Below are 56882 nucleotides of genomic sequence, written 5' to 3' on the forward strand. Positions count from 1 at the left end.
CCGGAAATGTACACCCCGGCGAAGCCCTTCTCCTCGATCAGCCGCGCCGAGAGCGGGTTGAACGCGCCGGGGAACTGGGCGATGGTGCCGGAGGCGAGGATTTCGCGGAACCGGATCCGCTTTTGCTCCGGGGTGACTTTCGAATACAACATTAGAAGAGTCCCTTCGGGGCGCCGGCGAGGTCGATCACGCCGTCGGCGGCCTGGATGTTCAGCTGGTCCAGCTCGCCGGCGGCGAGCTCGGGGAGCCGGGCGGCGGCGGCGAGGAAGCGCTCGATCTCCTCGTCGGCCACCAGGCCGGCGGCGAGGGTGCGGAACTTGTTGACGTACTGCTCCCGGGCGAACGGCCGGGCGCCCAGCGGGTGGGCATCGGCGACCGCGATGTCATCGGTGATGACCGTGCCGTCCTTGAGCGTGATCTCCACGGTGCCGCCGAAGGCCTTCTCGGCGATGTCCAGGGAGTGGTAACGGCGGGTCCATTCCGGGTCCTCGACCGTGGTGACCTTGTGCCAGAGTTCCACGGTGTCGGGGCGGGCGGCGCGTTCCGGGGCGTAGGAGTCCACGTGGTGCCAGGTGCCGTCCTGCAGGGCGACAGTGAAAATGTACGGGATCGAGTGGTCCAGCGTCTCGCGGCTGGCCGTGGGATCGTACTTCTGCGGGTCGTTGGCGCCGGAGCCGATCACGTAGTGGGTATGGTGGCTGGTCTTGATCAGCACGGATTCGACATTGGCCGGGTCCGTGACCTCGGGGTGTTCGCCGTTGAGCTTGCGGGCGAGGTCGATCCACGCCTGGGCCTGGTATTCGGCCGAGTGTTCCTTGGTGTACGTGTCCATGATGGCCCGCTTGGCCTCGCCGGCCTCAGGCAGCGGCACGGTGTAGGAGGCGTCCGGGCCGTCCAGCATCCAGGCGATCACGCCGTCTTCGCCCTCGTAGATCGGTACGGGCGAGGTCTGGCCGCGCATCGCACGGTCCGCGGATTCGACGGCCATTTTGCCTGCGAACGCGGGGGCGTGCGCCTTCCAGGTGGAGATTTCGCCCTTGCGGGACTGCCGGGTGGCGGTGGTGGTGTGCAGCGCCTGGCCGACCGACTGGAAGATGGTCTCGACGTCGAGGCCCAGCAGGGTGCCGATGCCGGCGGCGGCGGACGGGCCGAGATGGGCCACGTGGTCGATCTTGTGCTTGTGCAGGCAGATGGCCTTGACCAGGTTGACCTGGATCTCGTAGCCGGTGGCGATGCCGCGGACCAGGTCCCGGCCGCTGGAACCGACGTGCTGGGCGACGGCCAGGACCGGGGGGATGTTGTCACCCGGGTGCGAGTAGTCCGCGGCCAGGAAGGTGTCGTGGTAGTCGAGTTCACGGACCGCGACGCCGTTGGCCCATGCGGCCCATTCGGGGGAGACGCGTTCCTCGATGCCGAAGACCTTGGCGCCCTTGCCGCCGGTGCTGGGGCCGTGGGTGAGGGCCTGGGCCCGGGCCGCGACGATCGGGGCACGGTTCAGCGAGGCAACCGCCACCGAGGCGTTGTCGATGATCCGGTTGATCACCATGTCGGTGACCTCATCGGTGACCTCCACGGGATCCGCGGCGACCTTGGCGATCTTGTAGGCGAGCTGGTCCTCGCGGCCCAGGTTTTCCTCGCTCTTGTAAACGCGGACGTGGTGTTCCTTAACCATGGTGCTCCCTTTGCTGAGGTGTATGGGTGGCTTTGACGTGCGAAAGACTGCGGTGCAGGTGAAGCGTGGTGGCGGCCTCGGCCAGGCGCGGGTTGCCGGCGGCGATCGCCTCGGCGATGGCCGCGTGCTCGGCGGCGGCGGCAGTAAGCCGGGCGGCGTCGTCGGCGGCCAGGCGCCGGACGCGCACGAGGTGGACGCGGAGACTGCGCATGGCCTGGACGAGGTAGGCGTTGGAAATGGCGGCGTCGATGGCCGCGTCCAGCCGTCCGACCAGCCCGTAATAGTCGTGCAGGGCCGGATCCTGTCCGCCGATCAGTTCCGGGGCCTGGAGCAGTTCGCGCCGCAACGCATCGAAGGTTGCGGGGTCGCCGCGCTCGGCGGCCAGGGCGGCGGCCCTGCCCTCGAGGGTTTCGCGCAGTTCGAACAGTTCGTCGATGTCGTCCAGGGAAATGTCGGTGACGACGACGCCGCGGCCGCCCGCCGTCGTCGTCAGCCCTTCGGCCGTGAGCCGGCTCAGGGCCTCCCGCAGCGGGGTGCGGGAGATGCCGAGGCGCGCCGACTGTTCCACCTCCGCGAGCACGGTTCCGGGCAGGAGGCGCCATTCGATGATGTCGTCGCGCAGGGCCGCGTAGGCCTTGTCGCTGGCGCGCATCCTGCCTCCTTCGGTGGCGGCTGTGTCGGGATGGAACAACATCAGTGTATACACGCAACGGCTCTTTGCCCAGCAATTGCCGCCTGTGGTGAACAAATAGCCGAGTTGTGTATACATGGCCCTTGTATCGCCGGTCCGCCCCGGTTTACCCTTGTCTATCATTGGTCGCATCACAACGTCGTGGACAGGATGTACGTCATGGTCACCAAGAGCTACAGGGCAGCCTACGAACGGAGCCTGGAACATCCCGCAGAGTTCTGGCTGGAGGCCGCGGAAGGGATCTCCTGGCAGACGTCCCCGCGGCAGGCCCTCGAGGCGGGCCGGGCACCGCTCTACGACTGGTTTCCGGACGGGGTCCTGAACACGTCGTACAACGCCCTCGACCGGCACGTCGCCCAGGGCAGGGGTCAGCAGGATGCCTTGGTCTACGACTCCGCGATGGTGGGCATCCGGCAGAGCTATACCTATGCGGAACTGACGGACCTCGTGGCCCGGTTCGCCGGTGTCCTGCGCCGCAGCGGCGTCGGCAAGGGCGACCGCGTGGTGATTTACATGCCGATGATCCCCGAGGCCGTGATCGCGATGCTGGCCACCGCACGGCTCGGCGCCGTGCACTCGGTCGTCTTCGGCGGGTTTGCCCCCAAGGAACTTGCCGCCCGCATCCGCGACGCAGCCCCCGCGGCGGTGGTGACGGCGTCCGGCGGCATCGAGCCGTCGCGCCGGATTGAGTACCTGCCTGCCGTCGCCGAGGCCCTCAGTATCGCCGGCGCCGCCGAAACCCCGGTGCTGGTCAAGGCCAGGGACGGCTTCGGCTCGACGGTGGCCTCCATGGCGGCCGAGCACCCCGGGTGGCTCGACTGGGACACCGAGATGGCCTCCGCCGAGGCGGCCGCGCCGGTGGACGTCAAGGCGACGGACCCGCTGTACATCCTCTACACCTCGGGCACCACCGGCTCGCCCAAGGGCGTGGTGCGGGACAACGGCGGCCACGCCGTGGCCCTGAAATGGACCATGGAAAACCTCTACGACGTCGGCCCCGGCGACGTCATGTGGACCGCCTCGGATGTCGGCTGGGTGGTGGGCCACTCCTACATCGTCTACGGTCCGCTGCTGGCCGGCGCCACCACGGTGCTGTACGAAGGCAAGCCGGTGGGGACGCCCGACGCCGGCGCGTTCTGGCGGGTCATCCAGGACCACAAGGTCAACGTGCTGTTCACCGCGCCCACCGCGCTGCGGGCCATCCGCAAGGCCGACCCTGAGGGCCGGTTCCTGGACAAGTACGACATTGCCAGCCTGCGGACCCTGTTCGCGGCCGGCGAGCGGCTGGACACCGATACCTTCCACTGGGCCTCCCGGGTGCTCGGTGTTCCGGTGGTCGACCACTGGTGGCAGACGGAGACGGGCTGGGCCATCTGCGCCAACCCCCGAGGCCTCGGCGGACTGCCGATCAAGGCCGGGTCGCCGAGCGTCCCGATGCCCGGCTTCCGGCTCAACGTCGTCGACGGCGCGGGCGGGGACGTCGAGGCCGGCACGGAAGGCAACATCGTCCTCGGCCTGCCGCTGCCGCCTGGCACCCTGACCACGCTCTGGCGCAACGACGACCGCTACATTTCCTCCTACCTCCAGGCGTTTGAGGGCTACTATGCCACCGGTGACTCGGGCTACCGGGACGAGGACGGCTATGTCTTCGTCATGGGCCGCACGGATGACATCATCAACGTCGCCGGACACCGGCTCTCCACCGGCGCCATGGAACAGGTGATCGGCCAGCACCCGGCAGTTGCCGAATGCGCCGTGATCGGCCTCGCCGACCCGCTCAAGGGCCAGCGGCCCAGCGGCTACGTGGTCCTCAAGTCCGGGGTGGACGTGCCCGAGGAAGTCCTGGTCAAGGACCTGATCGCCCTGGTCCGGCGCGACATCGGGGCCGTGGCGGACTTCAAGCACGTCACCGTGGTGGATGCCCTGCCGAAGACCCGTTCGGGAAAGATCCTGCGCAAGACCATGCGCCAGATCGCCGACGGCGAGACCTACGTGGTGCCCTCCACGATCGAGGACGCCGGCGTGATCGACGCGCTGCTCGACACCCTGCGCCCCGGCCCTACGGAGTGACCGGAGCAGCCTCGTGGTCTAGTGATAGTCGCCGGCCCGTTCGCGGGCGATTTCCAACAGGGTGGAGTGGAAGGCCACCTCGGCCGGGGCATAGACCTTGTCCTCCCGCTGCGCCAGCAGTATTCTCCGCAGCGGGGCAGCGGAGCCCAGGCTCAGCACCTTCACGTCGGGATGCTGAAGTGCCACGGCGGTTTTGGGCACCATAGCCACGCCCATTCCCACGCTGACCATGGCCTGGGCCTCCTGGTAGTCGTTGGCCAGGAAGGCAATCTCCGGTTCGAATCCGGCGTCGTGAGCGGAACGCTGCAGCACCTCCACGACGGGGTGGGCCTCGGCGCGCACGATCCAGGACTCGTTGCGCAGGTCTTCCATGCGTACCTGCTCCCGCTCGGCGAGTGGATGGCTGCGGGCCACCAGGATAACGGTGCTCTCCCGGAAGACCTCGGTTACGCGGATGGAATCGTCCCGGAACGGGTTCCAGGGGTAATCCCAGAGCAGGCACAGACCCGTGACCCCGGACTGCAGATCTGCGACGAGTTCGTCGAAGCGGGCGCTGCGCAAAGAGAGGCTGATGGCCGGGTAGCGCTTCTTGAAGGTCCGGATGACGATGGGCAGGAAGGATCCGGCCAGGGTTGGGAATGTACCCACAGTCAGGGAACCGCGTCTGAGGCCGGCAATCTGGCCCAGGTCGGACCGGGCTGCCTGCATCTGCCAGACGATCTTGCGGGCGTGGCCGGCCAGAACCTGGCCGGCCTCGGTGGGCACCACCCCGCGGGAGCGGCGGGTGAGCAGAGGCTGCCCCACTTCCTGTTCGAGCTTGCGCAGCTGCTGGGAGACGGCCGAGGGCGTGTACATCATCAACTCGGCCGCCGCGGTGATCGAGCCCTGCTCCACCACCTCCAGCAGAAGCGCCAGCCGCCTTATGTCGAACAAATCCTGACCTTCGTCCTTTAGCAACGCTTCACCCTTCTTCGCCTTTGGTTCATTCCCTGCCGGGACGAGGCCTGCCTTGAGGACTTCGAGCACTTTTCCTGGCAACGGAGGCTTTGCAGCTGGGGAATAATCCTCCAGCGCTCTATGAATTAAGCAATCCTACATCCCCCTGAAAAAATCCAACATTGTCTAAAGTTGTGATCTGGCTCAATCTCTTTTCAGGTCCTCATTCAAGTCTGAGGCACGAGGAGAAGCGGGAAACACCATGAAGATCGAAGCCCAATGGATGCGCGGAGGCACCAGCAAGTGCTGGGTGTTCGAAGCGGAGCATCTTCAGGCGGGCGGCATCAGCCTGGATGTGCTGCTGCCGCGGCTGTTCGGCAGCCCGGATCCGCGCCAGATCGACGGCGTCGGCGGCGCCACCTCGACCACCAGCAAGGCCGTGATCGTGCACCGGCCCGTCAGTGGCGACGTCGACGTTGAGTACACCTTTGCCCAAGTCGGTGTCGAAGAGGCCGCGGTGGACTGGGGCAGCAACTGCGGGAACGGCTCGGCGGTGGTGGGTCTGTACGCCATCGAGAAGGGCTGGGTGCTCCCCAACGGAGACGTCACCCGGATCGTCACCCGCAACACCAACACCAACCAAATCATCGTCCAGCGCGTGGCCACCCCTGCCGGAGCCCTGGCCTCCGTTCCGGACGCCCGGACGCCAGGCGTACCCTTCCCGGGCTACGCTGTGGGGCTCGGCTTCCAGGACCCTGCCGGCAGGACCACCGGTGCGCTGCTGCCCACCGGTGCGGCCACTGACACCCTCACCGCCGGCGGAACCCGCTGGACTGTGTCGATGGTCGACGCCGGAGCGCCCGTCGTGATCGTCAACGCCGAAGAACTGGGCCTGGACCCGGCCAGGTACGACAGCTGGCGCGCCGGAGTGGAGCTGCAGCTGGATACCCTGGAGCAGATCCGGCGGCAGGCGGCGGTGCGGATGGGGCTGGTCCGCACAACAGCCGAAGCGGCCCGGGCCATCCCCAAGCTCGCCATCGTCGCCGCGCCCGCCCCGGCCGACCCAGACTGCGACGCCAACGTCATGATGCTCTCCATGGGCAAGCCCCACCCGGCCCTGGCCATCACCGGCAGCATCGCCCTGACCCTGGCCGCCCGCACCCCCGGCACCGTGCTGCACACCATTACGGGCGACTCCCTGGGGAGCACGCTCCGGCTCCGCACCCCCGCCGGGGTCATCGAGACCTGGAGCGAGGAGCACGACGGGACGCTCCTCGTAGGCGTCGACCGCACGGCCCGCACCATCGCCACAACCATCATCCATCTCCCCGAGGTCCCCGGCAGCGCCGTCGCTGCCTCCCTCGCGGGAGCCACCCGCTGAGGAGACCATCATGACCAAGACTGAGCACCGCACCGCTGTCGCTGCGGACCAGACCCGGGACAACGATGCCCCGCGTCCAACCCGCCGCCGCCGAATCCTGCTGGCGGCGGCCGCCGGGTTCGCGTTCCTGGCTTTGATTGCGCTCGTGCTGGGGGGTGATATCTTCAACCCTTCGGCCACCCCGCAACCGGAGCACTCCATGACCGCTGTCCAAATCATCCCGCTCGTCATCCTCGTCATTATGTTCATCGTCGCCACGAAATGGCCGCTGAACATCGGCGTGATGGGGCTGGTTGCCTCCTTCGGCGTCGGCTATTTCATGCTCGGAATGACGGACAAGCAGATCCTCGAAGAGTTCCCCGCCAGCATCGTCGTGACGATCATCGGAGTCACGTACTTCTTCAGCATGGCCCAGCGGAACGGCACCATCGACATCATCGTCCAGACCTGCGTACGCCTCGTCAGGGGCAAGACGATGCTGCTGCCCTGGGTGTTCTTCCTGATCGCTGCTGCGCTCACGTCACTGGGCACCTTCTCGCCGGCCGCCGTCGCGCTGCTGGCGCCGGCGGCCATCGGCTTCGCCTACGAGTCCCGGATCCATCCCGTCTTGATGGGCGCATTCATCATCAACGGAGCCCACGCCGGCGGCTTTTCCCCGCTGTCCGTCGCCGGCGTGCTGGTGCACGACATCGCCCTGAAGAACGGATTTCCCATTTCCCAGGGCGCACTCTTCATCGCCAGCTTCGCTCTTAACCTCATTCTCTCCGTGCTCACCATCGTCCTGTTCGCCCTCCTGGGCAGGCTGCGGGACGGCGAAGGCGGCCAGCATGCCGACGTCGACACCGCCCGCACCAGCCGCCCTCGCGGGCAGCAGATCCTCACGCTGGCACTGATCGCGGTGATGCTCGTGTGCACCCTGGGCTTCCACCTGCCGATCGGCTTTGTCGCACTCTCCGCCGGGCTCCTGCTGGCGCTGGTCAACATCAAAGAACACCAGACGTTCATCGGCGGTGTCTCCTGGTCCACCGTCCTGCTGGTAGCCGGCATGATCACCTATGTCTCCCTGCTCCAGCACGTTGGCGTCATCGACACCCTCGCCGAGCAGGCTCTGGCACTGGGCGCACCGCTGCTGGTGGCGCTGGTCCTCTGCTATGTCATTGGCGTCGGCTCAGCCTTCGCCTCCTCCACGGCGTTGCTGACCGCGTTCATTCCCCTGGCCGGTCCGCTCCTGGCTACCAGCTCGCTGAGCGCATCAGGAACGGTCGCGGCGCTGGCTATAGCTGCCACGGTGGTGGATGTCTCGCCCTTCTCCACCGACGGTGCGCTGGTGGTCGCCAACGCCCGCGACAACGACAGGCAGCGAGTGTACCGGCAGCTGATGGCCTATGCCGGGGGAGTGGTGCTCGTAGCCCCGGCCCTCGCCTGGGTCCTGCTGGTTCCCACCGGCATCATGTAACCGCGCGGCCACCGGCGGTGCGGCTACCGATAGCCGGGCCGACCCCGCCGCATTGAATGAAGTCTTCGTTTGCGGCAAGTAACCACGCAGAAGGCCCGGACACACAGTGTCCGCCGGCACCAGACCGCAGTGGGGCGGCGAATGATGATCACCCGGATCATCGCCTATTCGCAACGCGCGCCGCCCCGCTGCCCTGACACGTCAACAGCGGCCGCATGGCACTAAGCATCCGCGATCATCCCGCCACAAGGAAACCGCCGGGACGGCATTTCGCGGCAGTGTTTCCCGGGATTGCCGGCAAGTGCCCTCCCGGTGACGGTAACGGGGAGCGGCAGGCCTACGTCCGCGGCCGGTTCCAGCGGTATTCGTTCTCCGGCCGCCCGGGGGCGCCGTAGCGGGCGGCGCGGGAGACCGTTCCGGCGTCGGCGAGGTATTCGAGGTAGCGCCGGGCGGTGACCCGGGACATCCCGAGCGCCTCCATGACCTCGCTGGCCGACACCGCCTCGGCCTGCTGCTTGATGTAGTCCTGGACGGATTCCAGCGTGGATACGGCCAGGCCCTTGGGCAGCGACAGCTCGGACGGGGCACGGAGGCTGGCGAAGGCCTGGTCCACATCGCTTTGGGACGCCCGGGCTCCGGCTTCCCCGGCCAGGGGTGCGGCCAGCTGCTCGCGGAACAGCCGGTAGCTGGCGAGCTTGTCCGCAAAGGTCGCGTAGGTGAACGGTTTGATCAGGTACTGGACCACGCCGGTGGCCACCGCGCTGCGGACAATGTTCAGTTCCCGCACCGCGGTGATGGCGATGATGTCCGCGAACAGTCCGGCCGCCCGCATCCGGCGTGCGATGTCCAGCCCGTGGAGGTCCGGGAGGTTCATGTCCAGCAGGACCAGCTCCACCGGATTGCCTGCCGCGGAGAATTCGGTGAGCAGGCGCAGGGCGGACTGGCCGTCGGGCGCGGAGCCCGCCAGGGTGAAACCGTCCAGCCTTTCTATGTAGGCGGCGTGCGCTGCGGCAGCGATGGGCTCGTCCTCGACGACGAGTACCCGGATCTCGCTCATGGTTGTCCCTCGGTAGTGACCGGCAGCGGAGTGACCGGCGGTGTTGTGACGGGCAGAGTGACGCGGAACAGCGCCCCGGCCGGGCTGGTGATTGTCATGGTACCGCCCAGCCGCTGTACCGCCTGGCGCACCAGGGCCAGTCCAAGGCCGCGTCCGAACGGTCCCGGGGCCTTGGTGCTGAAACCATGCCGGAAGACGTCCTCCACGGCCGCGGGATCGATCCCGGGGCCGCTGTCCTCCACGGTAATCTCCAGGGCGGAGCCGGTGGTCTCGACGGTCAGCTCCACGAGCCGGGGTGCCGGCGCCTCGGCCGCGGCGTCGATGGCATTGTCCAGCAGGTTCCCCAGGATGGCCACGAGGTCCTGCACGGCCAGTCCGGTCACGGCCGTGGAACCGCTGGTATTGAGGGTCAGTTCGACGCCGCGTTCGTGTGCTTCGGCTGCCTTGCCCATGATCAGGGCGCCGAGCACGGGTTCCTCGATGGAGCTCACAATGTCATCCGTGAGCCGCTGGCTCAGTTCCAGGTCTTTGGTGGCGAAGTCCAGCGCCTCGGGGCCCCGGCCCAGTTCCATGAGCGAGACGATGGTGTGGAGCCGGTTGGCGTGTTCATGGGTCTGGGCGCGGAGCGCGTCCGAGAGCGTGCGCATCGTCTCGAGTTCACTGCCCAGGGATTCGATCTCGGTACGGTCCCGGATGGTGGCGACCGTTCCATAAACAGGAGTGCCAGCGCCGGCAGCGCCGGACTTCGCTCCGCGCGGGCGGGCGCTGGCAGATTCGGGTCCCACCGCGGGGCCCTGGTTGACCACCAGGATCCGCGAGCCGGTCAGGTGGATCTCATCCAGGGCGGTCCGCCCCGATTCGAAGAGCTCTTTGAGGCTGGGGGCCAGCGGCAACTCCGCGAGGGAGGGCGCCGCCTGGCGGCCGCCCCCCGCAACCCCGCGGTCAGCGCCGGAGGTGGGACCGCCGTCGGCGGACTGCTTCCTCAACCCGAGCAGTTCGGCGGCCTGGTCGTTGTACATCACCACTTTGCCCTTGGGGTCGATGAGGATCACGCCCTCGCGCACCGAATGCAGCACCGATTCGTAGTACGCGAAGAGCTGGCCCAGCTCTTCGGGGCCCCAGCCGCGGGTCACCCGGCGCAGGTACCGTCCCAGGAGCCAGGCCGCCGCCGACCCGCCGGCCAGCAGCGCCAGGCTGATGGCCAGCAGCGCCGGCAGCCGGCCGGAGAGTGCGACGTCCACCGTCCGGACCGTCACGCCCGCGGCCACGAGCGCCCGGACCTTGCCGTCGGCATCCTTGACCGGGGCGATGGTGCGCACCGACGGGCCGAGGGTGCCGGCCACGACTTCCGTGAACACCTGGCCATGGAGGGCCGCGTCAATGGAGCCGATATACGGTTTGCCCAGTTCCTCATCCCGCGGGTGGGTCCAGCGCGTGCGGTCCGGGGCCATGATCGTGATGAAATCCGCGTCGGCGTCGTTCATGGTCTTCAGGGCATACGGCTGCAGCAGGGCCGTGGGATCGGCCGAGTCCGCCGCCGCCAGGACGAAGGGGGCGTCGGCGACGGCGGTGGCGATGCCGGCCATCCGGCGTCCGGCCTCGTCGTAGGCGTGATCGCGCGCGTCCACGAACACGGCCGTGCCAACGATGGCCGTCAGGGCCACCACGAACAGCAGGTTGGCCGCAAACAGCCTGCGGGCGATGCTCCAGCGCCGGATCATCAACACCTTCCATGACCAATATGAACGCAAGGGTGATGCGCGTCACCTTCTCATCAATGATGGGGTTACACGCAAGAAGGACAAGAGCGGACCACAGCCAGGACCGCACCAAGTCCAGCCTATCCAAGGAGAACACCATGGCCTCTCAACGAGGAGAGTCAGCAGCACCGGCCGCCGCTCCGGCCAAGAAGCGCAAGGGACTGGACAAGTCCCACTACCTCTACATCGCAGTCATCGTAGCCGTGATTGCAGGTGCCGTTATCGGCCTGCTGTTCCCCGAGGTCGGCAAATCCCTCAAACCACTCGGCGACGGCTTCATCAAACTCATCAAGATGATGATCGCGCCCGTGATCTTCTGCACCATCGTGCTGGGCATCGGCTCCATCGCCAAGGCCGCCACGGTCGGCAAGGTCGGCGGCCTGGCGCTCGCCTACTTTGTGGTCATGTCCACGTTCGCCCTGGGGATCGGCCTGGTGGTCGGCAACCTGATCCACCCGGGCGAGGGCCTCAAGCTCGCCCCCTATGATCCGAACAAGAAGGCGGCAGTCGACAGCACGGTTGACTTCCTGCTGGGCATCATCCCGGGCGACATTCCCGTGTTGCCGACCCTCCTCGCCGCGATCCTGGTCGGCTTCGCGCTGCAGAAGATGGGCCCGCAGGGAGCCCCGATCCTCAAGGCCGTCGGTTACGGCCAGGCCCTCGTGTTCCGCATCCTCATCATGATCATGTGGCTGGCCCCGGTCGGAGCCTTCGGCGCGATCGCCGCAGTGGTCGGTGCAACCGGCTTCCAGGCCATCATCAGCATGGCGACCCTGATGGGCGCCTTCTACATCACCTGCGCCCTGTTCATCGTCGTGATCCTCGGCGGCCTGCTCAAGGCGGTCGCAGGCGTCAGCATCTTCAAGCTCATGAAGTACCTCGGCCGCGAATACCTGCTGATCTTCTCCACGTCCTCCTCCGAAGCCGCGCTGCCCCGCCTGATCGCGAAGATGGAACACCTCGGCGTGTCCAAGCCCGTCGTGGGTGTCACGGTCCCCACCGGGTACTCCTTCAACCTCGACGGGACCGCCATCTACTTGACCATGGCCGCACTGTTCGTCGCCAACGCCATGGGCACGCCGCTGGACCTTGGCGCCCAGGTTTCCCTGCTGGTCTTCATGATCATCGCCTCCAAGGGTGCCGCCGGCGTCACCGGTGCCGGCCTGGCCACGCTGGCCGCCGGACTCCAGGCGCACGCACCCCAACTGCTGGGCGGCGTGGGCATGATCGTCGGCATCGACCGGTTCATGTCCGAGGCGCGCGCCCTGACCAACTTCACCGGCAACGCCGTCGCCACGGTGCTGATCGGCACCTGGGTCAAGGAGATCGACGGCGGACGCGTGGACCGTGTCCTGGCCGGTGCCGAGCCGTTCGACGAAGAGACGATGCTGGCCGGCCACTCCGGCGCACAGGATGCCGCCGAACAGCCCGCACAGCCGGCACAACCGGTCCTGGCACACGCCTGAACCCGCGCCTGCACCGTCCCGAACCACGCCGGAACCGGCCAGGGCCGCACCCCGGCCCTAAACTGACAGGACGCACTACCGCTCGATGACGCCCCAAGCGCCCGGCAGCCCAGCTGCCGGGCGCTTGGGCGTTCGGTTCAGCCCTCCTCGGCGCCGAAGGGGGTGACCACCGTGCGGCGGGGCGTCCCGGCGTCGTCGTAGCTCAGGGTGCTGACACGGACGCCGTACAGCGCGGAAAGCTGCGCATCGGCGAGGAGCGGCCCGGCAGGCCCGGTCACCACACCCGCGGCGCCCATGAGGACCACCGAGTCCGCGAGGAACAGGGCGTGGTCCGGGTGATGGGTGCTCACGAGCAGCGACATCCCGGTCCGCACGAGTTCCCTCAGCAGCTGGAGGACCCGGACCTGGTTCTTCAGGTCCAGCCCGGTGGACGGCTCATCCAGGACGAGGAGCCGCGAACCGCCCGCGATAGCCCGTGCAATGAGGACCAGCTGCTGCTCGCCCCCGCTCAGCGTCGGAAACAGCCGGTCGGCCAGGGCGGCGATCCCCACCCGGTCCATGGCGCGGAGCGCGGCGGCCCTGTCCCGGCTGCCGGGGGAGCGGAAAACGCCGATGTGGCGGGCACGGCCCATGACCACCATGTCCAGGGCCGGGTAGCCGAACGTGCTGCCGCGCGCCTGGGGAACATAGCCCGCCGTCTCGGACCTGCGCACCGCACCCTCCTGTACGGCCAGCATGCCGGCCGCGCAGCGCACCAGGGTCGTCTTGCCGCTGCCGTTGGGCCCCAGGACCGCGGTCACGGTGCCCGGCGGCACCGAGAAGCTGAGATCCTTGAACACCCAGTTCTGCGGCGAATAGCCAAACCCGGCCCCGCGCAGCTCAAGCACCGTCCCAGATCCTCTCCCGGTTCCGGCGCAACAGCACGAAGAACACCGGTGCGCCGATCAGGGCGGTCAGGACGCCCAACGGGATTTCCCCGGCCGTGGCGGTGCGCGCGATGGTGTCGATGGCGATCAGGTAGGCCCCGCCCAGCAGGAAGGAGACCGGCAGCAGCACCCGGTGGTCCGGTCCCACCCACATGCGTGCGAGGTGCGGGATGACCAGCCCCACCCAGCTGATGACGCCGCTGACGGCGACGGCCCCGGCGACCATGAGAGCCACGGCGGCGAGGACCGCCCAGCGCAGGGGGCGGGGCCGGAGCCCCAGGGCGGTGGCGTCGTCGTCGCCGAGCGAGAGCACATTGATCCGCCACCGGAGGGCCAGCAGGACGACGCCGCCGGCAGCGATGGGAATGAGGGCCACCAGCACTTTCGCCCAGGTGGCGGTGGAGACACTGCCAAGCAGCCAGAAAACGATGGCGGGCAAGGTGGTGAACGGGTCCGCCAGATACGTCACCAGGGCCACCAGGGCGGAGAAGAAGGAGGCCGTGACGATTCCTCCGAGGACCACCATGAGGATGTGGGCGCCGCCCCGCCCGGACGTGATGAGGAAGACGATTCCCAGTGCCAGCAGCCCGAAGCCGAACGATCCGCCCACGAGGGCGACGGGGCCCAGGCCCAGCAGCAGGGCCAGGGCACCGCCGAAGGAGGCGCCTGAGGAGACGCCGATGACCTCAGGGCTGACCAGGGGATTGCGGAACACGGCCTGCAGGGCCGCGCCGCCGATTGCGAGGGCGCCACCGACCAGCAGGGCCAGCAGGACCCTGGGCAACCTGACCAGCAGCACCACGTTTTCCTCGGCCGCGGGAACGCCCGGGCCGAAGGGAACTATTCGCGACGCCAGGATCTGCACGACATGGTCCAGGGACACGCTGTAGCGGCCGCTGGCGAGTGCAACCGCCGACACGGCCGCCAGGACTGCTCCTGAGAGCAGGCATGGACCGATGACCTGGCGCAGCCCCGGTCCCCGGCCGCCGGGGGGTCCCGTGGTCAGAGGCTGGGCCTCACGAAGCATCGAACTGCCGGTAGTTGGCCGAGGTGCCGTTGGCTTCGGTCCAGAGGATCTTGTCCAGCTCCGGCGCCGATGGCCGGTAGCGGTACAGGAAGTCGAAGTAGTCGTTTGTCTCGTCCCTCAGCGTGGAGCGGTTGCCGGAGGGGAAACTGACATCTGTGAGCCAGCGCCACATCAGTGGCGATTCCTGGCCGGGGGGATCCCAGCGGTAGCCGCCCAGCGGGACCTTGTAGACGCGGCGGGAGCGCACGGCGGAGACGCTTTGCCACACCGGGTTGCCGTAGACGTCGGCGGGCATCGCGTCGTCGAAGTTCCCGAGCAGGATGATGTCCGGATCCCAGGCCAGGACCTGTTCGACGTCCACGCCCACCATGCCCTTGCCCTGAAGGCCCTGCGGGCCGGTGGCGGGGTTGTGTGCCCCGATGAGCTTGATGTAGAAGTCGTTGTAGCTGCCGTTTCCGGCTACCTTGAGGCCGCCGCTGAACCTGTTGAAGTAGATGATGCCCGGGCCGCCGGTGCCGCGGGCGGCGGCCTCGGCCTGGATGGCCTTCTGTTGCCCGTCGCTGCGCGCCTTCATCTGCACGGCCCGGTCCGGCCGGCCCAGCATCGTTGCGAAAAGCGCGGTCCACGTGTCCACGTCCTGCTGCGTGCCGGTGTTCGTGATGCCCAGGACCTTCAACCCGGCCTGTTCCAGGGGTGCCGTCAGTTGCGCATCGCTCCACTGGACCACGACGTCGGGGTTCAGTGCCCGGATGCTTTCGACATTGGGCGTGAAGTCGGTCGTGGCGATGTCGTGCGGGATGTTCAGGGTCTCCGGGTACATGGTGCCCATGGCGCCGTCGCGCATGGCGACCCATGAGGCGTTGTGCATCCCGGCCAGATGGCCGGCGCCCTGGTCGACGGCGGCCAGCAGGGAGGCGGCGGGCATGGGAATGGTCACCACCCGGGTGACCGGGCGGTCGAAACTCAGGACCGTCCCGCGCTGGTCCGTCACCTGGATCCCGGCCGGGCCGGAGGCGGAACCCGGGGGCGCAGTACCGGCAGCCCCTGCCGTCGGCGTTGACTGCGGCGACGACTGTGGCGCCGTGCCGGCCGCGGCGCAGGAAGCGAGGAACAGCGCCCCTCCGCCGTAGAGGGCCGCTGCCAGTACAGATCGTCGGTTGGCTTCGGGGACGCTCATCGGCCTACCTCCCGGGAAGGACCGCGCGCAACGGCCATTCGCTCCGCGCCGGCCACAGCAATGGTCCCGGTGCGGCATTTCCTCACAGCATCCGCCGAATGCGCAGGGGTGTCAATGCCGGTCACGACGGGCATTGTTCGCCGATGGGCGCCGGTGCTAGCCTCGCTGATATCCCCTGTGAAATGAGGCCACGGGATGGAAATCAACGGCGCCCAACTGTTTGTCCGCTACGCGTATCCGCCGAATTCGCGGGGCAGCTGCGGGCCGCCTGACAGCGACGCGCTGCTGCACTATGGCCAGTCCGGGGTGACCGACGCGGGCCTGCGCGAACTTGCGAAGGGGTTCGCCGGCGCCTGGCCGTACCTGGAGCTCATCGCAGGTGCCACCGGCAACCCGGACCCGCTGGACTACGCGGTGGTGGAGGCCTACTGGGTGGGAAACACGCTGCTGGACTCCGTGGGTGTGCGCAGCATCGGCAATTCCATGGAGGACCGGTTCCGTGCACGGACCGGGCATCAGTTCCCGCATCTGATGGAAGGGGTCCTGGCCGGCGGCGTCCCGCATCACAGCTTCCACGTCCTGGAAATCTATCCGTGGACGGGACTCTTGCGCGATGACAGGCGCTCATCCACGGCCCTGAATGTCCTTGACCAATGCCGCATCCGGTGGGGCGAGGTGGTGGCCGTCGAAGGGGACAGCGCCCTCGTTCGCTCGCGGCCCCTGGCGTGGGACGGGATGGCGCTGTCGCTGGGGGAACCGGTGATCGAGACGGCCAAGTACGCCGTGGCCGGGTCCGGCTTCATCGCTGACCTCATGCCCGGGGACATGGTGTCCCTCCACTGGGACTGGGTGTGCGACCGGCTCTCGGCCGCCCAGCTCCACCGGCTCCAGCACTACTTTGCGCGCCACCTCAAGATCGCGAATTCCGGTGTGGAGCACCGCGGCGCAGCGATCGCCCTCGAATAGCGGCGCCTTTCGATCCTTCAGTGGGGGAGTTCCTTCAGTGGGGGAGATCCTTCAGTGGGGGAGTGAAGGCTACGGGACCGTGTCGGTGGGGTCCGGGCCCCGTCCCATGAGCTCAAGTCCCGTCATCGCACGGTCGGCGCCTTCCTGGTCCACGCGTTCCAGGGCGAAGCCCATGTGGATCAGGACCCACGTGCCGCTCTCCACGGGGCCGTCATCGAGGAGGCCAATGTTGATTTTGCGCTCCACTCCGGCCACATCCACGAGGGCGAGTTGCCCGTTGTAGCCGTCGATCACTTCGATGATCCGGCCCGGTATTCCCAGACACATCCGTGGTTCCTCCTCAGCCTGTTTCATCCGGAGCCGCGCTCGCGGGCGCTGCGTCTGCGTTCGTGATGCGGGCTGTGACCAGGGTGCGGACTGCTTCCACGGCTGCCGGAACGGCGCGGGACACGTCCTCGGACAGTCCCATGCCCTCGTCCGTTCGCCCCGCGATGCAGCCGACCAGGTAGGTCTCCGGCAGCGATCCGCCCAAAACACGCAGACGGCGGAGGACAGCCAGCGGGTCCATGCCATGCGGATCGAAGGCCGGATTGGCCCGCAGGCCGGCCGGCGTCAGCGGACCGCCGCTTTCCAGGTCCTCCACCCGGATCTTCAGGATCCGAAGCGTTCCCGCGCCCGCGCTCCCGTCCGCCGGGGCCGGGAGCACATCCACGAGCACCAGCGCATCCACCCCGTCCAGGAGATCGTAGGCGAGGTGCAGCCCGCGGATCCCGTAGTCCCGCACCTGGACCTCCTCCGGCGCCCAGCCGGGCAGGCCGGACACCTCCTCGGCCAGCCGGCGGGCGACGGCCGGCCCAAATCCGTCGTCGCGAAGGAACACGTTCCCCACGCCCGCCACGAGGACCCCGCTCACACCGGGCCTCACATGCTCCGCATTCGCACGTAGCGCTTGATGTCCGGAATTGAACGCAGGCCGACGACGGCTGCTGCCAGGCCCGCGGCCAGCAAGAGCACGACTGTCATGATGCCCAGAGCTTTCATGGTGATGGTTCCTTTCCGTTGTCCGGGGCCGGCGCCGCGGTGAGCGGCACGAGTTCCTCGGGGGCGAAATACAGATACCGTCCGTACCACTCCTGCAGTTCGGCGGCGGGGTCGGCCTCGAGGACCACCGCGACGTGCGTTCCGCCGTCGACGTCGAAGTGGACTCCGGTGACGCGCCCCGACTTGCCGGCGAAGAAGAGGTCCTGGGCGTCGGCGCGGCGCAGCGGGACAACCCGCACCCTGCTGCCGCGTGAGATCGGGACGCCGTCGATGAAGACGGTGTCCGATCCCGGATCCACGGCGGCGTCCCGGGCCGGATCCCACCACGGTGTGCCGGTGTCCGCGTCGGAGGCGCCCGGAACCGAGAATTCCGGAACTGAGAACTCCGGATAGGCCGGGACCTCGGGGCCGGGGAAGCCGTCGCCTCCGATGCTCCCGGGTCCGCGGGGCGCACCGGCATGCGGGTTCCGCAGGATGCCGTGCAACTGCTGGAGCTCCTCTGCCGTCATGTTTTCGCAGCGTTCGATGATCGCCGCGGCCCGGGCATCGGTTGACCGGGCCTCCGCCTTTTCCGCATCGGTCAGGGTGAGCACCCGCAAGGTCAGGATTTCATCGATCTCCGTCGCGTCGAACAGTTCCACGGTGCTTTCCGGTGCCACCGCCGGATGGTCATAGAGGATGATCGGGGACAGGAGCAGGACATCGCGCTGCCCCTCGGGGCCGGCGAGCACGGGCCAGCAGCGGTGCTGGCTGCACGAAGCCGCCGCCGCCGCTGCCCATTCCGGCGGATCGATCACCGACTGGAAGTCGGCATCGTGGACGGCGAGCAGGACATGGGCTCCGATGAACGAGTACTCGATGGCGGTACGCGTGTCGGTGGCCGCTGCCGCCGCGTTCTCCACCGTGACCCTGAGCCGCCACAGCGGCCCGTGGGCCGGCCCCCCCGCTGCCGCCGCCGCGGCATCTGCTCCGGCGGCCTGCCCCGGCGCCACCACTTGCGCCGCCAGCAGGCGCACCTCCCCACGAAGCTCCCGCCGCCGGCGCACAAGCCGGCCGGCAATGGCGCCGGCGGAATCCAGCACGGGCTCGATGTCCTCGTTCGCCGGCACGTTCACCGGCGCGGACACGCCCGCGGCAAGCTGGCCGAGGCTGTACGGCCCGAGGGTGATCTCCTGATCCGTTGCCTCGTCCCAGCTAAGCCACCGGGAGGCGCCGACGGTGAGTTCGTCGACGGGCGTGAATCCGCCGTCATCCGCGCGTTCGGCGGACCGTCTCTGGAGGTGCAGGAAGCGCAGGTGCACGTCGACCCGGGCCGCGGGTCCCGGCTCGAGGAGGCAATCCGCTGCCATGTCCGGCGCTTCGCCGGCACCGGATTCAGCCGCGCCCGGCGGCCCGAGCACGCCGAACTGCCAGCGGGCCTGGTTCTTGGCGGACGAGGCGCGGTAGGGGTACAGGAGGTATCCCTCGTAGAGGACGGCGTCGGCGACGGCGCGGGCCAGGCTGAGTCCGGTGTTCACGGCACCGGGTCGCCCGCCCCGGCCAGCAGCCCCTCGATAGCGGCCTCCCAGGAAATCAAGCCGTGGACCGCCTTGTACCTGGCCAGGGCCGCGAGGACGTCGCGGTCCAGGCGGATCCATCCCTGGTTCGGGAAGAATGCGTCCATCAGCGAGCGCCAGGCCGCCACGGGCAGGGCGTACCGGGTTTCCCGGTCCCAGGGAATCTGCTCGACGCCGAAGCCCGCCGCGCCGCGCGTGAAGACCGTCCCGGAGAAGAGGAACTCCAGCGGGACCGTCCCGTCCCGCAGGGAGTTCAGGTATTTTGCCGCTGCGACGTCGAAGTCGAACGTGCAGGGCAGCGGCAGGTCAACGTCGGCACTGTCCGCAAATCCCTGGACCAGGACGCCGCTGTGCATCCAGATGAAGGGCTTGAGTGTGGTGGGCCACCGTCCGCGGGTGCCGAAGAGTTCCAGCAGCCCGGCTTCCTCGTCGGCATCGTAGCCGCGGCGCTGGGCCAGGATCCGCACCTGGCACCGCAGGGCCATGGCATGGACGGCGGCGCCACTCTTCTCCTGGATCCGCAGGCGCGCGGTCAGCTGGGGTGCGGCCGCGTAGGGCTCCGGGGCGATGTCCAGCACACTGAATTCGAGCTCAACCATGGCGTCCCTCCAAGTCTGCCGCGGGGGCGCCCGGCCTGCTGCGGCGGCTGATCCGGTCGAAGAATCCCGCGAGCTCCTGGCGGGACTCCTGGCCGCCGTCGAAGCCCTTCCATACCCGCCGCAGGCGGCCCACCAGCTCGTAGCACGCATCGATGGGGACCAGGTGGCAGTCCGCCCGGTCCCGGTCGGGGCCGGGGGCGCGGATCAGCAGGGCTTCCGTGTCGGGGGCGAGCACGGTGATGGCCGGGTTGGCCGCCTCGACCGACGCCCAGGCAGCCAGGGGAAGTTCGGACTCCGTGGCGCCCGCGGGGCTCGGGTAGAAAGCGGCCGTCCGGCCAAGAGCCGAGTTGAAGAAGAAGAATGCCAGCCCCACCGGGATTTCCAGCTCGTCCCACTGGGCCTGGCCGAGCTCGAAGGGTTCGAACGAGAGGTAGCGGTCAGGGACGGAGCGGTAGCGCAGATTGGCCGACGAGTCCGTGAACAGCAGATAGCAGGGCCGGCACGTGCACAGCAGGGAGCGGCTCTCCAGATCCACCACGTGCTGGTGAGCGTCCGGGATGGGCTCCGCGCACATCTCGCAGCGCTCGCCGGCAGGCTGGGCCGGGCGGGTGGACGCTATCCGGCGGAGCACGGCCAGCGCCGACGCGCTGTTTCCGGCGCTGTTGTTTCCTGCCCCGTTGATTCCGGCGCTGCCGGCCGGCGGACTCCCGGTTCCCGGCGGCGCCGTCATGCCCTGCTCCGTTCCCGTGCCGCGGAATTCATGTGCCGGCATCTCACAGCGGGTCCGCGGTGGTGGGGACGGCCACGGAGGGAACCCCGTCGCGGAGCAGCAGCGGGAGGGGATCAAGATGCAGCCCCTTGTCCTCGAGGCAGGCCCCGGCCTTCCGGACGTCGAAGTGGCTGCGGCAGTGCGGGCAGCGCAACAGCCCCCCGCCCACCGGGGCAGCCAGCGCCCGCTGCAGCGAGGCGCCCGGCATGGTGTGGGTGCACCGCGGGCAGCGGTCCACAAACGCGTAGATGTCCGGGCCGATCCGGCACGTGAGCACCTCCACGCCCGCCACCAGGAAGCCGGCCACGGCTCCGGACTCCAGCTCAGCGAGGGCCGGGACCGCCTGCCACGTGCCTGGGGCCGGTGTGCCGGAGTCGGGGACCGCCCAGTCCGGCGCGGCACTGCGAATGCCGCCGTCGGGCGGGCCGCCCAGCCCGTCCAGCCGCGAGCGCAGGGCGCCGACCGGGATGAGGGCGGGAACGGCGGCGGGAGCCGCTTCCTCCACTTCGATGCCGGTCACCTCGGGCGCCGCAGATTCGATCGCGTCCTCGACGGCGAGCTTGAGCGTCACCGACGACGACGGACAGCCCTGGCAGCTGCCCAGCAGCCTCAGCCGGACGACGCCTTCTTCGCTGATGCCGAGCAGTTCCACATCGCCGCCGTGCGAGCCGAGGTAGGGCCGGACCGAGTCCAGGGCTCCGGCGACCCTGCCGGGCAGGTCCACGGGGTGCAGCCCGTGGATCAGGAGCAGGCCCGACACCAACGGGTCGGACGTGAGGGCGGACAGCGTTCCGGGCCCGAGCGCACCCTGCGAATCGAGCACGTGCAGGATCCGTTCCAGCCCGGCACCGTACAGTTCCGTCACCTGCCGGACCAGTTCTTCCGCCCGGTCCCGGGCCACCGGACCGCCGGAGCCCAGCGCGTCCAGGAGCGAACTGATCCGTTCACCGGCCGAGCCCAACAGATTCTCCCGGTCCATGGCGGGCTACTCACCGGTGAGCGACTGCGTGGGGGAGTGCAGCAAGTCCAGCGTCTGCCCGTCGCCGAGATACATGTGGACGCCGCACGGCAGGCAGGGGTCGAAGCTGCGGACGGTGCGCATGATGTCGATGCCCTTGAAATGGTCGCGGTCGTTCTCCTCGAAGATGGGCTGGCCCTGCACCGCGTCCTCATACGGGCCCGGTGTTCCCTCGGAGTCGCGCGGGCTGGCGTTCCACGGCGTCGGCGGATAGGGATGGTAGTTGGCGATCTTGCCGTCGCGGATCACCATGTGGTGCGAGAGCACGCCGCGGACGGCTTCGGTGAAGCCGCAGCTGATGGCTTCCTCCGGCACCTCGAAGGACTCCCACGTCTTGGTGCGGCCGGCCCGGATTTCCTCGAGCGCCTTTTCGGCGAAGTGCAGGGCGGCGGCGGCCGCGTAGGCCTGGAAATAGGTCCGGGCGCGGTTCCGCTCCAGCGTGTTGCTCCACTGCGGGATCTTCCATTCCAGGGTCACCGGGCCCTTCAGCGCAGTCTTGGGTAGCTCGATCTGGACGCTGGTGCCCGTTGACTTGAGGTAGCCGGTGTCCACGAAGCCGGCAAGGGCGGTCGACCAGAGCCGGGCCAGCGGGCCGCCGCCGGTATCCAGCGCCAGGTTGCTTTCGCCGTCATTCCACCGCGGTGACATCACCCAGCTGTACTTGTCCTCGAGGTCGCGCTTCTGCGGCCGCGGGTTGGTGTGCTGGTTCCAGGGGTGCCGGCGGTCCACCGGGTTGCCCAGCGGATCGCGGGTGACGAACATTTCCTGGTCGCCCCAGTCCTCGTAGTAGGACGAGCCCAGCATGATCCGGATCCCCAGGTTGATGCGCACCAGGTCCGTGGTCACGAGTTTGCCGTCCACCACGACGCCGGGCGTGACGAACATCTTCCGGCCCCACTCCGTCATGTCCTTGTAGGCGAAATTGCAGAACTCCGGGTCCTGGAAGGACCCCCAGCAGCCCAGCAGGGTGCGCCGCAGCCCCACCTGCTCGTACCCGGGCAGGGCCGCATAGAAGAAGTCGAAGAGGTCATCGTGCATCGGCACGACCTTCTTCATGAACTCCACGTACCGCATGAGCCGGGTGATGTAGTCCGTCATCAGCTGGATCGTCGCCACGGTGCCCACGCCGCCGGGATACAGCGTGGAGGGATGGACATGCCGGCCCTCCATCAGGCAGAACATTTCCCGGGTCATCCGGCTCACTTGCAGTGCCTCGCGGTAGAACTCCCCGGTAAACGGGTTCAGCGAGCGCATGATGTCCGCGATGGTGCGGTAGCCGTGCGCGGCTGCCTGCGGGGCCGGTGTGTTCTCGGCTTTGGCCAGCACCGACGGGTTGGTTTCGGAGACCATCTTCTCGCAGTAGTCCACGCCGACCAGGTTCTCCTGGAAGATGTTGTGGTCAAACATGTACTCGGCAGCCTCGCCCAGATTGACGATCCATTCGCCGAGGTGGGGCGGCTTCACGCCGTAGGCCATGTTCTGCGCGTAACAGGAACAGGTGGCGTGGTTGTCGCCACAGATTCCGCAGATCCGGCTCGTGATGAAGTGTGCGTCCCGGGGGTCCTTGCCGCGCATGAAGATGGAATAGCCGCGGAAAATCGAGGACGTGCTGTGGCATTCCACCACTTGGTTGTTCTTGAAATCGACCTTGGTGTAGATGCCGAGGCTGCCGACGATCCTTGTGATCGGGTCCCAGGCCATCTCTACTAGGTTCTCGCCCGCGGTACCGTCCGCTGAGGGCATCGGAATCGTCGAAGTCATTGCATTGCCTCTCTGCCTAGCGTCCCTACCAGGTCCGCTTGGCGCCGGTCAGCAGATCATTACCGGGTTTGCGCCAGCGGGGTTCCTGGTCCAGCGTGTGCTTCGTGATGTTCCGCAGTGTCCTGATGGTCTTGCCGTACGGCATGATCGAGGCGGTCGACAGCTTGCCGCCGGGAGGTTCGTCCATGAACGGCATGAATTTGTCCGGGAAGCCCGGCATGGTGCAGCCGATGCAGATGCCGCCCACGTTGGGGCAGCCGCCGATTCCGTTCATCCAGCCGCGTTTGGGCACGTTGCACTTGACCACCGGCCCCCAGCAGCCGAGCTTGACAATGCACTTCGGGGACCCGTATTCGGTGGCGAAGTCGCCCTGTTCGTAGTATCCCGCGCGGTCGCATCCCTCGTGCACCGTCTGGCCAAACAGCCAGGTCGGCCGGAGCGCCTCATCCAGGGGAATCATGGGGGCCTGTCCGGTGGCCTGATACAGCAGGTACGTCATGGTTTCGGAAAGGTTGTCCGGCTGGATGGGGCAGCCCGGGACGCACACGATCGGGATCCCGGCTTTGGAGCGCCAGTCATACCCGAGATAGTCGGGCACCCCCATGGCGCCGGTGGGGTTTCCGGCCATGGCATGGATGCCGCCGTAGGTCGCACAGGTCCCGGCGGCGATGATCGCCGTCGCCTTGGGCGCCAGCCGGTCCAGCCACTCGCTGGTGGTGATCGGCTGTCCGGTGTCGAGGTTGTTGCCGAAGGCCGCCCAGTAGCCGCCCGCGGCGTGCAGCTTTTCATTCGGGATGGACCCCTCCACCACCAGCACAAACGGCTCCAGTTCGCCGCGGTCCGCCTTGCGGAACCACTCGAGGAAGTCGTCGGCGCCTTGCTGCGGGCCGCATTCGAAGTCGATCAGCGGCCAGTGCATGGCAATCTTGGGTAGTCCGGGAAGCGCCCCAAGGGCTATCTCCTCGACGCTTGGCTGGGTTGCCGCCGTCAGGGCCACGGAGTCACCGTCGCAACTGAGTCCGGCATTGATCCACAGGACGTGGATCAAGGTTTCTTCCGCTTTCAATGCAGTAGCTGTAGGCATCGTTGCCTCCTTCGGAGCCCGCCCTGTGGCCGCGGCTCGAATGTTGCGTCAACCGTCAAACGCGTAGTCCGCCAGAGCGCGGCGCACTCCCGGCGGCAGCCGCCGCCGGGTGGGGATTCTTCCGGATCCACTCCAGCCAGCCGTCCATGCCGTCACCGGTGGTAGCTGACAGGGTCAGGACGTCGACGCCGGGATTCAGCAGGCGCGCCTGGCGCACGCAACGCTCGACGTCGAACTCCACATAGGGGAGCAGGTCTGCTTTGTTGATGATCACCAGGTCGGCAGCCAGGAACATGTGGGGGTATTTCTGCGGTTTGTCATCGCCCTCCGTAACTGAGATCACGACGACCCGGGCCGATTCGCCGAGGTCGAACAATGCGGGGCACACAAGGTTGCCCACGTTTTCGATGAAGAGTGTCGATCCGGGGACCGGATCCAGCGCGCCCAGCGCCCGCTGCAGCATCCCGGCATCCAGGTGGCAGCCTGCCCCGGTGTTGATTTGGATCACCGGCCGCCCGGTGGAGCGGATCCGGTCGGCGTCCAGCGAGGTCTCCTGGTCCCCTTCGATCACACCAATGTCCAGCTCACGGGCAAGTTCCCTGATGGTCCGGACCAGGAGCGTGGTCTTGCCGGCCCCTGGGGAACTCATGACATTGAAGGCCTGGATGCCGCGTCCTTCCAGCCAGCCCCGGTTCCGTGCGGCCAGGAGGTCGTTCTTGGCGAGCAGGTTCTCCTCCAGGGAGATGAGGGTCCGTCCCTCCGCCGCGGGGCTGTGCCCGGCGTCGGCTGTCCCGGGGGATTGGGGATGCTGATGGCCGTGATCATGATCGTGATCGTGATCGTGATCGTGGGGATGGCCGTGATCGTGCGGATGCGGATGTTCGTGCGGGGCCGCAGCAGCGGGCAAGATGTCGTGCACAGTGCCGTCGAGGTCCGAAACTCTGGTGCCGGCGTCGTCGCCGCATCCGCACGTCGCACACATGTCTACGCAACCTCCACCGAGGTGACCAGGAGCTCCCGGCCACTGACGACTTCGACATCGGCACTGCCACAGGGGCAGAGCAGAAACATGTCCTCAAGGACGAACTCGTCGCGGCAGCTGCGGCATCTGGCCCGGCCCTCGGATTCATCGATCGTCAGGGTTGCCCCGGCCAGCGGCGTGTCAGCTGAAACGACTTCGAAGCAAAAGCGCACGGCGTCCGGGAGGACGCCGCTCAAGGGTCCGATCCGCAGGTTGACGCCCGTCACGGAGCGGCCACCGGTCCGGTCCAGGACCGCCTCTACAAGACTTTGCGTGATCGAAAGTTCGTGCATGAGCCGCTGCCACCTCGTCGTTTCAATGTAGGCCTGCGGGGTACAAACTTCAATATCTCCGGGGCCGCCGGAGCGCGGGCCCGCCTGCCTGTTTCAGCGCTCCCGGCGCGCCTGCGGGCGTCCCCCTTGGTGTCCCCCCGGGCGTGCCTGCCGGCACGCCCGGGCTGCCGTGACAGCCCGGTAGCAACCTTCGACTTCAACCCGAACGTCAAGGCACAGCCTCCGGCGCAGTGTCAAGGTCCGGCGAATACCGTGTCGGGCGCTGTAACCTTGGGAGGAACGCGCTGGGCTCCGGGAGCCCGGAGGCGGCAAAATGAAGCACGACAATCACCGTCATCGAAAGTGTGGATAGATACGTGAGCAGCGAACAGGGTTCAGCAACTCTGGAAGGCACCGAACTCGATCTGGAAGACGCCGTCATGGGCCCCACCGGGCGGCCCCAACGCGACTTTCCGGAGCCCGCGCCGCTGTCCTCCCACGGTCCTGCGCGGGTCATCGCCATGGTGAACCAGAAGGGCGGGGTGGGCAAAACCACGTCCACGATCAACCTCGCCGCCGCCTTGGCCGAATACGGCCGCCGCGTGCTCCTGGTCGACTTCGATCCGCAGGGCGCCCTGTCCGCCGGCCTGGGCACCAATCCGCACGAGCTCGACCTCACGGTGTACAACGTGCTGATGGACCGCAAGGTGGACATCCGCGACGCCATCCAGAAGACCGGCGTGGAAAACGTGGATCTGCTCCCGGCCAACATCGACCTTTCCGCCGCCGAGGTGCAGCTGGTCAATGAAGTGGCCCGCGAACAGGTGCTGGACCGGGCCTTGAAAAAGGTCGAGGACGACTACGACGTCGTCCTGATCGATTGCCAGCCCTCGCTCGGCCTGCTCACCGTCAACGCGCTGACCGCCGCCCATGGGGTCATCATCCCGCTGATCTGTGAATTCTTTGCCCTGCGCGCCGTGGCGCTGCTCGTGGAAACCATCGACAAGGTCCAGGACCGCCTCAACCCGCGCCTGCAGGTCGACGGCGTGCTCGCCACGATGTACGACGCCCGGACCCTGCACGGCCGCGAGGTAATCGCCCGCCTCGTAGAGGCCTTTGGCGACAAGGTCTTCGAAACCGTCATCAAGCGCTCGATCAAATTTGCCGACGCCACGGTCGCGGCCGAGCCCATCACAACCTACGCGGGCAACCACGTCGGTGCCGACGCCTACCGCCGCCTGGCCAAAGAGCTGATCTCGCGCGGCGGCGCGCCCTAGCCAGGGTCGTGGCAGGCGCCTTTTCTCCGCCAGCGAATCTCGACATGCCTGCGGAGCTCGACACACGCGCGGAATCCGCGCGGGCCGCGCGGCCGGAGGACCCAGCAGAACAGGGCGTCAAAAAGCCCGGATTCGAAGTGCGGCTGGCCAACTTCACCGGCCCGTTCGATCTCCTGCTCGGCCTGATCTCCAAGCACCAGCTGGACATCACCGAGGTGGCGCTGTCCACGGTCACTGACGAATTCATCAAGTACATCAGGGGCCTGCAGCAGCTGGGGGAGGAGTGGGCCCTGGATGAGGCCAGCGAATTCCTGGTGATTGCGGCCACCCTCCTGGACCTCAAGGCGGCCCGGCTGCTGCCCGCGGGCGAGGTTGAGGACGATGAGGACATTGCCCTGCTGGAGGCCCGGGACCTCCTGTTCGCCCGGCTGCTGCAGTACAAGGCGTTCAAGCAGGTGGCCGGCATGATCGGCTCCACACTCGAGCTTGAGGCCCGGCGCTATCCCCGGCAGGTTGCCCTTGAGGGACACTTCGCTGCCCTGCTTCCGGAACTGCTGTGGCGGCACACCCCTGCCCAGTTCGCCTCCCTGGCCGAGGCGGCCCTCAAACCCAAGGAGGCAGCCCCCACCGAAGTAGGCCTCGAGCACCTGCACGGCGCGCCCGTCAGCGTCAAGGAACAGGCCGAGCTGCTGGGGAACCGGCTGCGGCTGGGCACGCCGCTGAGCTTCCGGGCCCTGATCGCCGACGCCGAATCCACGCTGGTGGTGGTGGCGCGGTTCCTGGCGTTGCTGGAGCTGTTCCGCGACCGGGCAGTGGGCTTTGACCAGCTGCTGCCGCTGGGGGAACTGACGGTGCACTGGACGGCCGATACCCAGGGGTGGAGCAGCGAAAACCTGAGTGAAGAATACGAGGACCAACCGTGAACGAACGACTCCCTGACGCTGCCCGCGAGGCCGGGCCGGACGCCGGGACAGACGCGCGGCCGGACGTCGCGAGCCTGCCTGGGGGCGCCCGCGCGGCCCTCGAAGCGGTCCTGATGGTGATCGACGAACCGGCCACGGCCCAGGCCCTGGCAGCCGGGCTGAACCTGACGGTCGACGTCGTCGAGACCCTGCTGGCTGAACTGCAGCGGGAGTATAACGGTTATACTGTTAATGCCCCGGATGTGGACGATGCCAGTTTGAACGGCTTCAGCGCCACCGCCCGGGGTTTTGAATTGCGGAATATCGCCGGAGGCTGGCGGATCTATTCCCGCGCTGAATTCGCCGAGATCGTTGGCGAATTCGTGCTGGAAGGACAGACGGCCAGGCTGACGCAGGCGGCGCTCGAAACGCTCGCCGTCATCGCTTACCGCCAGCCCGTATCTAGGGCGCGGGTGTCTGCAATTCGAGGAGTCAACGTTGACTCTGTCGTGCGGACGCTGACGCAGCGGGGGCTGATCGAGGATTCGGGAACCGATCCTGAATCCGGAGCAATCCTGTACCGCACGACGTCGTATTTCCTGGAGCGAATGGGAATCGGCTCGGTGGCGGAATTGCCACAGCTTTCACCCCACCTTCCGGGGCTTGAAGGCATCGAAGAGTTTTACGACGCTGGAAGAATGTAGGCAGGAACAACTGCCTGCGCACGAGTATCCACTAGGGCAGAATCATTTTGCCCAGTCGGCGGGTGTTGTCGGGAGACAGCGGCCGTCGGCCAACAAACGAAGGACGGGTCATGACACAGGCGGGACGCCAGGGTTCACCACGTAACAGTTCGGGACGTAACAGTGCCGGACAAAACTCAGCGCAAGGCTCAGGCCGCGGCGCACAGGGCGGTGCGGGCCGCAGCGGCGGAGCCGACTACAATGGCGGCGCGGGCCGCAGCGGCGGAGCCGACTACAAGGGCGGCGCAGGCCGCAGCGGCGGAGCCGACTACAAGGGCGGCGCAGGCCGCAGCGGCGGAGCCGGCTACAAGGGCGGCGGAGACCGCCCCTTCAAGCACCCCAAGCCTCGCGAAGAGGCCTTCATCGATCCGGACCTGCAGGGTCCGGACGGCGCGCCGTCGGCCGCCCGCCCGGCTTCCGCTGACTGGAAGTCGAAAGCGCCTTCCGGCAAGGAGGCCGCCCGCAAGGCAGCAGCCCGCAAGCCCGGCTTCGGCAAGGCCCCCGGCACTCCCGGCGCCCTCAAACCCAAGCCGCGCGTCGGCGCCGGAGCGGCCAAGGCCACCGGTTCCCGCGTCTTCGGCAGTGAACGCTTCGGCCAGAACCTCGGGCCCGTGCGCAAGCCGGCCCGCAAGCGCGGACCCCGAGCCGAGGTGCCGCAGTCTGAGCTGCACGACGCCGACGGCACCCGCCTCCAGAAGGTCATGGCTTCCGCCGGCGTCGCCTCACGGCGGGTCTGCGAGGAAATGATCGCCGAGGGCCGCGTCGAGGTCGACGGCCAGGTGGTCACCGAACTCGGCGTGCGCGTCGACCCGAAGACGGCAGTGATCCACGTCGACGGACTGCGCATCCAGCTGGACGAGAACATGGTCTACATGGTCTTCAACAAGCCCAAGGGCGTTGTCTCCACCATGGAGGACCCGGACGGCCGCCCGTGCATCAGCGACTTTGTCCGCAACCACCACGGCGAACGCCTCTTCCACGTAGGCCGGCTTGACGTCGCCACCGAAGGGCTGCTGCTGCTGACGAACGACGGCGAGCTCGCCAACCGCCTGACGCACCCGTCCTATGAAGTGCCCAAGACCTACCTCGTGCAGGTCCGCGGGCCCTTCCCGCAGGGCGTGGGCGCCGAACTCAAGGGCGGCGTCGAACTCGAGGACGGCATCGCCTCGGTGGACTCCTTCAAGCTCGTCGACTCGACCCCGGGCCACGTGCTGATCGAGGTCGTGCTGCACTCGGGCAAGAACCGGATCGTCCGGCGCATGTTCGACGCCGTCGGCTTCCCCGTGCTGCGCCTGGTGCGCGTCAAGGTCGGCCCCATCGGGCTCGGCGACCAGCGCCAGGGCAGCATCCGCAACCTCGGCAAGCAGGAAGTCGGCCACCTGCTGGCCTCCGTGGGGCTGTAAGCATGTCCGCCTTCCGCACGCACGGCCGCGGCCACCTGAACGGCCCGGTGCTCGTCCTGGGCTCCGGGCTACTGGGCACCAGCATCGGGCTGGGGCTGCGCGGGCGGGGCGTCCCCGTGTTCCTCTCGGATCCCTCGCCGACCAACCAGGCCGTCGCCGTCGACATCGGCGCCGGCCTGCCGCTGGCGCGCCTCGAGGGGGAGGCGCCGGAGCTCGTCGTCGTGGCCGCGCCGCCGGATGTCACGGCGGACGTCGTGGCCAAGGCGCTCCAGGACTACCCGCACGCCGTCGTGGTGGACATCGCGAGCGTGAAGGCGCAGATCCTGGCCGATCTCCGTAGCCGCGGTGCGGACCTGGGCCGCTACGTGGGGACCCACCCCATGGCCGGGCGCGAGAAATCGGGCCCGGTCGCGGCCCGGGGCGAGCTGTTCACCTCCATGCCGTGGGTCGTGTGCCCGGCGGAGGAGACACTGCCGGAGTCCCTGCGGGTGGCGCGTGCACTGGCCGGCGATCTCGGCGCCGTCGTGTCCGAATTCGCTGCCGACGAGCACGATGCAGCCGTGGCGCTCGTCTCACACCTGCCGCAGGTGATGTCCTCGCTCGTGGCCAGCCGCCTGCAGGGCACGCCCCTGCACGCCCTGTCCCTGGCCGGCAACGGGCTGAGGGATGTCACCCGGATCGCCGCGAGCGATCCCACGCTCTGGGTCCAGATCCTTGGCGCGAACGCGGAAAAGGTGGTGGAGATCCTGCACGGAGTCCGCGAGGACCTCAACCGGCTGATCGGCACCCTGGAGGCACCGGCCGCTCCCGGCGCCAGGCTGGACCTTGCCCAGCTGATCAGCGAAGGCAATGCCGGCCAGTCCCGGATCCCGGGCAAGCACGGCGGACCCCCGCAGGCATACTCGTGGCTGACGGTGCTGGTGGATGACACACCCGGACAGATCGCCAAGCTGCTGACCGAGATTGGCGAGATCGGCGTCAACGTCGAAGACCTCCGCCTCGACCACTCTTCGGGGCAGAATGTGGGCATGGTGGAAATTTCCGTCCTGCCCAACAAGCACGACCTTTTGATAGCAGCCCTCAACGACCGTGGATGGCGGGTACTCCAGTAATGACCCAGGAACTCATCGAGACAGTGGACGTAGTCCGCCCCGGAAAAAGCCTTGTGGTTGCCATCGACGGCCCCTCCGGCTCCGGCAAATCCAGCGTGAGCAAAGAGGTGGCCCGCCGGCTGAAACTGGCCTACCTCGACACCGGCGCGATGTACCGCGCCCTGACGTGGTTCTGCCTGCATAGCGGCACGGACCTGGACGACGGGGCCGCCGTCGAGACCGCCGCAGAGACCCTGCCGCTTGAAATCAGCACCAGCCCGCAGGAAGAGTACGTCCGCGTCGGCGGGCACGATGTCACTCTCGCCATCCGTGAACCCGCCATTTCCGCGGCAGTCAGCGCCGTCGCCACCACCCTGGGCGCGCGGACTGAACTGATCCGCCGGCAGCGCGAGCTGATCGAAAAGCACCACCGCCGTATGGTGGTCGAGGGCCGGGACATCACCACCGTCGTCGCGCCCCATGCCGAGGTGCGGATGTTGCTGACCGCCAGCGAGGAAGCCCGGCTGCGCCGCCGCGGCATCCAGCTCGGCGGCAGCCAGAATGCCGAGCAGCTGGCAGCCCAGGTCACGCACCGCGATGCCAAGGACTCCACCGTAGTGAACTTCACCACGGCCGCCGACGGCGTCGTGACCCTGGACTCCTCCGACCTGGACTTTGACGAGACGGTCCAGGCCGCCCTCGACATCGTGGACACCGTGGTCAACCACTCTCCCGTTCCGCTCCGGGCCGTCCACGGTGACTGAGGGGCGCGCCGGACTGCCGGGGACAGCGCCGGCCTCCCTGCCCGGTCAGTGGACGACGGCGTGGAGCCGGCCCGTGGGCTGGCTCCTGGACCACCTCGTCTACCGCACCTCGGTCAGCGGACGCTCCAACGTCCCGGCGGCCGGTCCCGTGATCTTCGCGGGAAACCACATCAGCTTCCTGGACGGGCCCGTCATGTTCGGCGCCTCGCCCCGGCCCATGCACATCCTCGTCAAGCAGGAGATGTTCACCGGGTTCCTCGGCCGCGTCCTGGCGGCGTCGGGCCAGTTGCCCGTCGACCGCCGCGGTGGCCGTGCGGCGCTGGCCACGGCCCGGAGCCTGCTCGACGCCGGACGGTGCGTCGGGATTCTTCCCGAAGGCACGCGGGGGAGCGGTGAGGCCGCCGCGATCAACAACGGCGTCGCCTGGCTGGCGCTTAACTCCCGCGCCACCGTGGTCCCCGTGGCCATCCTGGGCACAAGAATCGGCGGCGAACACCTGGACACCGTGCCCGCACCGCGCCGGCGCCTGCATGTCAGCTTCGGCGGGGCCATCAACGTCAGCCGCAGGCCCGGCGAGACCGGGCGTGTTTCAATGGACAGGGCGGGAACCGAAATCCGGGCCGCATTAGCGCGCCATGTCCAGGACTCAGTACTAAGAACCGGGCAGCCCCTGCCCCACGCGGAATCACCGCATGAACGTCATGAAGAAGTAGCCGGGACGCCGGCAGATCACCACCTAAGGAAAGTGCAATGAGCGATACGACTCAAACCTCCGGCAATTTTGGCGCCGGCGAAGACGAATACACGCCCACCGGCACCGACCAGGTGGCTGAAAACCTTGCCGCCCTGGACGATGACGAAGCGGAACTCCGCGCGGCCTCGCTGCGTGCCGGGCTGGAGGACTACGAGCTCGACGAAGACGACGCCGCGCTGCTGAGCGGCCACTTCGACGACGAGGACTTTGACGGCCCGGTCAAGCTGGACCCGGTCCTCGCCATCATCGGACGGCCCAACGTTGGCAAATCCACCCTGGTCAACAGGATCCTGGGCCGCCGCGAGGCCGTGGTCGAGGACACCCCCGGCGTCACCCGCGACCGTGTCATGTACTCGGCAAACTGGAACGGCCGCAACTTCACCGTGGTGGACACCGGCGGGTGGGAGCACGATGCCCGCGGCATCCACGCCCGTGTGGCGGAGCAGGCCGAGATGGCCGTGGAACTTGCCGACGCCGTCCTGTTCGTCGTCGACTCCGCCGTGGGCGCGACCGCGACCGACGAAGGCGTCATGAAGATGCTGCGCAAGTCGAAGAAGCCGGTCATCATGGTGGCCAACAAGGTGGACGACTTCGCCCAGGAAGCCGACTCGGCCACCCTCTGGGGCCTGGGCTTCGGCGAACCGTACCCCGTCTCGGCCTTGCACGGCCGCGGCGTGGCGGACCTCCTGGACCACGTCATGGACACCCTCCCGGAGTACTCACTGATTGAGGGCCTCGAGCGCTCCGGCGGACCCCGCCGCATCGCCCTGATCGGCCGCCCGAACGTCGGCAAGTCCTCGCTGCTGAACAAGCTCGCCGGTTCCGAGCGTGTGGTGGTGGACAACACCGCCGGCACCACCCGCGACCCGGTCGATGAATTCATCGAACTCGGCGGACGCACGTGGCGCTTCGTGGACACCGCCGGCATCCGGCGCCGCCAGCACATGGCCCAGGGCGCGGACTTCTACGCTTCCCTGCGCACGCAGAGCGCCCTCGAAAAGGCCGAGGTCGCCGTCGTGCTCCTGGCCGTGGACGAGGTGCTCAGCGAGCAGGACGTCCGCATCCTGCAGCTTGCCGTTGAATCCGGCCGCGCCCTGGTGCTGGCCTTCAACAAATGGGACCTCCTCGACGACGAGCGCCGCCGCTACCTGGAACGCGAAATCGAGCAGGACCTGGCACACGTGGCCTGGGCGCCGCGCGTGAACATCTCGGCCAAGACCGGCTGGCACAAGGACCGGCTCGTCCCGGCCCTGGACACCGCCCTGGAAAGCTGGGACAAGCGCATCCCCACCGGACGCCTCAACGCGTTCCTGGGCGAACTTGTCGCAGCGCACCCGCACCCGGTCCGCGGCGGCAAGCAGCCCCGCATCCTGTTCGGCACCCAGGCCTCGAGCCGGCCGCCGAAGTTCGTGCTCTTCACCACCGGATTCCTGGATCCGGGATACCGCCGCTTCATCACTCGACGCCTCCGGGAGACCTTCGGCTTCGAGGGCACGCCGATTGAGGTCAACATGCGCGTGCGCGAAAAGCGTGGCAAGAAACGTTAATTCCGACACACCTTGCCGGGACAGCCTGAAATTGTCACAGGCACCCTCCCGGATCGTGTAAGCTTTTGGAGGTGGTTCGGCCGGACTGCTTGGAAGAAAACCTGGAGCGAATCCGGGAAGACTTCCGGGCGGAGAACGGTGGAACCAGCGGGCTGTAGCGCAGCTTGGTAGCGCACTTGACTGGGGGTCAAGGGGTCGCAGGTTCAAATCCTGTCAGCCCGACCAACAGCTGAAACCCCGCCATTCCTGATGAAGGAATGGCGGGGTTTTCTGTTTCCCGGACACATCCGCTCCGTGGTGTTCCCAGGAAGGTCCGCGGTGATCCGCTATTTCAGGAAGCGGGACGTCCGGCGGTCGGCCAGGATCTTTCCTTTGGTCTGGCACGTCGGGCAGTACTGCAGGGCGGAATCGGCAAAGGAAACCTCCCGGACCGTGTCCCCGCACACCGGACACGGTTCGCCGGTCCGGCCGTGGACCCGCATGTGGCTCCGCTTGGTGTCCTTGAGCTCGTTGGGCGGCTTGCCCTTGGCCTCCGCCACCGCCGTTCCCAGAATGGTGTGGATGGCGTCGTAGAGGTGCTGAACGTCCGTCCGGTCCAGCGACCTGGCGATCGCGAACGGCGAAGTCCTGGCGGCGTGCAGGATCTCGTCACTGTACGCGTTCCCAATCCCGGCGATGATGCCCTGGCTCCTCAGGACGCCTTTGATCTGCTGGGAACTGGAGCCGAGAATCCCGGCCAGGGCATCGACGTCGAAGTCCGGACTGAACGGATCCGGTCCGAGCGCCGCGATGCCGGGCACGTCGTGCGGATCACGGACCACATAGACCGCCAGGCTCTTCTTCGTGCCCGCCTCGGTCAGGTCCATGCCCACCGGGCCGGAATCGCCCGAGAACGTCAGCCGCAGCGCGATGTGGCCCTTCCCCATTTTCAGCTGGGCGTCGGTGGGGGAGTCCGTGAAGCGGACCCAGCCGGCCCGGGCGAGGTGGAAGACAAAATGCAGCCCGTCCGCTTCCAGGCTGACAAACTTGCCGAACCTTTGCACGCAGGTGACGGTCTTGCCCTGGAGGTCGGAGTAGGGAGGGTCTGCCGTCTTGAGCACGGCGAAGGAGACCGGCTGGATTTTCCGCACGATTGCTCCGTGCAGGTGCTCGTCCAGAAAGTCCGTCAGGGCCGCAACTTCAGGAAGCTCAGGCACGGCCTAGCCTTGGCGTGTCCGGACGGTCCCGGCGCCCCGGTTGTTCACATTCCCGCCCTTCAGCGGAGCATGTTCTGCCATGGCACCATCTTCTCAGATCCCTCCCCGGCCCCTGCCCGATGTGCCTATACTTTCAGCGGCGGCTAGAACAAACGACTGCCGCCGCCAGGTGATTGACCCGATGAAAGGCCCGTCATGAGCATCATTCCCGAAGACCTGTCCTACACCGCAGAACACGAATGGGTTTCGGCCCCCAACGCCGACGGGGTTGTGCGCGTGGGCATCACTGATTTTGCCCAGGACGCCCTCGGGGATGTCGTCTACGCCCAGATGCCCGAGGTCGGGACCACCATCAAGGCCAACGACGTCGTCGGCGAGGTCGAATCCACCAAGAGCGTCAGCGACATTTACGCCCCGGTGACGGGCGAGGTGGTCGCCAGGAACGAGTCGCTGGACACCGATTCCGCCCTTATCAACTCCGATCCGTACGGTGAAGGCTGGCTGATCGAAATCAAGCTCGCGGAAGCCGACGCGGTCGAGTCCTTGCTCAGTGCATCCGAGTATGAACAGCAGGTAGGCTAAAGGCAGAGGTCATTCGGGCCGGGGCCGCCGGCGCGTGTTGTTGGGATAACAAAACAAGGCCGCGCCCAGCCGAAGGGCCTCATTACCGGGACTGCAAGGCTTTTCCGGACGGCATGCGTTGTTTGCAGGGGGGACACCTGCAACGAATGAGGAGGACTCAATGTTTGGGCACGAACGGAACGACACCGGTGACGGTTACGGCACGGGTGGAGTGAAGGCTTCGGAGACCACGTCGATCAACCTCACTCCGGTGCGCGACGAACCCAATTTCACGCCGAAGCTTTCGACTGAGGAACGGGCAGCGGTTGAGGCCCTTCCCTTCGGATCGGCCCTGCTCGTCGCGCACAGCGGCCCCAACGCCGGTGCGCGGTTCCTGCTGGACTCCGACGTCACCAGGGCGGGCCGCCACCCGGACGCCGACATCTTCCTCGACGACGTCACTGTCTCGCGCAGGCACGTCGAATTCCGCCGTACTGCGCGCAGCTTTGAAGTTGTGGACACCGGGAGCCTGAACGGCACCTACGTCAACCACGACCGCGTGGACTCGGTGGAACTGAAGTCCGGCAACGAGGTCCAGATCGGCAAATTCCGCCTCACCTTCTACCTCAGCCCTGCCCGCGCAGCAGGCAACGTCTGATTCCGGGGTAGTTGCCTGTGGCCACGGCACATGCGGACCGGCGCGGACCCCAGGTTCTGAACATCGGGGAAGTCCTGGCTCAACTGAGCGACGACTTCCCCAGCATGACTGCGTCAAAAATCCGGTTCCTTGAAGAAAAGGGACTCATCAACCCGCAGCGGACACCTGCCGGCTACCGTCAGTACTCCGAGAACGACGTCGAACGGCTGCGCTTCGTCCTCTCACTCCAGCGTGACCAGTACCTGCCGCTGAAGGTCATCAAGGACTACCTGGATGCGATCGACCGGGGCGAACGGCCGGAGAACCTGCCGGCAGGCGTCACGTTGTCCCCGCGGATTGTCTCCGAGGAGCTCGCCTCCGAGCTGCAGAGCCGGGCACGCAGGCTCAGCGAGGAGCAGCTGCGCGCCGAATCCGGGGCGAGCGTCCCGCTGCTGGAATCGCTCCTGAGCTACGGCCTGATCGGGCACGTCAACGGCAAATTCGACGAACACGCGCTGCAGGTCGCGCGGGCCTGCGTCCAGCTGGAGAGCCATGGCCTGGAGCCCCGCCACCTGCGGCCCTTCCAGGCGGCTGCCGACCGCGAATTCGGGCTCGTGGAGCGTGCTGTGGCCACCCTGACCTCCCGCAAGGACGCAGCCTCCCACGCCCGCGCCGCCGAGGCGGCCCGGGAAATCAGCGACCTCTGCCTGTCCTTGCACCAGGCGCTGGTCCACGACCGCATCTCAAGGATGGACATCTGATGATTGAGGTGGAGATTGTCGGCGTGCGGATCGAGTTGCCGTCCAACCAGCCGCTTGTCCTGCTCAAGGAAATCCATGGTGAGCGCCACGTGCCCATCTGGATCGGGACCCCGGAGGCCAGCGCCATCGCCCTGGCCCAGCAGGGGGTCATCCCGCCCCGGCCGATGACCCACGACCTCCTGGTGGACGTTGTCGAGGCCCTGGGCCACACGATCGTCAGCGTCAACATCGTGGCGGTGGAGGACAACATCTTCTACGGGCAGCTGCAGTTCGAGAACGGCACCACCGTGAGCTCCCGGGCCTCCGATGGGTTGGCCGTTGCCCTGCGCGCCAAGTGCCGGATCTGGTGCGCCGACGCCGTCATGGACGAGGCCGGCGTCCGGATCACCGAACACGACGAGGGCGAGGACACGCACCCCGGACCCGCCGTGGACGAGGAAGTCGAACTGCGGCGCTTCCGCGAGTTCCTCGACGACGTCGAACCCGAAGACTTCGGCGGCTGAGCCGGCCCAGGCAACCGGCGCCAGGGAACCTGCCGCGATTGCGGGCGTGCCTGTGACTGCTGGTGTTTCTGATACGTGCGTGACAGCTGTGGCGGCACCAAACGTTAAAGTCGAGGATGAAACTTTCGACACGCCCTTGGAATAGCCCCAACGTCTTTGACCTTGGGCCCCGGCAGGCCTAACGTCGAAGGTACAAGTTCCCATTGCATACGGTAGCCGCGCAAGTCACACTGGAAGGTGCAGTCCGGCTGAATTACACGGATGAAATATTCATCCGGTGTCATGCAGCTGTTCACATCTATTGCTGCCGATGCAACAAACCCAGGGGAACCCACGACAAGGAGGGTCCACGTGAGTCCGAAAGGCGAAGCAGGCGAGCTGAAGCAGGCCTCAACGGCCGGCGTTGCTGTGCCCGCCAGCGGTGCCCAAGGCCTGCTGTTCACCGAGGATCTCCCCGTTCTGGACGAGGACGCGGGCTACCGCGGACCCACCGCCTGCAAGGCGGCCGGCATTACCTACCGCCAACTCGATTATTGGGCGCGCACCGGACTCGTTGAGCCCGCCGTCCGCGGTGCGGCCGGCTCCGGCTCGCAGCGGCTCTACGGCTTCCGCGACATTCTGGTGCTCAAGGTGGTCAAACGGCTCCTGGACACGGGCGTCTCCCTGCAACAGATCCGCACCGCCGTGGAACACCTGCGGGAGCGCGGCGTCGAGGACCTCGCCCAAATCACGCTCATGAGCGACGGCGCCAGCGTCTACGAGTGCACATCGGCAGATGAAGTCATCGATCTCGTCCAGGGCGGCCAGGGGGTGTTCGGCATCGCCGTCGGCCGCGTATGGCGCGAAGTTGAAGGAAGCCTCGCAGCTCTTCCCAGCGAACACGCCGCGGACCAGTCCTTTCCCGACGACGAGCTGAGCAAACGCCGGGCGGCCCGCAAGATCGGCTAGCCCCCGCAGCTATAGACGTGACTGAGCACAGCAAACGGAATTCAACAGAATGAGGCCGCCTCCCGGACAGGGAAGGCGGCCTCATTTCTGTTGGGCTGTGTACGGCAGTCCGGGGCTACCGAAGGCTGCGGTCGCGGACAGCGCCGGCCGGGGCCACGCCGCCCTGGTTCAGCAGGTTCTGCAGCAGGGCATCGAAGAGCCCGGCCGCATTCTTGGCCGAGTCGCCGGGCCAGTGGTGGATGGAGTGGGCGGCGCCCTGGATCTGCTGCCAGTTGGCCTGCTCCGGGATATGCGGGCTCAACAGCAGTTGGCCGAACATGGATTCCATCTCCGAGAGCCGGAACGTGTGCTCGGCCGAACTGCTGCGCACCCGGTTGGCCACGATGCCGGCAGGGGACAGCTTGGGGGCGAATTCCTGCCGGAAGAGCTGGATGGCGCGCATGGTGCGTTCCGTGCCGGCCACCGAGAAAAGCCCGGGCTCGGCTACCAGGGTCACCTTGTCGCTTGCGGACCACGCCATCCGGGTCAGGCCGTTCAGTGACGGGGGGCAATCGACCAGGACGAGTTCGTAGTTCGTGGCGCCGGCCAGGACCGTGGAGAGTCGGCGAAGGTCGCGGCGGCCCAGGTCGGGGCGGTCGTAGATGCCGGTATAGGCAGAGCCGACGGCCACGTCCAGGACGGAGGTTGCCGCGCCGGACTGAATCCTGCCGTTGGCACTGCCGTTGGCACTGCCGCTGGCACTGCCGCTGGCGTTGCTGCGGCCGTTGATCCGGGCGTGTTCCACCCAGCCGCTGGGGACCACGTTGTCCGCCAGATGTGCCCGCCGCGGCGACCTCAGCATCCTGCCGATATCGAGCTGATCGTCCGGACTCACGCCCAGGGCCGTGCTGGCGTCAGCATGCGGATCAAGGTCGACGACGAGGGTGGGGATGCCGGCGGCCAATGCCGCCGACGCCAGTCCGGTGGTCACGGATGTCTTGCCGACACCGCCTTTGAGGCTGCTGATGCTCACTACTTGCACTTGAAAAACCAATACCTAACGCCGGTTGCCGAGACGGGGTCGTGCCGGCTCCTGCGTTCTTCGGAGCCGGGGCGTGCATGCGCCACCCACCCACTCATCATATGTTGATGCTCCGGCGAAACCCGTTTCATCCGGCGTGGGGCGCCAGAACCTCGCCAATCGGACGGACGGGGAAAGCTCCAAGGCCAAGGCCCTGCCCATCGCGGCGTCCGTGACGGATAATGCTGTGACAGTCGCCACAATGATTTGTGTTTGCCCGCACAGGTCCTAGACACTGTGAGCACTTACCGATACGCCCGCGATGAAGCAGGAGAAGTATGTTTTCTAAGATTCTGGTGGCCAACCGCGGCGAAATCGCGATTCGCGCCTTCCGCGCGAGCTACGAGCTGGGTGCCAAGACTGTCGCTGTGTTTCCCCATGAGGACCGCAACTCCATTCACCGCCAGAAGGCCGATGAGGCGTATCTGATCGGCGAGGAGGGACATCCGGTCCGGGCCTACCTGGACGTTGATGAGGTGGTGCGCGTCGCCAAGGAGTCCGGGGCGGACGCCATTTACCCCGGTTACGGTTTCCTCTCCGAGAACCCGCGCCTGGCGCGGGCCGCGAAGGAGGCCGGCATCACCTTCGTCGGCCCGCCGGCCGAGGTTCTGGAACTCGCCGGTAATAAGGTTGCCGCCCTCGAGGCCGCGCGCAAGGCCGGCGTCCCGGTCCTCAAGTCCAGCCAGCCGTCGAAGGACCTGGACGAACTGATCGCCGCCGCGGATGAAATCGGCTTCCCCATTTTTGCCAAGGCCGTCGCCGGCGGCGGCGGGCGCGGCATGCGCCGCGTGGACACCCGCGAGGCGCTCCCGGAGGCCCTGCAGGCCGCCATGCGCGAAGCCGACGCCGCGTTCGGCGACCCCACCATGTTCCTGGAGCAGGCCGTCCTGCGCCCGCGCCACATCGAGGTCCAGATCCTGGCCGACGCGGAGGGCAACGTGATGCACCTCTTCGAGCGTGACTGTTCCATCCAACGCCGCCACCAGAAGGTCATCGAGATCGCCCCGGCGCCGAACCTGGACGAAGGCATCCGGCAGGCGCTGTACCGCGACGCCGTGAAGTTCGCGAAAGCGCTGAACTACGTCAACGCCGGTACCGTCGAATTCCTTGTCGACACGGTGGGTGAGCGGGCCGGCCAGCACGTATTCATCGAAATGAACCCCCGGATCCAGGTCGAGCACACGGTGACCGAGGAAGTCACCGACGTCGATCTCGTCCAGGCGCAGCTGCGCATCGCCGCCGGTGAGAGCCTCGCGGACCTGGGCCTGTCCCAGGAGAGCGTCCAGCTCAAGGGTGCCGCCCTGCAGTGCCGCATCACCACGGAGGACCCGGCCAACGGCTTCCGGCCCGACGTCGGCAAGATCACCGGCTACCGCTCGGCCGGCGGCGCAGGCGTCCGGCTTGACGGCGGCACCGTCTACTCGGGCGCGGAGATCAGCCCGCACTTCGACTCCATGCTGGTCAAGCTGACCTGCCGCGGCCGCAACTACCCGGCCGCCGTCGCCCGGGCCCGCCGCGCCCTCGCCGAGTTCCGCATCCGCGGCGTGTCCACCAACATCTCCTTCCTGCAGGCGGTCCTGGACGATCCCGACTTCGTCGCCGGGGATGTGGCCACCTCGTTCATTGACGAACGGCCCCAGCTGCTGAAGGCACGGGTCTCGGCCGACCGCGGCACCAAGCTGCTGACCTGGCTTGCCGACGTCACTGTCAACAAGCCCAACGGCGAACTCAAGGTCCACACGGACCCGGCGGACAAGCTTCCGGCCCTGGATGACGCAGCGGCCCGGCCAGGGTCCCGCCAGCGTCTCCAGGAACTCGGCCCGGAAGGGTTTGCCCGTGCCCTGCGCGCGCAGGACGCCGTGGCCGTCACGGACACCACGTTCCGCGACGCGCACCAGTCCCTGCTCGCCACCCGGGTGCGCACCCGGGACCTCGTGGCGGCCGGTCCCGCAGAATCCAAGCTGCTCCCCGAGCTGCTCTCGGTCGAGGCCTGGGGCGGGGCGACCTACGACGTCGCCCTGCGCTTCCTCGGCGAAGACCCCTGGGACCGGCTTGCCGCCCTGCGCAAGGCCATGCCGAACCTGTGCCTGCAGATGCTGCTCCGCGGCCGCAACACCGTCGGCTACACGCCCTACCCGGAAGAGGTCACGGTGGCGTTCGTCAACGAGGCCGCCGCCACTGGCATCGACATTTTCCGGATCTTCGACGCCCTCAACGACGTCAACCAGATGGCCCCGGCCATCCGGGCCGTCCGCGAGACCGGTACCGCCGTCGCCGAGGTTGCCCTCTGCTACACCGCGGACATGCTGGACCCGGAGGAAACGCTCTACACCCTGGATTACTACCTGGAGCTGGCGCAGAAAATCGTCGACGCCGGGGCGCACATCCTGGCGATCAAGGACATGGCCGGACTGCTGCGTCCGGCTGCCGCGGCACGCCTGGTCTCGGCGCTCCGGGAGCGGTTCGACCTCCCCGTCCACCTGCACACCCACGACACCGCCGGCGGCCAGCTGGCCACGCTCCTCGCGGCCGTGGATGCCGGCGTGGACGCTGTGGACGTGGCCTCGGCCTCCCTGGCCGGAACCACCAGCCAGCCCTCGGCATCGGCCCTCGTCGCCGCGCTGGCCCACACGCCGCGCGACACCGGCCTCAGCCTGGCGAACGTCTGCGCCCTCGAGCCTTACTGGGAGGCCGTCCGCCGGGTCTACGCGCCGTTCGAGTCCGGACTGCCGGGGCCCACGGGCCGGGTCTACCAGCACGAAATTCCGGGCGGCCAGCTCTCCAACCTGCGCCAGCAGGCGATGGCGCTTGGCCTGGGCGAGCGTTTCGAGGCGATCGAGGACATGTACACCGCGGCGGACCGGATCCTCGGCCGGCTGGTGAAGGTGACCCCGTCGTCCAAGGTGGTGGGCGACCTCGCCCTGCATCTGGTGGGCCTCAACGCCGACCCGGAAGACTTCAACGAGAACCCGCAAAAATACGACGTCCCGGATTCCGTGATCGGCTTCCTTTCCGGCGAGCTCGGTGACCCGCCCGGCGGCTGGCCTGAGCCCTTCCGGACCAAGGCGCTGCAGGGCCGCACCGTCAAGGTCCGCGACGTCGAGATCAGCGCCGAGGACAGCGCCGCGCTCAACGGCGATTCCAAGACCCGGCGGGGCACGCTCAACCGACTGCTCTTCGCCGGTCCCACCAAGGACTACCAGAAGAGCGTGGAGGCCTACGGCAACCTTTCGGTGCTGGACACGCGGGACTACCTTTTCGGGCTGCAGCGCGGGGCGGAGCACGAGATCGAGCTCGAGAAGGGCGTCCGGCTGATCGCCTCGCTCGAGGCTGTCTCCGAGCCGGACGAGAAGGGCATGCGCACGGTCATGTGCACGCTCAACGGCCAGTCCCGGCCCGTGGTGGTCCGCGACCGTTCAGTGGTGAGCAACGTCAAGGCCGCCGAACGCGCCGACACCTCCCAGCCGGGCCAGGTTGCCTCGCCGTTCGCCGGTGCCGTCACGTTGACTGTCAAGGCCGGGGACACCGTCAAGGCCGGCGACACGGTGGCCACGATTGAGGCCATGAAGATGGAGGCGTCCATCACGACGCCGGTTGCCGGCACCGTCGCGCGGCTCGCCGTCGCCGGGATCGAACAGGTCCAGGGCGGGGATCTGCTGCTCGTCGTCGAATAGCGGCAGCGCGGCAACACCGCACCCCATCAACACAAAAGGGTCCTTCCGGCTTCCGCCGGAAGGACCCTTGTGTTTCTGCCGAACCTTGCCTCCCGAACAAAAGCAACGCGGGGTCAGATACGGCCCATCAGGGGGCGCCGGATGGGCCGTATCTGACCCCGCGTTGCTCTGGTGCGGGGTTTCGGTGCGGGGCGGTTGCGGTTACAGCCTAGGCGAGGGTGGGACGCTTGGCGCTGTACATTTCCTCGATCACGTTCTCGAAGTCCTTGAGCACCTGGGCCCGCTTGACCTTCATGGAGGGGGTCAGATGTCCGGAGGCCTCGGTGAAGTCGGCCGGCACGATCCGGAAGGACTTGATCGCCTCGGCCTGGGACACGGACTGGTTGGCGTGGTTGATGAGCTCCTGGACCGCGGCCATGACGGCGGGGTTGACGGCAGCCTCGGCGAGCGAGGTCGAGGCCGGGAGCCCGTGGCGGCCCAGCCAGCCGGGCAGCGCTTCTTCGTCCAGGGTCACCAGGGCACCAATGAACGGGCGGTTGTCACCGACCACGAGCACCTGCGAGACGAGCGCGTCCGCGCGGATCTGGTCCTCCAGCAGGGCCGGGACGACGTTCTTGCCGCCGGCCGTGACGATGATTTCCTTCTTGCGCCCGGTGATGGTCAGGAACCCCGCCTCGTCCAGCTGGCCGATGTCGCCGGTGCGGAACCAGCCGTCCTCGAAGGTTGCAGCGGACAGGTCATCGCGCTTGTAGTAGCCGCGCATGACGCACACGCCCTTGGCGAGGATCTCGCCGTCGTCCGCGATCCTGACGGAGTTGCCCGGAATCGGGGCGCCGACCGTGCCGATCTTGATCAGGTCGGGGGTGTTGACGGTGATCGGCGCCGTGGTTTCAGTCAGCCCGTATCCTTCCAGGATCTGCATGCCGATGCCCTGGAAGAAGTGGCCCAGCCGTTCACCGAGCGGCCCGCCGCCGGAAACGGCATGGGAGACGTTCCCGCCCATGGCGGCCCGTAGCTTGCTGTACACGAGCTTGTCGAACACGGCGTGCTTGAGCTTCAGCACGAGCCCGACCTTGCCGGCCTGCCGGGCCCGGGAGAATTCGATGGCGGTGTCCGCGGCGCGGTGGAAGATGGCGCCCTTGCCGCCGTCCTCGGCCTTGGTCAGGGCCGAGTTGTAGACCTTCTCGAAAACGCGCGGGACGGCGAGGATAAAGGTCGGTTTGTAGCTCTGCAGATCCGGCAGCAGGTTCTTGATATCCGGGGTGTGCGCCACCGTGACGCCGGCCGCGACTGCCAGCACAGAGATGAAGCGTGCGAAGACGTGGGCCATGGGCAGGAACATGATGGTCCGCGCCTGCTCGTGGACGATCGTGCCCAGCGACGTGACCAGCGCGTTCTCGGACAGTTCCACGAAGTTGCCGTGCGTCAGCTCGCAGCCCTTGGGCCGGCCGGTGGTGCCCGAGGTGTAGATGATCGTGGCGACATCGTTCAGGGACGCCTGGCTGCGGCGTGCTTCGAGCTCGGCATCGCTGACGCCGGCTCCGGCCGCACGGACCTCGTCCAGGCTGTCGCCCTCGAGCTGCCAGACATGCCCCAGGGCGGTGAGGCCCTCGGAGGTGGCCGCCTGCCGGATGATGTCCTCGTGGTGCGCCGATTCGCCGAACGCGGCCACGGCGCCGGAGTCGCCAAGGTTCCAGGCCACCTGGGAGGGGGAGGAGGTTTCATAGATCGGGACCGAGACGGCGCCGGCGAACCAGATGGCGAAGTCGATCAGGGCCCATTCATACCGGGTGCGGGACATGATGCCCACCCGGTCGCCGGCGGCCACACCGCTGGCCATGAGGCCCTTGGCGAGGGCCGAGACGTCGGCCAGGAATTCCGTGGCGCGGACGTCCTGCCACTGGCCGGCTGCGTCGAGCCGCGAGAACAGCGCAGGGTTGGAGGCCTTGGCCGCCTGGCGCACCACGAGATCGGTGACATTGGTGTCCGGATCGACATTCACCAGGGGCGGGACAATGATTTCTCGCACGACAGCTCCTTTGGTATCCATAGGCCCGCAAGGGGTACCGCTAAGCCTAGTATGCGGCCCCCCGAAGGTGTGTTCTGCGACACCTACTGGCGAGTAACTTTACGGTCGGGGCCGCCGTTCCGCCAGTCGGGGATGCTGCGGGCACGTGCGCGGCGCTCTGCTGCCGCGTCATTCAGCCGGGCTTTCGCTGCCGTTGCGGCCCCGGCGAATAGAATGGGGCACCATGCAGACACCAACACCCGGCCGGCAGCCCGGCCTGCGCCGCCGGACCGCCGCCTGGCGAAGCAGGACCCTGGCCGGAGCCGCGGCCGCCACGGCCGGGCACGACCTCCGCTCACACCTGCGGCTGGGCCGCAAGGGCCTGGCGATCGGCGTCGACATCGGGGGAACCAAGGTTGCTGCCGGCGTGGTGGACGCCGAGGGCAGGATCCTCAGCCAGGCCAAACGCTCCACCCCGGGCAACGACCCGCGCGCCGTGGAACAGGTCATTGTCGAACTCGTCGGAGAGCTGGGCGCCGGACACCGGATCTGGTCGGTCGGAATCGGCGCTGCCGGCTGGATGGACCTCGACGGCGGCACTGTCCTCTTCAGCCCACACCTGGCCTGGCGCAATGAACCGCTGCGCGAGAACCTGCAGCGGCTGCTGCGCCGCCCCGTCCTGCTGACCAACGACGCCGACGCCGCCGCCTGGGCGGAGTGGCGCTTCGGCGCCGGACAGGGACAGGACCGTCTGGTCTGCATCACCCTGGGCACCGGAATCGGCGGGGCCATGGTCATGGACGGACGGCTCGAACGCGGCCGCTTCGGTGTGGCGGGGGAGTTCGGCCACCAGATCATCATGCCGGGCGGGCACCGCTGCGAGTGTGGCAACCGCGGCTGCTGGGAACAATACGCCTCGGGCAATGCGCTCGGCCGCGAGGCCAGGGAACTGGCCGCCGCGAATTCCCCGGTTGCCCAGGAACTGCTCAAGGCCGTGGACGGCGACGTGGCACGCATTACGGGCGTGATCGTGACGGAGTTGGCCAAGGCCGGGGACCAGACCTCCCGCGAACTCCTCGAGGACGTCGGGGAGTGGCTGGGCCTTGGCCTGGCGAACCTCGCAGCGGCACTGGACCCAGGCAAGTTCGTGATCGGCGGCGGACTGTGCGACGCCGGCGAGCTGCTCGTCGCGCCGGCTCGAAAGGCCTTCGCGCGGAACCTCACCGGCCGCGGCTTCCGCCCCGCGGCGGAGATCGAACTGGCGGCCCTGGGACCCAACGCCGGGCTGATCGGCGCCGCCGACCTCTCCCGGGTCAGCAGCCGCATGCACACCCAATAGCGTGCCTGCATAAGCCCTGAACCAACCAGCGCGGTGCCTGGCGCCCAGACCGGGTGGACTAGATGCGCGCCCCGTCGTCGTGCTCGTCCTTCTCGCCCGGCAGCTTCATGATCAGGAACACCACGGAGGCCGCGAATGCGGCCACCATGCCCACGATCGCCAGCGTCGGGGCCGACCGCCAGAACATCGCCGAGAACACGAGCGCAATCGGGCCGCCCACCGCGCCAATCCAGGCAAGGACGGTCATCGGATCTGCACCGGCCAGGCTGGGCGGCTCCTCCGGGACGAACACGCCATCGTCGTCGTCGGCCTCGTAGTCCCGGGGGCCGGATGCGGTGTCCGGTGCCTCACTGCTGCCCGCGGCCGGGTTCCCCGGGGCGGAGGCGAGCCGCTCCCTGGCGGAAAGTTCGATCGGCGCGACGCCGGCGAGGCCCAGCGGGTCGAAATCGCTGAACGACCTGTTCGCACCGGTGCCAGCACCGGAGCCAGCGCCGGTGACGGCGGCGCTGTCCGTTCCGCCGGCCGGGCCGTCAGTTCCCCCAATTGCCTCGTCCCCGCCTGCCCCGACCCCTTCCAGCCTGGCGACGAGATCCAGCCACACGGCGTCGTCATCGGCAAGCGGTTCGTCCGCGGCGGGCGGGTCCTGCGCCTCAGGGGGCGGGGTGGTGCCCGGACGCTGGAGGCCGGATGCGTCAGCGCCAGGCGACCGGGCGTCGTCGGGGTCAGGGGTCTCGGGGTCAGGGACGTCGGGGTCCGGTTTAGTCATTGGCCGTGTCCTTCCGGCTGGCGCGGGCGGCGCCCGGACCGGCTGCGGCTGCAACGGACCGGACAAATTCGGCCGTGCCACGGAAGATCTCGGGCGCGTCGTTGTCCATGGTAGCGACGTGGTAGCTGTTTTCCAGCCGGACCACCTCAAGCGGGGCGTTGGTCAACCCGCGGCGCAGGGCCTCCATGCTGGACTCGGACACCACATGGTCCACTGTGGAACGGTAGACCCGGACCGGAGCCGTGACGCGGGGCAGCAGCCGCACGGTGTCCTTGAACATCTTGTTGAGCTCGTGCGCGGCGGCCACCGGAGTGCGCGGGTAGGCGCACTCATCCATGCCCGGTTTGAGGATGTCATTGGCGATCGCCGGGGTGCTCTTGAGGACAAACTTCAAGACGCCCGCCAGCGGGGCGCGGGGATCATCGATGATTAGGCCGGGGTTGACCACCACCACCCCCGCTACGGGGCGGGTGGCCGCGATCCGCAACGCGAGGGCGCCGCCCATGGACAGCCCCGCCACGACCACGACGTCGCATTCTTCCGCAAGCTCCAGGTAGGCCGCGTCCAAGGCAGCATGCCAGTCCTGCCACCGGGTCTTGGCCAGCTCCTGCCAGCTCGTTCCGTGCCCCGGCAGCAGGGGCAGCCGGACGGCGAACCCGGCACCGGCCAGGGACAACGCCCAGTCCCGCACACCGTGCGGGCTGCCGGTGAAGCCGTGCGAGACCACGACCCCGGTCCGGGGGATGGTTCCGGTGAACGGGCTGCTGAACGGCGAATGGTCCGGGAGGATGCTCATGGGGACTCCGAGGGGGCGCGGGGCGGCGAAATGGCGTGGGCGTGCTGCAGGAAGAAACGCACTGATTCTTCAAAGAGTAGCGGCGCATCGGCGTCCAGGGTGGCAACGTGCCCGCTCTTCGGGAGGGGAACCACCGTGAGTTCCCGGGACCCGAGCCGCCTGCGCAGCAGCGCCAGGGACGACGGCGGGACCACCGCGTCGGTGTCCGACTTGAACACCAGGGCCGGGGCGGAGACGGACGGCAGGTCCCGGAGGGTCGCGGCGAACAGCCGGCGCAACTGGTGGACGGCGGCCAGCGGCGTCAGGGAGTAGTCACCGTCGTCGGTGGTGGCCGCCGTGGAATTGTCCTCCTGGATGGGCGTGGTGGTGCGCTGGAAGTACTTGAGCAGTCCCACGATCCGGACCCTGCGGTCATAGAAGCTCAGGCCGGGGTTGACGGCGGCCACGCCGGCCACGCTGTGGCGGGCCGCGGTACGCAGGGCGATCGTGCCGCCCATGGACAGTCCCGCGACATAGCAGTCATCAGTCCGGGCGGCCAAGTCCAGGTACGCCGTTTCAAAGCTCCTGTACCAGTCCTGCCAGCCCTGCCGGGCGAGATCCCGCCAGTGGGTGCCGTGCCCGGGCAGTAGCGGTACCGAGACGGCGAAACCCTGGGCGGCGAGGTGGCGGGCCCACGGCAGGACGCTGAGCGGGCTGCCTGTGAAGCCGTGGCAGATGGCCACACCGGTCCGGGCGTTGGGGCCGTGGCCCGGGTAGCTGAAAGCGGCGGGCGCAGGGGGAGTGCTGCTTTCAGTCATGAGCCCATCGTGTCACCCTTAGCGCCAAAACTCACTAGAGTAAGGTGTCCATTGAAGCTTGGCCGGACCCGGTTCGGGCCGCAGGCCAGACGCCTTCCGGAGAGGTCACCGAGTGTTTTATTGGTTCATGAAGACGTTTGTCCTGGGGCCGGTGCTCAGGCTGCTGTTCCGGCCCTGGGTCAAGGGCCTCGACAACGTCCCTGCCGAGGGCGCCGCGATCCTTGCCTCGAACCACCTCTCCTTCTCGGATTCCATCTTCATGCCGGTCATGGTGCCGCGGCCGGTCGCGTTCCTGGCGAAATCCGAATACTTCACCGGCACCGGGATCAAGGGAAGGCTGACCGCAGCCTTCTTCCGGCTCACCAACCAGCTCCCCATGGACCGGTCCGGGGGCGCCGCGTCCGCGCAGTCGCTGAACGCCGGCATGGACGTGCTCAAGAAGGGTTCCCTCCTGGGCATCTACCCCGAGGGGACCCGCAGCCCCGACGGGCGCCTCTACCGCGGCAAGGTGGGGGTTGCGCGCCTTGCGCTGCAGGCCCGCGTCCCGGTCATCCCGGTGGCAATGATCGGAACGGACAAAGTCCAGCCGATCGGCAAGCGCGTGCCCAACATCCGCCGCATCGGCATGATCTTTGGCGAACCGCTCGACTTCAGCCGCTACTACGGCATGGAGGATGACCGGCTGATCCAGCGTTCAGTGACCGACGAGATCATGTACGAACTCATGCGCCTCTCCGGCCAGGAATACGTGGATGAGTACGCCGCCGTCGTGAAGCTCCGCCTGGCGGGCAAAGCGCAGGACGCGGCCCCGGACAAAACCCCTGCGGGCCCTGACGCGGTGCAGGATGCGGCCGCCGGCAATACCCCGAACGAAGCCCCAAACACGGCCCCAACGGAAACCCCGAATGAAGCCGCTGCCGGGGATGCGGGGCCGGAGGTTCCCGGCCCCGCATGAGCGGGCCACGGGTGCCATATGACGGCAGCCGGGCTGTCAATGACAGGCAGGGCCCCCGAACCTTGATGGGGCAACTATCCTTAGATAGTGACCGAGCTATCTGAGAAACCAGTTTCCCCGCTGACCAGCACCGCCCAGAGCGGAGCCGCCAACTATCCCGGACTGGACAACTGGCGGGAGCTCCCGGCCTCGCAGCAGCCCACCTGGTCGGACCCGGCTGTGTTCGAGGCGTCTGTCAAGGAACTTTCCGTCCTCCCGCCCCTCGTGTTCGCCGGCGAAGTGGACATTCTTCGCGAACGGCTCGCCGCCGCCGCGCAGGGCAAGGCGTTCCTGCTCCAGGGCGGCGACTGCGCCGAGACCTTCGAAGCCGCGACGGCGGACAAGATCAGCGCCCGCGTCCGGACCATCCTGCAGATGGCCGTTGTCCTGACCTACGGCGCGGCCATGCCCGTCATCAAGATGGGCCGCATGGCTGGCCAGTTCGCCAAGCCCCGCTCCTCCAACGATGAAACGCGCGAGGGCGTCACCCTGCCGGCCTACCGGGGCGACATCGTCAACGGCTACGATTTCACGCCCGAGTCCCGCGCCCACGACGCCGGCCGGATGCTCAAGGCCTACCACACCTCCGCTTCGACGCTGAACCTGATCCGCGCCTTCACCCAGGGCGGTTTCGCGGACCTGCGCCTGGTGCACCAGTGGAACAAGGGCTTCACCGAGAACCCGGCCCACGCCCGCTACGAGTCCCTGGCCCGGGACATCGACCGCGCCATCAAGTTCATGGCCTCCTGCGGTGCCGACTTCGAGGCCCTGAAGCGGGTGGAATTCTACGCGAGCCACGAGGCCCTGCTGCTGGACTACGAGCGCGCCCTGACCCGCATCGACTCGCGCACGGGGCTGCCCTACGACACCTCCGCGCACTTCCTTTGGATCGGGGAGCGGACCCGCGAGCTGGACCACGCACACGTTGACTTCCTCTCCCGCGTCCGCAACCCGATCGGCGTCAAGCTCGGCCCGTCGACCAGCGGCGACGACGCCCTGCGCCTGATCGACAAGCTGGATCCGAACCGGGAGCCCGGCCGGCTCACCTTCATCACCCGCATGGGTGCGGGCAACATCCGCGAGAAGCTGCCGGCGATCGTCGAGCGCGTCACCGCCTCCGGGGCCCAGGTCCTTTGGGTCACCGACCCCATGCACGGGAACACGGTCACCTCGCCCAACGGCTACAAGACCCGCAATTTCGACGACGTTATTGACGAAGTGCGCGGATTCTTCGAAGTCCACCACGCGCTCGGCACCGTTCCCGGCGGCCTGCACGTGGAGATGACGGGGGACGACGTCGCCGAGTGCCTCGGCGGAGCCGACCCGATCGACCAGGAAGCCTTCCTGGACCGCTACGAGTCGGTCTGCGATCCGCGCCTGAACCACATGCAGTCGCTCGAGATGGCGTTCCTGGTGGCCGGAGCGCTCTCCAAGCGCTGACGCACTGATCGGCAGAATGCGTCTGGCAGAACGCATTCCGGCAGAACGTTTCCCACAGAACGCATTCTGAGAAAAAGCTCCGCCCGGCTACAGCAGCCGGGCGGAGCTTTCTTGTGCGATGGCAGGGGCCGGAGCGGGGTGCCTGTCAGACGACGGTAAGCGTGACGGTCGAGCCTTCCGGGGCCTTCGTGTCCACCGGATTCTGGTCCCGGACCGTGCCGAAGAAACCGCCGAGGATGTTATCGACCTGGACCTTGAAGCCGAGTTTCTCAAGGGCTTCCTGGGCCTCCGAGGCCTGCTTGCCGATGAAGCTGGGCACCTCGACGAGCTTCGGGCCCTTCGAGATGGTCAAGGTGACGGTGCCGCCCTTGGTCAGGTTGCCGGCGGCCGGGTCCTGCGCCAGCACCGCGCCCTCGGGGACATTCCTGTCGTTGACTGCTTCCGGGGCCACCACGGCCTTCAGGCCGGCGGCTTCCAGGGCCTTAACAGCGGCGTCCTGCGCCTGCCCGCGGACATCCGGGACCGGGATGGGCTGCGGGCCCTTCGAGACGGTCAGGCCCACGGGCGTCCCGTGCCTGACCGGGTTGCCGCTGCGCGGAGCCTGGGCAAGGACGGTTCCGGCAGGCGCCTTCTCGTCGAAGGTCTCGGTAATCGGGCCCAAAGCCATCTGGGCGCCGTTGAGCGTGGTCTTGGCCTCGTCCAGGCTCTTGCCGGCCAGTTCCGGCAGCGGGAACAGCTCCGGGCCCTTGGACACGGCCAGCGACACGGGCTGGAACTTGCGGATGACCTCCCCGGCGGTCGGCTCCGAGCCGACCACGAGCCCGGGCGAGACGTCGTCGTCGAAGACATCCTTCACCGTGGATTGGAAGCCGGCGGTGCGGAGCAGGTCCTGGGCCTCGGCAACGGTCTTGTTCGCCACCGGGGGAATCGTTCCCGGCGACCCCGGACCCATGCCGAAGAACCAGCCGGCGACGGCGGCGAGCAGCGACGCGACGACGAGCAGGACGATCCACAGCAAGCCGCGGCGCCGGGGGTTGCCCTCGTGCAGGGTCCTGGTGGGCGTGGCGGCGGCTCGCTGGCGCGCCTTCTCCTCGTCCCGGTCCAGTTTGCGCTGGGCGCGTTTGCTGGGGGCAACCGCGCTCTCCGCCGGGCCGTCATACCCGGCGCCGTCGTAGGCCGCCTCGTCCGGGGTGGACAACGGTCCGTAGGCCGGACGCCGCGGGGCACCGGACATCACGGTGGTCGGGTTGCCGCTGGTGCGGGAAATCATCTCGGTGGGCCGGGCGAGGCTGCCGTATACCTCAGTCTGCATTTCCGTGGGCATTCCGGTGGGCGGCAGCACGTGGGCCGTTTCCTGCGCGTCCGACGCCGGACCGGTACCGCCTGGCGGCCGGGTTGGCGGTGCTGCCACGGCCGGCAGGGTGCTGCGAGCCGCCGGCGGCTGGAGGTCGAGTTCGGCGTCGCTGAGGTTGGTCCTGATGTGCCGGAGCTCGGACAACAGGGCGCTGCCGTCGACGGGGCGCTTGTCCGGGTCCCGGTCCGTGCACCACTGGACGAGTTCGTCGATCTCCGCGGCCAGCCCGGGAACCTCCAGCGAGGGCGCTGCGACGGTGGAATTGACGTGCTGGTAGGCGACCTGGATGGGCACGTCGCCTTCGAACGGCTGCCGGCCCGTGATCATTTCGTAGAGCATGATCCCGACGGAATAGATGTCGCTGCGGGCATCTGCCTGTTTGCCCAGGACAAGTTCGGGGGAGATGTAGGCGACGGTCCCGATCAGGGCGCCCGTGCTGGTGGACGTCGAGATAGCGCGTGCCAGGCCGAAGTCGCCGAGCTTGATCCGCCCGTCGTCGGCGATCAGGACGTTTTCGGGCTTGATGTCCCGGTGGATCATTCCGGCGGCGTGCGCGGCGCCGAGGCCTTCGACGACCGGATCGATCAGCGCCAGGGCCAGCCGCGGCGACAGGGCGCCCTTGTCATTGAGGACATCCCGCAGCGTGTGGCCCTTGATGAATTCCATGACCAGATAGGCGAGCCGGCCGTCCTCGCCCTGGTCCAGGACGCCCACGACGTGTGGGTGGGAGAGCCGGGCGGCAGCCTTGGCTTCGCGGCCCAGCCGATCGAGGAACTGCGGGTCGTCAGCCAGATGGGGATGGAGCACCTTCAGCGCGACATCACGCTCAAGGCGCTGGTCCGTGGCGAGGTACACGGTGGACATCCCGCCGCGGGCAAGCCTGGATTGAACCTGGTAGCGGTTGTCCACCAGGTTCCCTACGAGAGCATCCGACACGTATTCCTGCACCTTACAATCGTAGTCGCTGGACAGAAACGGGCCCGAATCAACATGCGATCCGGGCCCGTAGCGTCACGCTCCGCCGAAAGGGAGCCTGTGCTGGAGTCTGTAGTTGGCCGAGCGGCCGGGTTTAGCTGAACAGTTGCCGGTTGGCCTTGATGGCGGCGACGTAGCCCTTGGTGTCCTCGAACATGCCGTTCTGGCTCACCGAGTACTGGCCCTGGTAGTAGCCGGCGATTGCGTTGTCCACATCCGGGCTCGTGCGGACCAACTGGCGGATGATCGCGATGCCTGCCGTGGCGTTGTCGTAGGGATCGAGCAGGTTCAGCTGGCGGCCCACCAGATCGGAGGCCCATTCGCCGGAGGACGGGATGACCTGCATGGTGCCGATCGCATTGGCCGGTGACACCGCACGCTGGTCGAAGCCGGATTCCTGGAAGGCAAAAGCCAGTGCAAGGCTGGCGTCCACGCCCATGCGCCGGGCCGTGTCCGCGACGATCGACTTCATCTGCTGGCGGGTGGGCACCGGAGAGGCATTGAGCAGCGCCTTGTTCTGGTTGGCCGAGCTGACCACCGCGGCCGGGTAGCTGAACCCGAGGAACGTGCTGGGCACGAGGGGCGTGGTGGTGGCAGGCGTGCTCGATGCCGGTGCGATGGTCGACGCGCCGGGGATGACGAGCTTCTGGCCGGGGTAGATGATGCTCGACATTGTCAGCCGGTTGGCCGACAGGACGTCCGAGAGCCTGACACCGTTGCGGGCCGCGATGCCGGAGAGGGTGTCGCCGGCCTTGATGGTGTAGGAGCCGGAACTGGCCGGCGCGGGCGCCGACGGCTTGGGTGCGGCGGCCGTCACGGGTGCGGAGGGGGCCGGGGTGCTGGAACCGCCGCCGACCTTGACCTTCTGGCCGGGATAGATCACGGAGCTCATGCCGAGCCCGTTCCACTTGAAGATCTCGGAAAGGCCAACGCCGTGGCGGGTGGCGATGGCGCTCAGGGTGTCGCCGGACTTGACGACGTACACGCTGCCGCCGCCCGAGGCGGGCGTTGTCGGCGTCGATTTCGCCGGTGCGGACGGTTTGGGCGCTGCCGGCGTCGGCGTCGAGCCCGTGAGCTTGATCTTCTGCCCCGGGTAGATGATGGTGTTCGCCTGCAGGTTGTTCAGCTTGAGCACGGCAAACGTGTCCAGGCCGTAGCGGCCGGCAATGGCACTGATGGTGTCGCCGCGGGCGATCGTGTAGACGGCCGGAGCGGCCGTCTGCGCGGGCCGCAAGGCGCTCGGCAGCGTCACCGGGACGGAGGCGGCCGGGATCACTGCCGCCTTCAGGGATGTCGCCGCGTCAGCCTTCGCCTGGGCACGCATGGCGGCCGCGAGCGTTGCCGGGACCGAGCGCACCCGCGATTCGGCTGCGGCAGGCTGGGCGATCGCCAGGGAGGAAAGCACGACGGCGGGAAGCGCCGCCGTCGTCGCCGCGATGAGCGGCAGGCTGCGCCCCGGACGGAGCTGTGGCGAACGTGAGGTTGTCATTGGAAAGATCCTCTTCTCAGCGGCAACGCTGCGGTCAGGCCGGTAGAACTGGTGTTACCAGTGTGACAAAAGTTATTTCTGTTACAAATGTGATCTATGTGAATCTCTCATGAATTGGCAATTAGCACAAGAACCGTTTGACATTCCGCAAACCCGTTTCCGGTGGAGTGTCGCCCGAAAGTCGTTCCAGGGGAGTCCCCCGGTGAAGCCGGGCGGCATTCCGGCGCGGCGGGACCGGCCATGGCCGCAGCGTGAATTCTGCGGATGCCGACTAGGCGGCGGGGCACCGGCCGTGGCAATCTTTATGCGTGAGTAATGTAGAAAGCCTCGTGGGCGAATGGCTGCCCCTGCCCGATGTCGCACAGCTTCTGAACGTATCTATCACCAAGGTCCATGCATTGCTGGACGAGCGTGCGCTGGCGGCCGTGAGAATCGGCGACCGGCGCATCCGGTCCGTGCCTGCGGCTTTCATCCAGGACGGGCATGCGGTGGAGAGCCTGAAAGGCACCATTGTTGTTCTCTCAGACGCCGGATACTCGGATGAGGAACTGATCAACTGGCTCTTTACGCCGGACGATTCCCTCCGCGGCCGGCCCATTGACGCCCTGCGGGAAGGGCGCAAGACCGAAATTCGCCGCAGGGCGCAATCACTGGCCTGGTAAAAGCAGACCGGCAGCAACTGCGCCGGCAGCATCCCCCGGACGTGCCATGACGGGCCGTGCACAGCGCAAGCGCCGTGCACGGCCCGCCGCGTTTCCAGGCATCGTTTAAAAAGGCATTGCTGCCGTGAGGGCCGGGTTAAGCGGCGCGGCTGACCGTGGCTTCTGCCAGCCTGCGGAGCGCGGTTTTGGGCAGCTCCTGAAGCGGCAGCAGGTCCAGGGCGGCGAAGGCGGCCTTGCCGAACTCCTCGATGAGCACTTCCGTGGCCTGGAGTGCGCCGCAGTCCACGATGATCCGCCGGATCTCCTCGATGTCCGCGTCGCCGAGATCGGGGCTGCCCAGCTTGGCGTCGATGAACTCTGATTCGGCCGCGGAGGCCTGGTCCAGGGCGAAGGCCACCAGGACCGTGCGCTTGCCCTCACGGAGATCGTCCCCGGCAGGTTTGCCGGTGGTGACGGGGTCACCGAAGACGCCAAGGACATCGTCCCGCAGTTGGAACGCCTCACCGAGCGGCAGCGCGAACGCGGAATAGCCGCGCAGCAGCTCGTCGCCGGCGCCGGCCAGGGCGCCGCCGAGGGCGAGCGGGTGTTCGGTGGAGTATTTGGCCGACTTGAACCGGATGATGGACTGGGCCCGGCTGACGGCCCCGGCGCGGTCCCGCCGGGGCCCGGCGACCTCTTCCAGGATGTCGAGGTACTGCCCGGCCATGACTTCTGCACGCATGAGGTTGAAGATCA

The 56882-nt window shown here is 67.8% G+C and carries 51 protein-coding genes, 1 tRNA gene and 1 pseudogene (1 of these 53 running past the window's edge); 24 read left to right on the forward strand and 29 right to left on the reverse strand.

Going from position 1 to position 56882, the window contains the following annotated elements; genetic code table 11:
* The 3 genes and pseudogenes from AC1DNG_RS17010 to AC1DNG_RS17020 form a co-directional block, all read right to left on the reverse strand.
* Positions 1-152: pseudogene (locus tag AC1DNG_RS17010) on the reverse strand (methylisocitrate lyase); the annotation flags it as partial.
* Positions 152-1672, reverse strand: a complete 1521-nt coding sequence (locus AC1DNG_RS17015) for an MmgE/PrpD family protein (protein ID WP_230007910.1) — start codon at positions 1670-1672, stop codon at positions 152-154. The pseudogene AC1DNG_RS17010 and the gene AC1DNG_RS17015, both read right to left, overlap by 1 nt.
* Complete coding sequence (locus AC1DNG_RS17020) at positions 1665-2324, reverse strand: GntR family transcriptional regulator (RefSeq protein ID WP_028277407.1); 660 nt, start codon at positions 2322-2324, stop codon at positions 1665-1667. Before AC1DNG_RS17020 ends, AC1DNG_RS17015 begins: the two co-directional genes overlap by 8 nt.
* A gap of 198 nt (positions 2325-2522) precedes the next feature.
* On the opposite strand from AC1DNG_RS17020, the gene AC1DNG_RS17025 reads away from it, so the two are divergent.
* Positions 2523-4433 (forward strand): AMP-binding protein, encoded by a 1911-nt coding sequence (locus AC1DNG_RS17025; RefSeq protein ID WP_476857879.1) that lies wholly within the window; start codon positions 2523-2525, stop codon positions 4431-4433.
* 18 nt (positions 4434-4451) lie between these two features.
* Here the strand turns inward: AC1DNG_RS17025 and AC1DNG_RS17030 are convergent, their stop codons facing one another.
* Positions 4452-5390, reverse strand: a complete 939-nt coding sequence (locus AC1DNG_RS17030; protein WP_476850473.1) for a LysR substrate-binding domain-containing protein — start codon at positions 5388-5390, stop codon at positions 4452-4454.
* Between the two features lie 241 nt (positions 5391-5631).
* On the opposite strand from AC1DNG_RS17030, the gene AC1DNG_RS17035 reads away from it, so the two are divergent.
* Positions 5632-6750, forward strand: a complete 1119-nt coding sequence (locus AC1DNG_RS17035; RefSeq protein WP_476887838.1) for a PrpF domain-containing protein — start codon at positions 5632-5634, stop codon at positions 6748-6750.
* A gap of 10 nt (positions 6751-6760) precedes the next feature.
* Positions 6761-8206, forward strand: coding sequence for an SLC13 family permease (locus AC1DNG_RS17040; protein WP_476850385.1), 1446 nt, complete (start codon positions 6761-6763; stop codon positions 8204-8206).
* A 337-nt stretch (positions 8207-8543) separates the two neighbouring features.
* Here AC1DNG_RS17040 and AC1DNG_RS17045 read toward each other — a convergent pair whose 3' ends face one another.
* Together AC1DNG_RS17045 and AC1DNG_RS17050 are read right to left on the reverse strand one after the other, a co-directional pair.
* On the reverse strand, positions 8544-9263 hold the full coding sequence (locus AC1DNG_RS17045) for a response regulator (RefSeq protein ID WP_223916554.1): 720 nt from the start codon (positions 9261-9263) through the stop codon (positions 8544-8546).
* The gene (locus AC1DNG_RS17050; RefSeq protein ID WP_476850386.1) at positions 9260-10984 is read right to left on the reverse strand and encodes a sensor histidine kinase; all 1725 of its coding nucleotides are present in this window, start codon (positions 10982-10984) and stop codon (positions 9260-9262) included. Before AC1DNG_RS17050 ends, AC1DNG_RS17045 begins: the two co-directional genes overlap by 4 nt.
* 137 nt (positions 10985-11121) lie before the next feature.
* On the opposite strand from AC1DNG_RS17050, the gene AC1DNG_RS17055 reads away from it, so the two are divergent.
* A complete protein-coding gene (locus tag AC1DNG_RS17055; RefSeq protein ID WP_476850387.1) occupies positions 11122-12489 on the forward strand; it encodes a cation:dicarboxylate symporter family transporter in 1368 nt (455 codons plus the stop codon).
* A 137-nt stretch (positions 12490-12626) separates the two neighbouring features.
* On the opposite strand, the gene AC1DNG_RS17060 is transcribed toward AC1DNG_RS17055, so the two are convergent.
* The 3 genes from AC1DNG_RS17060 to AC1DNG_RS17070 all read right to left on the reverse strand — a co-directional run bounded on the left by AC1DNG_RS17060 (position 12627) and on the right by AC1DNG_RS17070 (position 15619).
* Complete coding sequence (locus tag AC1DNG_RS17060; protein WP_223916560.1) at positions 12627-13376, reverse strand: ABC transporter ATP-binding protein; 750 nt, start codon at positions 13374-13376, stop codon at positions 12627-12629.
* Positions 13369-14334: a FecCD family ABC transporter permease gene (locus AC1DNG_RS17065; protein WP_476850389.1), complete on the reverse strand. Its 966-nt coding sequence runs from the start codon at positions 14332-14334 to the stop codon at positions 13369-13371. The genes AC1DNG_RS17060 and AC1DNG_RS17065 overlap by 8 nt, the downstream gene beginning before the upstream one ends.
* Before the next feature lie 97 nt (positions 14335-14431).
* Positions 14432-15619 (reverse strand): ABC transporter substrate-binding protein, encoded by a 1188-nt coding sequence (locus tag AC1DNG_RS17070; RefSeq protein WP_476887839.1) that lies wholly within the window; start codon positions 15617-15619, stop codon positions 14432-14434.
* A 195-nt stretch (positions 15620-15814) separates the two neighbouring features.
* Between AC1DNG_RS17070 and AC1DNG_RS17075 the strand changes: the two genes are divergently transcribed.
* On the forward strand, positions 15815-16585 hold the full coding sequence (locus AC1DNG_RS17075) for a DUF6390 family protein (RefSeq protein ID WP_476870550.1): 771 nt from the start codon (positions 15815-15817) through the stop codon (positions 16583-16585).
* Positions 16586-16654: 69 nt separating this feature from the next.
* Here the strand turns inward: AC1DNG_RS17075 and AC1DNG_RS17080 are convergent, their stop codons facing one another.
* The 11 genes from AC1DNG_RS17080 to AC1DNG_RS17130 are packed head-to-tail and all read right to left on the reverse strand — an operon-like array spanning position 16655 to position 25727.
* Positions 16655-16912, reverse strand: a complete 258-nt coding sequence (locus tag AC1DNG_RS17080) for a HypC/HybG/HupF family hydrogenase formation chaperone (protein WP_230008283.1) — start codon at positions 16910-16912, stop codon at positions 16655-16657.
* A gap of 13 nt (positions 16913-16925) precedes the next feature.
* Entirely contained in the window at positions 16926-17510 is a 585-nt protein-coding gene (locus AC1DNG_RS17085) for a hydrogenase maturation protease (protein ID WP_476873043.1), read from the reverse strand.
* Positions 17507-17626, reverse strand: a complete 120-nt coding sequence (locus AC1DNG_RS17090; protein ID WP_018772298.1) for a DUF6893 family small protein — start codon at positions 17624-17626, stop codon at positions 17507-17509. Before AC1DNG_RS17090 ends, AC1DNG_RS17085 begins: the two co-directional genes overlap by 4 nt.
* Complete coding sequence (locus AC1DNG_RS17095) at positions 17623-19143, reverse strand: hypothetical protein (protein ID WP_476887840.1); 1521 nt, start codon at positions 19141-19143, stop codon at positions 17623-17625. The genes AC1DNG_RS17090 and AC1DNG_RS17095 overlap by 4 nt, the downstream gene beginning before the upstream one ends.
* Positions 19140-19781: a DUF6084 family protein gene (locus AC1DNG_RS17100; RefSeq protein ID WP_476857885.1), complete on the reverse strand. Its 642-nt coding sequence runs from the start codon at positions 19779-19781 to the stop codon at positions 19140-19142. The genes AC1DNG_RS17095 and AC1DNG_RS17100 overlap by 4 nt, the downstream gene beginning before the upstream one ends.
* On the reverse strand, positions 19774-20511 hold the full coding sequence (locus AC1DNG_RS17105; RefSeq protein ID WP_476887841.1) for a DUF5947 family protein: 738 nt from the start codon (positions 20509-20511) through the stop codon (positions 19774-19776). The genes AC1DNG_RS17100 and AC1DNG_RS17105 overlap by 8 nt, the downstream gene beginning before the upstream one ends.
* Positions 20512-20554: 43 nt before the next feature.
* Positions 20555-21529 (reverse strand): NifU family protein, encoded by a 975-nt coding sequence (locus tag AC1DNG_RS17110; RefSeq protein ID WP_476850396.1) that lies wholly within the window; start codon positions 21527-21529, stop codon positions 20555-20557.
* Between the two features lie 6 nt (positions 21530-21535).
* Positions 21536-23329, reverse strand: coding sequence for a nickel-dependent hydrogenase large subunit (locus tag AC1DNG_RS17115; RefSeq protein WP_476887842.1), 1794 nt, complete (start codon positions 23327-23329; stop codon positions 21536-21538).
* Between the two features lie 25 nt (positions 23330-23354).
* Complete coding sequence (locus AC1DNG_RS17120; RefSeq protein ID WP_476850398.1) at positions 23355-24413, reverse strand: NADH-quinone oxidoreductase subunit B family protein; 1059 nt, start codon at positions 24411-24413, stop codon at positions 23355-23357.
* A 55-nt stretch (positions 24414-24468) separates the two neighbouring features.
* Entirely contained in the window at positions 24469-25395 is a 927-nt protein-coding gene (gene hypB, locus AC1DNG_RS17125; protein ID WP_476887843.1) for a hydrogenase nickel incorporation protein HypB, read from the reverse strand.
* Between the two features lie 2 nt (positions 25396-25397).
* Positions 25398-25727 carry a hydrogenase maturation nickel metallochaperone HypA/HybF gene (locus AC1DNG_RS17130; RefSeq protein WP_028275916.1) on the reverse strand — a complete coding sequence of 110 codons (330 nt, stop codon included), beginning with the start codon at positions 25725-25727 and terminating at the stop codon, positions 25398-25400.
* 356 nt (positions 25728-26083) lie between these two features.
* Between AC1DNG_RS17130 and AC1DNG_RS17135 the strand changes: the two genes are divergently transcribed.
* The 9 genes from AC1DNG_RS17135 (at position 26084) to AC1DNG_RS17175 (ending at position 34412) form a co-directional block, all read left to right on the forward strand.
* Complete coding sequence (locus tag AC1DNG_RS17135) at positions 26084-26983, forward strand: ParA family protein (protein WP_018772307.1); 900 nt, start codon at positions 26084-26086, stop codon at positions 26981-26983.
* Positions 26984-27027: 44 nt separating this feature from the next.
* The gene (locus AC1DNG_RS17140; RefSeq protein WP_476887844.1) at positions 27028-27906 is read left to right on the forward strand and encodes a segregation and condensation protein A; all 879 of its coding nucleotides are present in this window, start codon (positions 27028-27030) and stop codon (positions 27904-27906) included.
* Positions 27903-28589 (forward strand): SMC-Scp complex subunit ScpB, encoded by a 687-nt coding sequence (gene scpB / locus AC1DNG_RS17145; protein ID WP_459384365.1) that lies wholly within the window; start codon positions 27903-27905, stop codon positions 28587-28589. Before AC1DNG_RS17140 ends, scpB begins: the two co-directional genes overlap by 4 nt.
* A gap of 110 nt (positions 28590-28699) precedes the next feature.
* A complete protein-coding gene (locus AC1DNG_RS17150) occupies positions 28700-30031 on the forward strand; it encodes a pseudouridine synthase (protein ID WP_476887845.1) in 1332 nt (443 codons plus the stop codon).
* A 2-nt stretch (positions 30032-30033) separates the two neighbouring features.
* Entirely contained in the window at positions 30034-31143 is a 1110-nt protein-coding gene (locus AC1DNG_RS17155; protein WP_459384367.1) for a prephenate dehydrogenase, read from the forward strand.
* Positions 31143-31886, forward strand: coding sequence for a (d)CMP kinase (gene cmk, locus AC1DNG_RS17160; RefSeq protein WP_476887846.1), 744 nt, complete (start codon positions 31143-31145; stop codon positions 31884-31886). The genes AC1DNG_RS17155 and cmk overlap by 1 nt, the downstream gene beginning before the upstream one ends.
* A gap of 73 nt (positions 31887-31959) precedes the next feature.
* A complete protein-coding gene (locus AC1DNG_RS17165; RefSeq protein WP_476887870.1) occupies positions 31960-32640 on the forward strand; it encodes a lysophospholipid acyltransferase family protein in 681 nt (226 codons plus the stop codon).
* Complete coding sequence (gene der, locus AC1DNG_RS17170; protein ID WP_476887847.1) at positions 32637-34187, forward strand: ribosome biogenesis GTPase Der; 1551 nt, start codon at positions 32637-32639, stop codon at positions 34185-34187. Before AC1DNG_RS17165 ends, der begins: the two co-directional genes overlap by 4 nt.
* Positions 34188-34335: 148 nt before the next feature.
* Positions 34336-34412: transfer RNA gene (locus tag AC1DNG_RS17175), tRNA-Pro, on the forward strand.
* A 101-nt stretch (positions 34413-34513) separates the two neighbouring features.
* Here the strand turns inward: AC1DNG_RS17175 and AC1DNG_RS17180 are convergent.
* Entirely contained in the window at positions 34514-35383 is an 870-nt protein-coding gene (locus tag AC1DNG_RS17180; protein WP_476887848.1) for an Fpg/Nei family DNA glycosylase, read from the reverse strand.
* A 195-nt stretch (positions 35384-35578) separates the two neighbouring features.
* Here AC1DNG_RS17180 and gcvH point away from each other — a divergent pair, with 195 nt between their 5' ends.
* The 5 genes from gcvH to AC1DNG_RS17205 all read left to right on the forward strand — a co-directional run bounded on the left by gcvH (position 35579) and on the right by AC1DNG_RS17205 (position 38793).
* Complete coding sequence (gene gcvH / locus AC1DNG_RS17185) at positions 35579-35965, forward strand: glycine cleavage system protein GcvH (RefSeq protein ID WP_079553886.1); 387 nt, start codon at positions 35579-35581, stop codon at positions 35963-35965.
* A 160-nt stretch (positions 35966-36125) separates the two neighbouring features.
* On the forward strand, positions 36126-36602 hold the full coding sequence (locus AC1DNG_RS17190; protein WP_476887849.1) for an FHA domain-containing protein: 477 nt from the start codon (positions 36126-36128) through the stop codon (positions 36600-36602).
* Positions 36603-36619: 17 nt separating this feature from the next.
* Complete coding sequence (gene ftsR, locus AC1DNG_RS17195) at positions 36620-37342, forward strand: transcriptional regulator FtsR (RefSeq protein WP_026266235.1); 723 nt, start codon at positions 36620-36622, stop codon at positions 37340-37342.
* Entirely contained in the window at positions 37342-37845 is a 504-nt protein-coding gene (locus tag AC1DNG_RS17200; protein WP_230009361.1) for a bifunctional nuclease family protein, read from the forward strand. Before ftsR ends, AC1DNG_RS17200 begins: the two co-directional genes overlap by 1 nt.
* A 351-nt stretch (positions 37846-38196) precedes the next feature.
* Positions 38197-38793, forward strand: a complete 597-nt coding sequence (locus AC1DNG_RS17205) for a MerR family transcriptional regulator (RefSeq protein ID WP_028275903.1) — start codon at positions 38197-38199, stop codon at positions 38791-38793.
* A 115-nt stretch (positions 38794-38908) separates the two neighbouring features.
* On the opposite strand, the gene AC1DNG_RS17210 is transcribed toward AC1DNG_RS17205, so the two are convergent.
* Positions 38909-39814 (reverse strand): ParA family protein, encoded by a 906-nt coding sequence (locus AC1DNG_RS17210; RefSeq protein WP_476887850.1) that lies wholly within the window; start codon positions 39812-39814, stop codon positions 38909-38911.
* A 317-nt stretch (positions 39815-40131) separates the two neighbouring features.
* On the opposite strand from AC1DNG_RS17210, the gene AC1DNG_RS17215 reads away from it, so the two are divergent.
* The gene (locus tag AC1DNG_RS17215) at positions 40132-43527 is read left to right on the forward strand and encodes a pyruvate carboxylase (RefSeq protein WP_476870563.1); all 3396 of its coding nucleotides are present in this window, start codon (positions 40132-40134) and stop codon (positions 43525-43527) included.
* A gap of 208 nt (positions 43528-43735) precedes the next feature.
* Here AC1DNG_RS17215 and AC1DNG_RS17220 read toward each other — a convergent pair whose 3' ends face one another.
* Entirely contained in the window at positions 43736-45556 is a 1821-nt protein-coding gene (locus tag AC1DNG_RS17220) for an AMP-dependent synthetase/ligase (RefSeq protein ID WP_223916598.1), read from the reverse strand.
* 223 nt (positions 45557-45779) lie between these two features.
* Here AC1DNG_RS17220 and AC1DNG_RS17225 point away from each other — a divergent pair, with 223 nt between their 5' ends.
* Entirely contained in the window at positions 45780-46874 is a 1095-nt protein-coding gene (locus AC1DNG_RS17225) for an ROK family glucokinase (protein WP_223916600.1), read from the forward strand.
* 58 nt (positions 46875-46932) lie between these two features.
* Here the strand turns inward: AC1DNG_RS17225 and AC1DNG_RS17230 are convergent, their stop codons facing one another.
* The 3 genes from AC1DNG_RS17230 to AC1DNG_RS17240 are packed head-to-tail and all read right to left on the reverse strand — an operon-like array spanning position 46933 to position 49233.
* Complete coding sequence (locus tag AC1DNG_RS17230; protein ID WP_476887851.1) at positions 46933-47640, reverse strand: hypothetical protein; 708 nt, start codon at positions 47638-47640, stop codon at positions 46933-46935.
* Entirely contained in the window at positions 47633-48436 is an 804-nt protein-coding gene (locus AC1DNG_RS17235; RefSeq protein WP_476887852.1) for an alpha/beta hydrolase, read from the reverse strand. Before AC1DNG_RS17235 ends, AC1DNG_RS17230 begins: the two co-directional genes overlap by 8 nt.
* Positions 48433-49233: an alpha/beta hydrolase gene (locus AC1DNG_RS17240; protein WP_476870566.1), complete on the reverse strand. Its 801-nt coding sequence runs from the start codon at positions 49231-49233 to the stop codon at positions 48433-48435. The genes AC1DNG_RS17235 and AC1DNG_RS17240 overlap by 4 nt, the downstream gene beginning before the upstream one ends.
* A gap of 112 nt (positions 49234-49345) precedes the next feature.
* Between AC1DNG_RS17240 and AC1DNG_RS17245 the strand changes: the two genes are divergently transcribed.
* Positions 49346-50188 (forward strand): lysophospholipid acyltransferase family protein, encoded by an 843-nt coding sequence (locus tag AC1DNG_RS17245; protein WP_476850409.1) that lies wholly within the window; start codon positions 49346-49348, stop codon positions 50186-50188.
* Between the two features lie 84 nt (positions 50189-50272).
* Positions 50273-51667: a class II 3-deoxy-7-phosphoheptulonate synthase gene (locus AC1DNG_RS17250; protein WP_243179595.1), complete on the forward strand. Its 1395-nt coding sequence runs from the start codon at positions 50273-50275 to the stop codon at positions 51665-51667.
* Between the two features lie 145 nt (positions 51668-51812).
* Here the strand turns inward: AC1DNG_RS17250 and AC1DNG_RS17255 are convergent, their stop codons facing one another.
* Positions 51813-53969, reverse strand: a complete 2157-nt coding sequence (locus tag AC1DNG_RS17255; RefSeq protein WP_476887853.1) for a Stk1 family PASTA domain-containing Ser/Thr kinase — start codon at positions 53967-53969, stop codon at positions 51813-51815.
* Positions 53970-54090: 121 nt separating this feature from the next.
* Positions 54091-55485 (reverse strand): LysM peptidoglycan-binding domain-containing protein, encoded by a 1395-nt coding sequence (locus AC1DNG_RS17260; protein WP_476887854.1) that lies wholly within the window; start codon positions 55483-55485, stop codon positions 54091-54093.
* Positions 55486-55793: 308 nt separating this feature from the next.
* Between AC1DNG_RS17260 and AC1DNG_RS17265 the strand changes: the two genes are divergently transcribed.
* A complete protein-coding gene (locus AC1DNG_RS17265; RefSeq protein ID WP_026266238.1) occupies positions 55794-56147 on the forward strand; it encodes an Rv2175c family DNA-binding protein in 354 nt (117 codons plus the stop codon).
* Positions 56148-56283: 136 nt separating this feature from the next.
* Here AC1DNG_RS17265 and AC1DNG_RS17270 read toward each other — a convergent pair whose 3' ends face one another.
* Positions 56284-56882, reverse strand: the 3' portion of a protein-coding gene (locus AC1DNG_RS17270; RefSeq protein ID WP_028275891.1) for a polyprenyl synthetase family protein. The gene runs 496 nt beyond the window's last position; only the last 599 of its 1095 coding nucleotides appear in the window; the start codon falls outside the window, past its right edge; the stop codon is at positions 56284-56286.

This window comes from Arthrobacter sp. 01T425 (assembly GCF_056398725.1).

Bases quoted from the DNA above. Each gene is read 5' to 3' on its own strand.
- AC1DNG_RS17015 (WP_230007910.1), bottom strand. From the start codon at position 1,672: ATGGTTAAGGAACACCACGTCCGCGTTTACAAGAGCGAGGAAAACCTG.
- AC1DNG_RS17020 (WP_028277407.1), bottom strand. From the start codon at position 2,324: ATGCGCGCCAGCGACAAGGCCTACGCGGCCCTGCGCGACGACATCATC.
- AC1DNG_RS17025 (WP_476857879.1), top strand. From the start codon at position 2,523: ATGGTCACCAAGAGCTACAGGGCAGCCTACGAACGGAGCCTGGAACAT.
- AC1DNG_RS17035 (WP_476887838.1), top strand. From the start codon at position 5,632: ATGAAGATCGAAGCCCAATGGATGCGCGGAGGCACCAGCAAGTGCTGG.
- AC1DNG_RS17040 (WP_476850385.1), top strand. From the start codon at position 6,761: ATGACCAAGACTGAGCACCGCACCGCTGTCGCTGCGGACCAGACCCGG.
- AC1DNG_RS17045 (WP_223916554.1), bottom strand. From the start codon at position 9,263: ATGAGCGAGATCCGGGTACTCGTCGTCGAGGACGAGCCCATCGCTGCC.
- AC1DNG_RS17050 (WP_476850386.1), bottom strand. From the start codon at position 10,984: ATGATCCGGCGCTGGAGCATCGCCCGCAGGCTGTTTGCGGCCAACCTG.
- AC1DNG_RS17055 (WP_476850387.1), top strand. From the start codon at position 11,122: ATGGCCTCTCAACGAGGAGAGTCAGCAGCACCGGCCGCCGCTCCGGCC.
- AC1DNG_RS17070 (WP_476887839.1), bottom strand. From the start codon at position 15,619: ATGAGCGTCCCCGAAGCCAACCGACGATCTGTACTGGCAGCGGCCCTC.
- AC1DNG_RS17075 (WP_476870550.1), top strand. From the start codon at position 15,815: ATGGAAATCAACGGCGCCCAACTGTTTGTCCGCTACGCGTATCCGCCG.
- AC1DNG_RS17080 (WP_230008283.1), bottom strand. From the start codon at position 16,912: ATGTGTCTGGGAATACCGGGCCGGATCATCGAAGTGATCGACGGCTAC.
- AC1DNG_RS17090 (WP_018772298.1), bottom strand. From the start codon at position 17,626: ATGAAAGCTCTGGGCATCATGACAGTCGTGCTCTTGCTGGCCGCGGGC.
- AC1DNG_RS17100 (WP_476857885.1), bottom strand. From the start codon at position 19,781: ATGGTTGAGCTCGAATTCAGTGTGCTGGACATCGCCCCGGAGCCCTAC.
- AC1DNG_RS17105 (WP_476887841.1), bottom strand. From the start codon at position 20,511: ATGACGGCGCCGCCGGGAACCGGGAGTCCGCCGGCCGGCAGCGCCGGA.
- AC1DNG_RS17110 (WP_476850396.1), bottom strand. From the start codon at position 21,529: ATGGACCGGGAGAATCTGTTGGGCTCGGCCGGTGAACGGATCAGTTCG.
- AC1DNG_RS17115 (WP_476887842.1), bottom strand. From the start codon at position 23,329: ATGACTTCGACGATTCCGATGCCCTCAGCGGACGGTACCGCGGGCGAG.
- AC1DNG_RS17120 (WP_476850398.1), bottom strand. From the start codon at position 24,413: ATGCCTACAGCTACTGCATTGAAAGCGGAAGAAACCTTGATCCACGTC.
- hypB (WP_476887843.1), bottom strand. From the start codon at position 25,395: ATGTGTGCGACGTGCGGATGCGGCGACGACGCCGGCACCAGAGTTTCG.
- AC1DNG_RS17130 (WP_028275916.1), bottom strand. From the start codon at position 25,727: ATGCACGAACTTTCGATCACGCAAAGTCTTGTAGAGGCGGTCCTGGAC.
- AC1DNG_RS17140 (WP_476887844.1), top strand. From the start codon at position 27,028: ATGCCTGCGGAGCTCGACACACGCGCGGAATCCGCGCGGGCCGCGCGG.
- AC1DNG_RS17150 (WP_476887845.1), top strand. From the start codon at position 28,700: ATGACACAGGCGGGACGCCAGGGTTCACCACGTAACAGTTCGGGACGT.
- AC1DNG_RS17155 (WP_459384367.1), top strand. From the start codon at position 30,034: ATGTCCGCCTTCCGCACGCACGGCCGCGGCCACCTGAACGGCCCGGTG.
- cmk (WP_476887846.1), top strand. From the start codon at position 31,143: ATGACCCAGGAACTCATCGAGACAGTGGACGTAGTCCGCCCCGGAAAA.
- der (WP_476887847.1), top strand. From the start codon at position 32,637: ATGAGCGATACGACTCAAACCTCCGGCAATTTTGGCGCCGGCGAAGAC.
- gcvH (WP_079553886.1), top strand. From the start codon at position 35,579: ATGAGCATCATTCCCGAAGACCTGTCCTACACCGCAGAACACGAATGG.
- AC1DNG_RS17190 (WP_476887849.1), top strand. From the start codon at position 36,126: ATGTTTGGGCACGAACGGAACGACACCGGTGACGGTTACGGCACGGGT.
- AC1DNG_RS17200 (WP_230009361.1), top strand. From the start codon at position 37,342: ATGATTGAGGTGGAGATTGTCGGCGTGCGGATCGAGTTGCCGTCCAAC.
- AC1DNG_RS17215 (WP_476870563.1), top strand. From the start codon at position 40,132: ATGTTTTCTAAGATTCTGGTGGCCAACCGCGGCGAAATCGCGATTCGC.
- AC1DNG_RS17225 (WP_223916600.1), top strand. From the start codon at position 45,780: ATGCAGACACCAACACCCGGCCGGCAGCCCGGCCTGCGCCGCCGGACC.
- AC1DNG_RS17230 (WP_476887851.1), bottom strand. From the start codon at position 47,640: ATGACTAAACCGGACCCCGACGTCCCTGACCCCGAGACCCCTGACCCC.
- AC1DNG_RS17235 (WP_476887852.1), bottom strand. From the start codon at position 48,436: ATGAGCATCCTCCCGGACCATTCGCCGTTCAGCAGCCCGTTCACCGGA.
- AC1DNG_RS17240 (WP_476870566.1), bottom strand. From the start codon at position 49,233: ATGACTGAAAGCAGCACTCCCCCTGCGCCCGCCGCTTTCAGCTACCCG.
- AC1DNG_RS17260 (WP_476887854.1), bottom strand. From the start codon at position 55,485: ATGACAACCTCACGTTCGCCACAGCTCCGTCCGGGGCGCAGCCTGCCG.